Here is a 57,012-nt window from a genome sequence, read left to right on the forward strand (position 1 = left end):
AGAGGGCGCAGGGAATGCCGGATGCGCGCTGCACCCGCGGTCTCGTGTGCGATTGTGCAACAAGATGCTGCACACGAGCATACAGGGCAGCGGAGAGCATCCGACATTCCCTGCGCAGTGGCTTTACGGCTTATGACGCGCTCTCCCCGGTGAGACGGCCTCTATTGCCACCGTCGCCCCTCGGAAGCGTTAGCTCCCGAAAGACTTGACGCCGTTACGGGCGCCAGGACCACACGCTTTCGCCGTACGCATCAGCCGCGACCGTCAATCGCAACCTCAGCGTCCACCGCAACCCGCCCCTCGTCGTGACGACGGCCTACGCCCCTCTGAGTGGGACGGGATGGCAAGAATGTGCCGGTGATTTGGGTCGAAGGAAAGGGAAATATTTTTGATTTTCGGAAATTTTGCACTTGACATGATTTCCGAAAAGCAGAACTGATTTGCCCGTCGGGTTGTTTTGTCGCAGTTCGTCGGGCGATTGGCTCATGACTTGCCGATCGGGAACCACTCCGGTTGCATCTGGTTATTGTCTGCGAAATCACGACATCCCTTGTCGTTGTCGCATCGTCGCCTTCGGTCGGGGCGAAAGGATGCATCAAGGAGTGCAATCGGCCGGGAGGGTCCAAAATGAAGAATCACGTTTACAAGATTCTTGAAATCGTCGGCTCGTCTGAAACCAGCATCGAGGACGCCATCAATACGGCAGTCGAACTGGCCGGCAAGACGATCCGAAACATGGATTGGTTTGAAGTCGTCGAAACTCGGGGGCACATCAAGGACGGCAAGATTGCTCACTATCAGGTGACCCTCAAAATCGGGTTTACGCTGGAGACGCAATAGCTGACAGTGACGGCGGATTGCGCCTCCGGCTCAATCCGCCCGACGGCTTTCATTGCATCCTCGCGAGTTCATGCGTCAGCGGGAAATCGTTTTTGAGCCAGAGATATTCGTCGCGCTCGACGATGACGGCGCCCGGAGCCATGGTTTTTGCTTCCGGCCAGATTCCGATCAGTTTGCCGTCGATAAGGATGCGATGATCGGCCGCCCGTAGTTCTCCAACCGGCGGCTGGGAGAAGTAGTAGCCAAACAAGTCGCGGTAGCAGTAAGCAAAACCCTGGTCAGCGCCGTTCGCGGTGTCGGCGTGAAGGTCGAACGCGCCTTGTGTCTTCATCCGCTCGGTTGCCCAAGGAAAACCTGTCTCAACGCGAACCGGGATTCGTAACCCCTGACCGGAGGCCAGCGATTTTGGATTGCGCTCGATATGACCCGCCCCGGAGCGGCGGTTGACTCCCTTGCCTTCATAGAAGGTGGCAAGACCGCGCGGCTCCTCGCGATCCAGGAGTCCCCGCCGCCTGGCCTCGGCACGAAATTTCTCCCAGTAATGCGTGACGTCCGGCTTTTCCTCGAACAGGATCGGCCACGCGATTGGCCACCCAAGCAGCCAATAATGGGGATGAGTCGGCGGCCATTGCGCCCTGATCAGTTCCTGCAGATCGGAGGGAATGGGGACCCGGAGAAAGGAATAGCAAGACATGCGCAACAACAGTTTGTTGCGCGGATCTTCCTTGGGGAAAAACCCTTCGCCACGGAAATAGCTTCGCCCGTTGACGTGATCTTCACGCCGACTTCCGATCGGGACAATGTTGTCCTTCCACTTGGTCTCGCGCCACGCCCTGTAATCGGCTTCGGTTGCTTCGGTAATAGTGGCGCGATGGAATTTCAGCTTCGAGACCGGCTGCTCGTAGGCGCTCTCGTGAAGATAAGCGACGAGAAACTCCAGGTTGCCAGCATCCGGCGCCCAGAACGCAACGGGAAGGAAATCGGCAGGCACCGGCTCCTTGACAACATCCCGGTCGCAGATATTCGGGCTCTGCACCAAAACGCCCTCGCCGTTTTTTGTGCGAACTCCGAAGATGTAAGGCGCCCAAATCGCGCGCGCGCTTCGCCCTTCGCCGGGGATTTGCCTGACCTGCGAGCCGCAGCCGATAATGACTTCCATATTGAACGGCTCGCCGCCATGCGACAGTTCGACGACCATCCGGTAAAACCAGCCGAACTTGATGCCTTCGGACGTAGCGGGCTGGCAGCCCGCCAGTACTGCCATAAAGAACAACAACGAAGCAGCGGGTACGACGGCCTTACGGACGAGATTCGCAGCTGCAGTCGACATGACACCGGCATTCGCCATTGAGGAACCGCCTCAGGGGGAAACCGGAACAGATTGTTCGCTCGGCCCCTGATTCGAATTAGAGACACTCAAACACAAGTCGTAAACAAGAACTTGCGCAACCCTGTCGGTTTCATTTGCTGCATATCGACGAAGCCTTGTATAGGCAAGCACAGGTACCGGACCGCTTCTTCCATGGTGAAATTTCGCCCGCTTCAACCACGCGACATTGATGCGCTCTATTCGATTTCGCTTGCGACGGGTTTGGCGGGTGGCGATGCATCCTCGCTCTACCGCGACCGGAAGCTGATGGGTCACGTCTATTCAGCGCCCTATGCGAACCTGCAACCGGAGCTTTGCCTCGTCGCGGAGGATGAGGCGGGTGTGGCGGGCTTCGTCGCCGGCACCTCCGATACCCGGACCTGGGAGAGGCGACTCGAACGGGAGTGGTGGCCGCAGCTGCGCCGGCAATATCCCGCGCCGGATCAGGCACACATGGCCGAATGGACTCACGATCAACGGCGCATCTTCATGATCCACAATCCGAAACCGACACCGGCTGCCGTCGTCCAATCCTATCCTTCCCATCTGCATATGAATCTGTTGCCGCGCGTTCAGGGACGCGAGATCGGCTCGCGCATGTTTGCGGCCTGGCTCGCCATGGCGGCCACTCGCGGGATCGGCCCCCTGCATGTTGGCGTGAACCGGGAAAACGTGCGCGCCATAAGCTTCTGGCATCGCCTTGGCTTTGCCGAACTGGATATTCTCGAGGCCCTCGCCGGGCGCACGGTCTGGATGGGACGGGCCTAGAAATCAAAAGCAAGAGAACCATGAACGAGAAAACCCGCGATCTTTTGGCGATCAGCGATCTGAATGCCTCCGACGCGATGGCGATCATCGAGCGCGCCCAGAACATGGCGGCGTTCTGGCGTGAGCGACGGATGGTTCAAAGCCTGGCCGGCCGTCGAATCGTGCTCGTGGTGAACGACTCCGGCTGGAGGAACACGACGGCTTTTGACCTCGGCATCCAGGCCATGGGCGGCATTTGCACCCATGCGCCATTGCGGTGGGATACGCGGGAGGATTTGCCTGATCTCGCCGCCTATCTCGACAATTGGTTCGACGGAATTGTCACCCGTGCGCCGGATCTGGCCGTCATGCGATCTCTTGCCCATTCGGCGCGCGCACCTGTCATCAACGCCCGTACCCGGCAAAACCATCCCTGCGAAACGCTCGGCGATCTGGCCTTTCACTTCCACCGGCACGGCCGCATAGAGGGGATCAAGGTCGGGGTTGTCGCTCCAAAATCCAACATTCTGGGATCGTGGATCGAGGCTGCGGCGGTCCTGCCGATCAACGTCGTCCAGGTCCATCCCGACAAATGGCTCGACCAGGATGCCGCGGCTTCCACGCTGCGCTTTCGCACCAGCGCCGATATGAACGAACTTGTTGATGCCGACCTTGTCGTCACCGATTGCTGGGCAGCCGATGCTGAACCCGAGGAGTTGCTTGAATATCAGGTCACGCCCACACTGCTGGACAGGCTCCACCCGGAGGCCGACTTCGTGCCCTGCCCTCCGGTATCCCGTGGCAAAGAGGTATCCGCCGATGCCATGACGCATCGGGCATGTCGCGTTATTGAAGCCAAAGCCTTTCTGCTCCACGCCCAAAATGCAGTTCTGGCGTGGGCATTCGACGTCTCCTGACGTCAGCGTAGATTTCTACTGCCGTGCCGCAGCTGCACAATTAATCTTTTTCGCCGCCATTCGATCGGCTCCGAACCGCGCCGTCCACTGCGCCACAGACAGCAACAAGGTGTCAAATACCTCGTGAGCTTGATCGAGCTCCCGTTGCGTCGGCGGCGCGCAACCTGGCCGATTGCGGATGATCATCGTCATTGTCGACCAGCTTAACCTGCTGGCTCTGCACGCCACGATCAGTCCATACAACCGCTCTGGCTCCATCAATGGCTCAATTGCCTCGATCTTCACCTCAGACAACAATGAGAGCGCTGCCACCACGTGGACGTATTCGCTCCGAACCGCAAACCGGTTCACCGTTGAATCGTTGAGCTTGCCGGAGCGATTGAGCGCCAGGACCTCGGCCTGCGCCTGGGTGTAGTCAATCTTCTTTCGCGGAGCGGCGTTGATCGGTTTGGCGTTCGTCCCACGCGCCTGCACAACCGGCCGCGGTGCCGTCAAAAATCGCGCCCGCACGATGTCGGTCGCCTTTGTGAGCAGCTCTCGCAGCAAATTCGCAGGAATGTCCAGTCGGAGGCCGAGCTTTTCGGTGAGGCTTTCGTCACGCTCGGCCCTTCCGACAAGCGTCGCGTAACCGCATTCGGAGAACCGTGCTCCCGCATTTCGCGCGAGCGCGTTGGAGACGTTGACATCGCCAAGCCTCATCAGCGCATCGGTCAGCGTTTCGCTGAGAGTATTTCTGCCGGAGATTGCCAACAAATGCTGCTGGCTACGGGTCTTGACGATTTCAATAAGGTCCGCTTCCGACAGACGATTGGAGTTTCGCAGAACGGGCGCAGCCACCAAGGGATCATCGTGAAACGCAAGCTTGCGGATGGTCTCGCACGGCGCGAGATCCGTCGTGGACAGGGCTTCGCTCAGATGGACCAGGGTTGCTGCCTCGATCCGCCCGATCAGGGGCACAAGGACGCCATCGAACGCAGCTATCTGGGATTCACGGAGGCGATCGACATTGGACAAGAACAGGGCCGCCACCTGCTTCAGAATTCGGGCATCCCGCTGAGCCGACTCATCCTTTGCGGACCCGGTCAGTCCCGCGATAGAATCCGGCGATGCTGCGGCCACCATGGCTAGTCTAGCTCCATATGAGAAGTCCGGGCTGAAATTACCTTGCAGAAAACGTCGCAAACCTCATTCCGCAGTTTGGGTCATGCCGTTAGCGCCACGTTCTGAAACGCCTTCACGAGCGACCGTTCCAGCTTTCCATCCATGGCGCACAGGATCTTGTAGGCATCCTGCCGGGACATTGCCGGTCTGTACGGCCGCGACTCGATGAGCGCGGCGAAAATGTCGGATATCGTCAGCAATCGTACGAGGTCGGAAATCTCCGGCGCCGTCAGCCCATCGGGATAACCGGAACCATCAAGAAACTCGTGGTGGTGCCTCACGCCATCAAGAGTCTCCGGGCTAATTCCCGGCAGAGCCTTCAACAATTCGTATCCGATAATCGGATGGCGTTTCATGATCTCTTCTTCGCCCGGGTCAAGACGTCCGGGCTTGTCGAGAATGGCCAGGGGAATGCGCGCCTTGCCGATATCATGGAGGGTGGCGGCCAATCCGAGCCGCTTTACGTCGGCATTGGAGAACTTGATACTCAGGGCGAAGCCGACCGCCACTCCCGTGACCAGCAGGCAGTGCTGGAAGGTGCCCTGGTGATAGCGGCGCACGTCGTCAAGCCAGACGCCAAGTCCGTTCTGCTCGATACCGTTGACGATCTCCGATGTGGCGTCCTCGGCACTCGAAAGCGTTAGCGGTTTGCCCTCCCGTATCGCCGCAAACATGGATGCGAAGGCTGCCGCACCATCGGTGATCTCGGTTGATGCGACGGCAATGCCGGCCTGCGCGGCCCTCTGGGCGACATCGATTTGCTGCAGTTTCGATATGATTTCCTTTGGACGCGAAACCACGGCTGTCGCGCCAAGTGCATACGCCTGAGCCACCATGTGGTGCAGATGGTTCTGAACGACAAACAGCTTTTCCGAAGCGCAACGCAGGTCCTGCAGGACACGCTTGATCTGTTCCACAGGGACTGGCTTGCGCAGGTCGGCGTCAACCATCAATACGCCGCCTGAGCTGATCCTCGCGTTGCCGGTCCCCAGCAATTGGGGCTGAACGTCATATTGCGGCTCCAGCATCGCGCGGATGGCTGGAATCTTCGTGGGTTCATCGGTAACGAAATGAACAAGCATGGTGCCACCTGTGAAAGCCGACTCTGCGGTCTCTCCGGTTCAGCGAACGCAATGGTGAACAATCATTCCAAGCAATAACGGATAATCGTACGCAAACCTCCCTAACGGGAGATTGCCGCCATGCCGGTTTTTCTCCGGACTTCTACGTAACCTTGTTGGGTGAGGGGTCCGCCCTGCCGCGCTGATCAGGCCGGCGTGACGACGACGTAGGGAATGCTGATCAAGATAACCGCCAGCTCGACCGCATTGCACAGCATGCCGCCCCAATGCAGCCGCCGCAGCCGGCGCACCGCACCGGCGTCGCCGGCATCCCTGGCACGAAGCTGCGCATCCCACCGCTGCAGAAACCAGCGGCGCGCCCAGACCGCGAAGGCCGCGATCAAGGCAATTCCAATGGCGACAAACAGCCGGCCCGTCATGGCAACGGCGACCGTCCCAATGGCGCCGGCAATGGCCACCATCAGGAAATAGGAGCTGAACATGCCGCGCAACAGCTGGGTGACCGGCGGAATGTCGAGCGACACCAGCAGAAAGGCCGGCGCCGCCAGCAGGAAATAACCCATCGGAAACAGCAGGACGACGGTGGCGAACAAGGCGACGGGATCTGGCATTATCGACACCCCTTCTTGGCCCGGCGGGCGAGGGTTTTTCCTTCGGAAGCTTACCGCAATATCCGCCGGAAGATAGCTTCGACACTATTGGGCTTTCGTCGGAGTAGCACGCGGCGCGGACTGCGCCTTCTGCGAGCGGCGTCGGAGACGTCGGCTCCAATCCGCCCTGTCGACTGTTGCCGTTTCGGTTGTCACCCAGGGAACAGCGCCGCCTTCGCCGATCCGTCATTGTCCTGGTCAGACCGATGCAATGTTGCACCGGGGCAGCAACAGGAGAAGCAACGTGGAACGCGCGAACGAAAAGTCGATCGAACTGACGGCAAAAGAACTGGACGCGGTGACCGGCGGCAAGTTGGGCAACGGCACCCTGCCCTTCAACCCCTTTTCCCCGCCCTCGGTCCCGAAGAAGACCTACTGAGGCAGCACCGGCGACCCCCGACCTCACCCGTCGGGGTTCGCGTCGTTGCGCTGCGGAGCCCCGTCGCTGCCTAAAAAATGACCTGCACAAACAACGTGCAGTTCGCCTCCGTACAACTACGCAAGGCGACCCGGAATTTAAACCCGCTATTAGGCAAGATTCGCGACAACGGATGGAACGTGCGCCCACCTAAATCCCGATTCGCTCTGCAGGAGATCGATCGAGGGGGCGAAGGCAGAGGAAGTTCCAGATGTCCGTCGCGCTTGCAAGATCGACCGCCAAAACCGCGGCCCATTCAGCGACCGACGAGGATGAATCCGACATCTCCGCGCTGATCTCCCGGCTCACCGCCGAGGTCAACCAGGTCGCCTGCGACAAGACCAAGTCGATCCAGAAAATCACCAACCAGATGAAGATGCTGGCGCTGAACGCGCTGATCGAAAGCTCGCGCGCCGGCGCGCAGGGCGCCGGTTTTGCCGTGGTTGCGCAGGAAGTCCGCAACGTCGGCCAGCAGGTCGAAACCATTGCCCGCGAGTTGGAAAGCCAGCTCACCAACCGCACCGGCAATTTGATGAACTCGATCGCGCGGATGAGCGACCGGTCGCGCGGCGAGCGCATGGTGGATCTGTCGCTGAACGCCATCGAGCTGATCGACCGCAACCTCTATGAGCGCACCTGCGACGTGCGCTGGTGGGCCACCGATTCAGCCGTCGTCGACTGCGCCGCCTCGCCCGATGCTTCGGCCGTCGCCCATGTGTCGGAGCGCCTCGCGGTGATTCTTGGCGCCTATACCGTGTATCTGGATCTGTGGCTCTGCGACCTCGACGGCAATGTGCTGGCCAACGGCCGGGCGGATCGCTATGGCGTCGTCGGCCAGAACGTGGCGTCGACCAAATGGTTTCGCGACGCGCGGGCTTTGCGCTCGGGCGACGACTATGTCGCGGGCGACGTTGAATCCCAGCCCCTGCTCGGCCACGCCCAGGTCGCCACTTATTGCGCCAGCGTGCGCGCCGGTGGCAAGGCGAACGCCGCCGCGACCGGCATTCTCGCGATCCATTTCGATTGGGAAGCGCAGGCCCGCGCCATCGTCCAGGGCGTGCGCGTCGGTGCCGCCGACAAGGCCCGCGTGCTGCTGGTCGATTCGCAATTCCGCGTCATCGCGGCCTCCGACGGCCAGGGCATCCTCACCGAGCGCGTGCAGCTTTCACTGGATGGACGGCGTAGCGGTTTCTACCAGGACCGATCAGGCACGCTGGTCGCGTTTCACGCGACGCCGGGGTACGAGACGTATCGGGGGCTCGGCTGGTACGGGGTGATATTGAGCGACGCGACATAGCAGCGGAAGCTGATCGTCCGAGGGTCGTCGTCCTGAGGTGCGAGCCTCTTCGGCGAGCCTCGAAGCATGACTGGTCCGGTGCTTGCGGCCATCCTTCGAGGCGCGCAAGAGCGCGCACCTCAGGATGACGGCGGAGTATGCGGTTTCTCCGCTAACACCCCATCCTGTCGGCAATGCCGCCAAAATCCTTGGCGACGATGTCCCAGTCGCCCTTGGCTTCGAAATCGTATTTCTGCAAGGGGCCGTATTCGGTCGGGCGCGCGACGAAGGCGGTCTTCAAACCGTACTTCTGCGCGGCTTTCAAATCCTGGTTATGCGCGGCGACCATCATCACCTGCTCCGGCGGCAGGCACAGCAATTTTGCCGCGCCGAGATAGGTTTCGGGATCGGGCTTGTAATGCTCGAACAATTCGGCCGACATGATAAGGTCCCACGGCAGCCCGGCGAACTTCGCCATGTTGGTCAATAGCGCAACATTGCCGTTGGAGAGCGGCGAGATGATGTATTTTGTCTTCAGCCGCGTCAGGCCCGCGACGCTGTCCGGCCAGGGATGCAGGCGGTGCCAGCCCATGGTGAGGTAATGCAAATCGGCGTCGTTGAGCTCTGATATTCCGAGCTGCGCGACCAGATTTTCCAGCGATTGCCGGTGCAGCGTGTCGAGGATCATGTAGCCGCGTTCGGGATGCTTTCTCACTTCGTCCATCGAGGCCGAATAGACCGCGCGCCAGCCGTCAACGAGCGCGGTCCAGTCCGCCTGGATGCCGCGCTTCTCGGACCACTTGGTAAAATCCGCGATCAGGCTGGTGCGCCAGTCGACGACGGTGCCGAACACATCGAACACCAGGGCCTTGACGGCGGAAATATCGGACATGCTTGCTCCCTGTTTCTTGTTGTTGTTGTCATTCCGGGATGGTCCGAAGGACCAGACCTAAGATGTGCAATTGCACATCGGGGAATCTCGAGATTCCGGGTTCGCTTCGCGCCCCGGAATGACGGCAGCTAAATCACCTTTCGGTATTGGATGAATCCGAGATTGTCGGCAACCTTGTCGTAGAGCGCACGCGCCTGCGCGTTGCTCGATTGCGTCAGCCAATAGACCCGGCTTGCCCCCGCCGCCTCGGCCTTCTGATACACCGCCTCGATCAGCGCACGCCCCAGCCCATGGCGGCGCGCGTCATCCGCGACGTACAGATCTTCGAGATAACAGTATCGCTTCGGCGCCCAGGTCGAGCGATGGAACAGGTAATGCGCGAACCCGGCGAGCCGGCCATCGACATAGCCGCCGAGCGCAAACATCGTCTCGTCCGGATCGTGAAACCGCGACCAGGCGAGATCGCTGACGTCCTGCGTCAGCGCCGTCTTGTAGAAGGCGAAATAGCCGTCCCACAGCGGATTCCACGCCACACGTTCGTCTTCGCCGATCGGCCGGATGATGATTTCTCCAGCCATGTTCATTTCCTCAGTCGAGGTGGAACTTGTCCAGCTGCCGGTGCTCGGCCTTGATGTAGCGGACAGTACCAGTGACCGAACGCATCACGACGGTTTCGGTTTCGATGACGTCCTTGCGGAACTTGACGCCGGAGAGCAGGGAACCGGTGGTAACGCCGGTCGCCGCGAACAGGCAGTCGCCCCGCGCCATGTCCTCGATGCCGTAAATCATCTTGGGATCGGTGACGCCCATCTTGTAGGCGCGCTCGCGCTTTTCCTCGGAGTCGAGGATCAGGCGGCACTGCATCTGGCCGCCGATGCAGCGCAACGCGGCCGCCGCCAGCACGCCCTCGGGCGCACCGCCGGTGCCGATATACATGTCGACGCCGGTATTGTCGGGGTCGGCGCAATGAATCACGCCGGCGACGTCGCCGTCGGTGATCAGGCGCACCGCGGCGCCCGTGCTGCGAACGCCGGCAATGATGTCGGCGTGGCGCGGACGATCAAGCACCAGCACCGTGATTGCTGCGGGATCAACGCCTTTTGCTTTGGCGAGCCGGCGCACATTGTCGGCGGGCGAAGCGTCCAGTTCGACCACGCCCTTGGCGTAACCGGGACCGACCGCCAGCTTTTGCATGTAAACGTCGGGCGCGTGCAGCAGCGTGCCGCCATCAGCCATCGCCATGGTCGCGATCGCGCCCGGCATGTTCTTGGCGCACAGCGTGGTGCCTTCGAGCGGATCGACGGCGATATCGACCTGCGGGCCGGCGTTGAGGCCGACCTTCTCGCCGATGAACAGCATCGGCGCCTCGTCGCGCTCGCCCTCGCCGATCACGATGGTGCCTTCGATCGGCAGCTTGTTGAGCTCGCGCCGCATCGCGTCGACCGCGGCCTGGTCGGCCGCCTTTTCCTGGCCGTGGCCGCGCAAGCGCGCGGCCGAAACCGCAGCGCGTTCCGTTACCCGCACGATTTCAAGCGTGAGAATGCGCTCGAGCAACAGTTGCGGCGGAACGGAAATATGGGTCGACATAACAAGCACTCCTTTGAGTCTTCACAGCGGACCATTCGGTCCGCATATCAGTTTCTTGTGGCGCACAATCTGGGGATCGCGCATGTGCGCGAACCGGGGGATTGCGCGCTAGTTCTTCTCAATCCGTATCACCTGCGGCCGGCCGCTGATCACCTTGTCGCGCTGCACCGCTTCCAGCGCACGATAGACCGCATCTTCAGAGGTTGCATAGGTAATCAGAATAACCGGAACCGGTGACGCTTTCTTGGTCGACCCGTTGGCATCAACGCCGTCGGGATGACGCTGTACGATCGATTCCAGCGATATCTTCTGTTCCGCCAGACGGGTCGCGATGGTGGCAGCGGTTCCAGCGAGGTCGCGCGCCATCAGGCGGATATAATAGCCGCCCTCATGGCGTTCCATCGGCGCTTTTGTGGTCGCGCGCAGGCGCTCAACCGGGCGTCCGAACGGCTTGGCGCGAATCCCGCGCGCCACATCGGCGATGTCTGCAACGACGGCGGACGCGGTGGCCGCACCTCCGGCGCCCGGGCCGACCAGCGTGATCGGCGGAATGCCCTCGCCGTCGATGGTGACGGCATTGGTGACGCCCATCACTTGCGCAATCGAGGAGGATTTCGGCACCATGGTCGGATGCACGCGCTGTTCAATTCCCTTCGCCGTCCGCACCGCGACCCCAAGCAATTTGACCCGATAGCCGAGTTCCTCAGCGGCGCGCAGATCTTCCGGCGCGATCGAGGAGATTCCTTCGACGTACACCGCGCTCTGTGCAACCTTCGTGCCGAACGCGAGGCTGGCCAGGATCGCAAGCTTTTGGGCGGTGTCGTGGCCATCGACGTCGAACGACGGATTGGCCTCGGCATAGCCGAGCCGCTGGGCGTCCTTCAGGCATTCGGCGAACGACAGGCCCTCCTGCTCCATCCGGGTCAGGATGTAATTGCAGGTGCCGTTGAGGATGCCATAGACGCGATTGACTGACGTGCCGGCCAGCCCCTCGCGCAGGGTCTTGATGACGGGGATCGCAGCCCCCACCGCCGCTTCGTAGTTCAGCGCGCCGCCATGCTTCTCGGCGGCCTTCGCCAGCCGCACGCCATGCTTGGCGATCAGCGCCTTGTTGGCTGTCACCACCGATTTGCCTGATTTGAGCGCCGCCTCGATCGCCGACAGCGCCGGATCGCCGGAACCGCCCATCAGTTCGACGAAGCAATCGATGCCGGGGTGATTGGCCAACGCCAGCGGGCTTTTGACCCATTCGATGCCGCGCAGATCGAGCTTGCGCTTCTTCACCTTGGAGCGTGCGGTGACGGCGACGACGCGCACGCCGCGACCACTGCGCGCCGACAAGGTCCGCGCCTGCGCTTCGATGAGGCGGACGACTTCGGCGCCAACAGTGCCGAGCCCCGCGATGCCCACTTTCAGGGGTGCGACCATGACCAAAAAACCTGCCGAAGAGAGCTAACCAAGCACGATCTGGTTCCGAAAACCGGAAGTCCGCTTTTCGGGATCATGCCTACCGCCGGTTGGCGAGAGGAACCACGTTGTGCAACGTTTCAATGCCGCTTTCAAGGAAGCGGCGCACGCCGCGCGCGGCCTGGCGAATACGCTGCTCGTTTTCCACCATGGCGATGCGGACATAGCCCTCGCCGTGCTCGCCAAAGGCGACGCCCGGCGACACTACCACGCCCGATTTCTCCACCATCAGGGTGGCGAACTGCATGCTGCCGACGCCCTCAAAGGCCTTCGGCAGCGGCGCCCAGGCGAACATCGAGGCGGCTGGCGGCGGAATATCCCATCCCGCGCGGCCAAAACTTTCCACCAGCGCGTCGCGGCGCTTGCGGTAGGTGTCGCGCATCTCGCGAATGCAGTCATCCGGTCCGTTCAGGGCTGCGGTGGCCGCGACCTGGACCGGCGTGAACGCGCCGTAGTCGAGATAGGATTTCACCCGCGCCAGCGCGGCGATGATCCGCTCATTGCCGACGGCAAAGCCCATGCGCCAGCCCGCCATCGAAAACGTCTTCGACATCGAGGTGAATTCGACTGTGACGTCGATCGCGCCGGGAACCTGCAACACCGAGGGCGGCGGGTTCTTGTCGTCGAAATAGACTTCGGCATAGGCCAGATCCGACAGGATGAAGATCTCGTGCTTCTTCGCGAACGCCACCAGATCCTTGTAGAAATCGAGGTCGGCGACATAGGCGGTCGGATTGGAGGGATAGCAGACGATCAGCGCGATCGGCTTCGGGATCGAATGGATGATCGCGCGCTCCACCGCTTCGAAGAATTGCGGCGTCGGCTCCGAGGGTACCGAGCGGATCACGCCGCCCGCCATCAGGAAGCCGAAGGCGTGAATGGGATAGCTCGGATTGGGGCACAGCACGACGTCACCGGGCGCGGTGATCGCCTGCGCCACATTAGCGAAGCCTTCCTTGGAGCCCAGGGTCGCTACGACCTGGGTTTCCGGATTGAGCTTGACGCCGAACCGGCGCGCGTAATAGGCGGCCTGCGCCTTGCGGAGCCCGGTAATGCCGCGCGAGGCCGAATAACGGTCGGTCCGCGGCTTGCCCAGCGTATCCTTCAGCTTCTCGATCACATGGGCCGGCGTCGGCAAATCCGGGTTGCCCATGCCGAGGTCGATGATGTCGGCACCCGCGTTCCGCGCGGCCGCCTTGGCCCGGTTGACCTGTTCGAACACGTAAGGCGGCAGACGGCGGATGCGGTAGAAATCTTCCATGGGACCCTTGCTCCGACGACCAGCGGGACAGAATCGGTAGAATCTGCGGTTTTCGAAGCCGAATTCGGCTTCGTCCAAAACTCGCGCTCAATCAATGATTTAGAGCGAATTCAGGCGCAGGATCCTGAGTGCCGGACCGTGATGCGGTTGAATTAAGGCTCTTTTAGCACGGGCGTCCCGCAGCGCCAGAGACTATAGCGTTTTCAAGCGAAAGCCTGCCCCGGACTTGATCCGGGGCGGCGGCAGGATCGCGTCACGAACGCGTCAAGACAGACAGGTTATTTGGCGGCAGGGTTTGGCGCAGCGGCCGCGGCCGCCTGACGATCCCGCGCGGCACGCAGTTCGGCCTCGATCTTGGCCTGCTCCGCCGGCTTGATGACCGCCTCGTCGCGCTCCGGCGGCAGGTCGTGGACCGGCAGATAGCCGCCGGCTTCCTTCGGACGCGCGGGCGCGTCGCCCGGCACGCCGACACCTGGCAAATCCGCGATCGACGTCGAGCAGCCGCTGACCGCGAGCGCGGCGGCGAGCAGCGCGGCCATCGACCACAGCCTTATGATCCGATCCACCGGCATCCGTCCGGAAGTCCCCAATACCTGTCCCGTTGCCTTAGATCGTGTGCACAGCGCGCGCTGGCAAGAGCTGTTGGTATGCGCCTTGCAGCGCTGGATCGTCGAGCTGCGTCAAATTCTCCGCAACCCTTCAAACCATTGTCGCCCGAAACGATTAAAGCCAGAACAGGTAACTCAAACGGTGCGGCTTCAATGTGTCCGAACGGAGAAATTTTATCGCAGTGCAACAGGATTAACCCAAACCTACCGCCGCCAATCGGCGCGGTGACGAACTCGAAATGAAGTTATAGTGTCCCAGACATGACCGACGTTAACACCGAAATCCACGCTGCGAAATCCTTCAACGCTGAAGCCTTCGCCATGAATATCGCCAGGGCCATGGAGAGCAGTGGCCAGGCGCTCGCGGCCTACCTGAAGCCGCGCGAAAACGGTGAGCCGAAGGACAAACCGCCGAATGAGATCGCCGAGGTGATCAAGACTTTCGGCACGGTCGCCGAATACTGGCTTTCGGACAAGGAGCGGGCGTCCGATCTGCAGGTCAAGATGGCCAAAGCCTATCTCGATCTCTGGGGTTCGACGGTGCGCCGCATGGCCGGCGAAGAGGCCCCGCCCGCGATCGAGCCGTCGCCGCGCGACAAGCGCTTCAAGGATCCGGAGTGGAAGACCAACAAGTTCTTCGACTTCGTGATGCAGCTTTACCTGCTCACCACGCAATGGGCGCAGGAACTGGTGAAGAACGCCGAAGGCATCGATCCGCATACGCGCAAGAAGGCCGAATTCTACGTCCAGCAGATCAGCAATGCGATCTCGCCGTCGAATTTCGTCTTCACCAATCCGGAAGTGCTGCGCGAGACGCTGGCGTCGAACGGCGACAATCTGGTGCGCGGCATGAAGATGCTGGCCGAGGACATCGAAGCCGGCCGCGGCACGTTGCGCATTCGCCAGTCCGATCCCTCCAACCTCGTCGTCGGCGTCAACATGGCGACGACGCCGGGCAAGGTGATCTTTCAGAACGAGCTGATGCAGCTGATCCAGTACACGCCCACCACGGAGACCGTGCTGCGCACGCCGCTGCTGATCGTGCCGCCCTGGATCAACAAGTTCTACATCCTCGATCTCAAGCCCGAAAAATCCTACATCAAATGGTGCGTCGATCAGGGCGTCACCGTGTTCGTGATCTCCTGGGTCAATCCGGACAAGGAACTCGGCAAGAAGACGTTTGACGACTACATGAGGCAGGGACCGCTGACCGCGATGGACGTCATCGAAAAGGTCACGGGCGAGATGAAGGTTCATACCGCGGGTTATTGCGTCGGCGGCACCCTGCTGGCCTCGACGCTGGCGTGGCTCGCCGAAAAGCGCCGCGTGCGCGTCACCTCGGCGACGTTCTTTGCAGCCCAGGTCGACTTCACCCATGCCGGCGATCTGCTTGTGTTCGTCGACGAAGACCAGATCTCGGCGCTCGAGCGCGACATGCAGGCGGCCGGCGTGCTCGAAGGCAGCAAGATGGCGATGGCCTTCAATATGCTGCGCTCGAACGACCTGATCTGGTCCTACGTCATCAGCAATTACCTGAAGGGACAACCGCCCTCCTCCTTCGACCTGCTGCACTGGAATTCCGACGCGACGCGGATGCCGGCAGCCAACCATTCCTTCTACTTACGCAATTGCTACCTGGAGAACCGGCTGTCCACCGGCAGCATGGTGCTTGATAACACGCTGCTCGACCTCTCGAAGGTGAAGGTGCCGGTCTATAATCTGGCGACGCGCGAAGATCACATCGCGCCCGCGGATTCGGTGCTGTACGGCTCGCAGTTCTTCGGCGGGCCGGTCAAATACGTGCTGTCCGGATCCGGCCACATCGCCGGCGTGGTCAATCCGCCGGCGTCGGGAAAATATCAGTACTGGACCAACGACAACATCAAGGACGTCACGCTGGCCGAGTGGCTCAAGAACGCCACCGAGCACAAGGGATCGTGGTGGCCGGACTGGCGTCAATGGCTGGAGGGCCTCGACGCCGAGATGGTGCCCGCGCGCGCGGTCGGCTCCGAGGCGATGCCGCCGATCGAGGATGCGCCCGGCAGCTACGTTCGCGTCCGCGCGTAGCGCAAGCCCGCAGGGTTGGCTATAAGCTGATATCCCGTATCGGGAATCGAAATCGAGCGAGGGGGAAACGATGACGCGTGAACTGTTCTGGCTGACGCTGACCGTGATTTTGACCGGTCTGCTGTGGGTCCCCTACATCATCAATCGCTGTCAGATCCGCGGCCTCTCCGGCGCCATGGCCAATCCCTCGCGCAACGACAAGCCGCATTCGGAATGGGCCAACCGGCTGATGTTCGCGCATGACAACGCGGTCGAAAACCTCATCATCTTCGCCCCCCTGGTCCTGATCCTCAACGCGGCCGACTATTCCACCAAATGGACCGTGATGGCCTGCATGGTCTATTTCTGGTCCCGCGTCGCCCATCTGATCGTCTACACGCTGGGCCTGCCGGTGTTCCGCACCCTGGCCTTCACCGTCGGCTTCCTCGCGCAAGCCGTGCTGGCGCTGGCGATCTTCCAGGTGCTTTGAAAGGCATCCCGAACGTTACGTGCATCCACGGCACGGCTTCTTCACGGAAGCGTGCCCTGTCAGGTCGTGCGTAGGTCCGTCAGGCGCCGAGCGCCGCGGCGATCTGAGTGGCGACATCGGCATCATCGAGATACCCGGCGATGCCGTGCCGATTGTCGGTGTGATTATTCACAAACGGGTAGTTCTTGATCGGCGGCTTGATAGCAAAATTCTCGGCATTGAGCGGATAGAGCGCGACGACATCGCGGTCATCGAATGCGTTGTACCAGTCCCGAATCCCGGTCGGCATCGTGAGCGGCGTTGCGAGCTTGTCGCGAATTGCGCGGATTCCAAGCGGAGATCCGACCGTGAGGAGCCGCGGCACGGAGTTGCCGGCATGCTCTCGCAGCACCTCATAAGCAACGACGGAGCCAAGCGAGTGGGCGACAATTACGGTGGGATCGTTCGTCAGTTGAGCCGCCACAATCTTGTTGATCTCGCGCCGGGTTTTGGAATCGTTGGCGTAGATGAACACGTCACGAAGCAATTGTCCGATGCTGTAGTTTGAAACGCCGGGGGTGCGGCGATCGATGACGCGAATGATGGCCTGAACCCATTCCCAGTTTTCCGGACCACGCGGCTGCGGTACCGGCCCCATTTCCTCTTCGACCTCACGATGCGTAACCTTGTCATCGCTCCTGAGCTGGATCGCCACATCTTCCAGGAATGCCGCATATTCGTCGTTCATGGCACCGCCGCGTGTCGCGACGCCGTCGGCGGGAGGCAGGTCGTGACGCGCCAGTTGCTTCAGGAGTTCGTCGCCGTAGAAAGGTGCGTCGATCTGCAGGCCCGCTGGCATTCTGACGCCGATACCCGAGAATCCGCGACCAAGCGCGGCCATCCACTCGTCCTCGATGACCTTCGACGACTTGCCTTCTTGCGCCCGGCCATGGATCAGCAGCAGTCTCATTGCAAATCGCCCCGCTTTATTGCCTCGCGTAAAAGCTCGACGCCTTGCGGCGCGAAAGTGGTCCATAGGGCCGGTAGCAACCAATCGCGTGCCTTGCGCATGGCATCCGGCAATTGGGCGTCTCGCACTGCCAGCAATGACCAGCCCTGCCGCAACATCGGACAGAACGGCAGGATCGGAAGATCGGTTGCGGCATCTGCGCCGGCTTCGCGCGGCCGAACTCCTCGGCGCGCCAGCATTGCAACGTCAAACAGTTCCGCGACCAAGTCCCGGCGCATGTACTCGAGTACCGATTCGACCTGATCGTCGATACCGGCACTGGCAAAGGCGTACGCGGCATACAGACCAAGCGCGGGATCGAATACCTTGAGTTGTCTTACATTGTTGGCGAATGCCTGTGCTTCCTGAGGCGCAATCCGAAACACGCCGAGGCTGGCGGCAGCCGCAACGGCGGCGCGCAATGCCTCTATATCCCGGCGCACGTTCTGGTACTCGCTCCACCGTTTGCTGTTCGTCGATGGCACGTAATTGACGTTGCTTACCCTGCCGCCGTCGACGAAGACGTGCCCGATGTAACCGCGCAATCCCGGCAACACCGTGCCGCTGCCGCCGTCGAATTCGATCAGCACGCTTGTCGAGGGAACGTCGATACGTGCCGGATGAAGGCGTACAAGTTGTGTTCCTAGAATTTCGGCTGGAAATTGCGGCGAGGTTGCCCCGACAACCTGCGCACCGGTCACCGCAAAGCCGGTCTGAGTCTCAAAATGGTCGACCGGGGCGTCAACCAGATAGCGGTCGATCGCGTCGGATATGCTGGCGCCATGGCCGATTTTCCGAACGGCCGCGGCCGCGTCCCGGGCACCCTGCCCCTGAGCAGCCGCTTCGATTGCCTGGAGTGCCAGTGCAGCCACCGACGGGACGGGCGCCGCACGCCGGAGACGTTTCCGCATGGCCAGTCGTCTTCGGGGACCGAGGGTCTCCAATCCCGAGCCCGTCTCATTCAACGGGCTGGTAACGCGCGCAACACGACCAACATAGGCCTGTACCGATTCCAGGATGAACTCCGGAGTTTGCCCTGCCTTTGGCATTTCTTCCGAGGCCGCATCCTGGACCCGTTCGTAAATCAACTCCTTGAGTTTACGGTTTGTCACAACCTCGATGAGTCCGCCGTTCTCCGGGACCTTATCGATGAAGGCCGGCGGCGGATTGAGATAGCCCGCCATAAACACCTTCGTGAAGATGCCTCCCAGGCGCGCGTTGTCGTCCGCCTTCGCGGCTTCCACCGCCACCAGCGACGGCAGCGTTGCGAACACGCGATCAATCTCCGGTCGCGTACGCCGTTTAAGCGGCACGTTGGGAAAGATCGAGCCGCCATCGACGCGGCTATCCTGCATTCGCGAGGGGATCGACCGGCAGGCGTCCGAGATGAACACCACGTTCTTGAGCCCGCTTTCCCGGGCCGCCATCACCGAGGCTTCCACGGATATCGCTTCGCTGGCGTTGTTCGGAGCGCCCGAGAGCAACCAGATTTCCGAGCTGCCGTTCTGAAAGCCATGGCCAGCGAAGTAAAAGACGACCTGGGAATAGGTGGCCGCGTCAACGACGCGATCGACCTCGTTAAAAATGCTGGCGAATGCGACCGGCCCCTTGTCGTCGGTGAAGGTCCTTACTTCAAAACCCTGCTTGGCGATCCAGTCGGAAAACGCCTTGGCGTCGTTCACCGCGCCTTGCAGAGGCGCAGGCGCTTTCGGTTTGTTGACCCCGATGACGATCGCAATACGCGACATGCTACCCCCATCCGCCACGGCTGTGTGCCATGACGCGGTGGGTCATTCAACTAAAGGTCGCAATGCCGGTCAATACTGGCGACCGTCGAATCACGGAAACAGCGCGATCTGCTCAAGTCCGACCACCGGTGTTCCGCCACCCTGGCCGTCACCGTCGGCTCCCCCGCACGGGCCGTGCTGGCGCGGGCGATCTTCCACTGCCTCTGATACCGGCACCCCCCTATCCCGATCAGTTCGCGGCCATCGCCCCGGTCGTCGGACGCAATTTCCTGAGCCAGAGCAGGATCAGGAGAGCCCCGCACGAACATGCCATCGCAAGGCCAAGCAGCGCGTTGCTGCCGAAATTCGTCAGCAAGCCAACAAGAACCGGAGGCGAAGCTGCGGAAATGAGGTTGAGCGGCAGCGCAATGCGCGAGGTCGCCTTGGCGAATTCGGCCTGGTCGTAGAACACCAAGGGTATGGTCGCCCGGGCGACCGCGAACGCGCCGCTGCCCATGCCATACAGCAGAATGAAGGCCGCGATCGCCCAATGCGATCCGCCGCCGATCATCAGCAGAAACATCGCCACAGGGATAGCTGAGCCGGCAAACAGCCCCGTCGTGATCCCATCCCACCGCCCGCCGCCAAGAAAATCCAATCCCCGGGCGCTGACCTGGATCACGCCCAGCATCGAGCCGAAGGTAACGGCCGTGGCCGGCGACAGGCCCTCCACCTTCAGAAGCTCGATCAGCACGGCGCTGAATCCGAAGGCGACGAATGCATTGAGCGCTAGCGCAGCCAGGATGAGTAAGAACGTGCTTTTTTTCACGATAGGTGACGTGCCCGCCGGCTGCGCCGCGAAAATCGCCTCATCTTTTGGTTCGGTTCGACGCGGCAATCCGAAATAATAGAGCGGAAGGCACAACAGCAGCAGCATCCCGGAATAGACCAGACAGGTTCCGCGCCAGCCCATAACGTCTGACAGAAACGACGTGGTGGGCCAAAAAACACTGCTGGAAAGCCCGGTCACCAGCATCATGGCGCCGATGCCGCGCTTCGCATCCCGCCCGGCGATCTCGTTGAGCATGATGTAGGCGGCCGTGGCCAGCGTGGCGCTGCCGGCCGTGCCGAGGATCACCCACGCAGCGAAAAACTGTATCGGGCCGTGTGCGAGCGAGAGCAGGACGAAGCCTGGCGCACCGATGATGGTCCCCGCGATCATCACCCGGCGGGCGCCAAATTGCGTGAACGGCCTTGCCAGGATCGGAGCGCACAGACCCATCAGGACATAGAAGATCGAGTTGCCGGCAAACACCGCCGAGATGTCCATGTGAAGATCGGCGGCGACCTGCCCGCCCACGACCGCAAGAAGCCCGATCGTGCCCCATCCGATGACCTGCGCAATCGCGAGAACGATCAGGACGCGGAAAATTGTCTTGCCGGACTGAAGGACCATCGGATCAGAGGCTTTTCCGGGCCACGACAAACAGCATCGGGGCCCACTGGTTGTCGAAGCCGATGACCTCGCCGGTCTGGATTTCAAGTGAATTCCAGTTGCCCGCGCTGGCGTAGGTTTCGCGCAGCCAATCCGGCGACGGGTAATTGTAGTAGCGGCCCAGCGTGTCGCGGCCTTCAGCGTCACCGGTCTTGAAGCTGGCAAAGAAAGCGCCGCCGGGTTTCAGCGCGCGCCAGATCAGCGATAGCACCTGCGTTAGTTCATCGCGCGGAACGTGCAGCAGGCAGGCATTGGCCCACACGCCGTCATAAGTCTCGACCGCGTCGATGTCATGGAACAGCAGCGTCCCGACCGGGCGGCCGAGACGGCGCGAGGCCACCTCCGCCATTTCCGGCGATCCATCCGTCGGCGACACGTCAAAGCCCCGCGCCAGCATTTCAGCGGTGTCGCCGCCGGCGCCGCATCCGAGTTCGAGAATGGCAGCACCAGGTGGAAGCAGCGAGACGAACGCCTCCAGCCTTGCCCGACGCGAGGTGATCTCGCGCGCCGCGTAAGCCTCGGCATGGCCGCGGTAGAATTGAAGCGTCGCCTCGTCCACGAATTCCTCTCGCTGTCGGCGAGGCTCAGCATCAGCCGCGTGTTGCGGTAAAACAGTAGACCCGCCTTCGCCGGACGCAACTATGGATTCTGCGGTTCTGGGATGCGCTCGCAAGCCCCCGACGGCCGAACGGGCAGCGCCGGCATCGCGCTGATGGCGTGATGCCGGCTTGAGCGTAAGGCTTTGGGCCTAACTGTCGGCCAACCCGAGCATCAGCCGCATGTTCTGCACGGCGGCTCCGGAGGCGCCCTTGCCGAGATTGTCGAGACGCGCGACCAGCACGGCTTGCGGATATTGCTCGCTCGCGAAGACGTACAGTTCGAGCATGTTGGTCTCGTTCAGCGCCTCGGGTTCGATGCGTCCGGTTTTTGACGTCGCGTATTCGAGCGGCATCACGGAAACATATTTGCTGCCCGCGTACCGCTTTGCGAGTGCGGCATGCAGTTGGGCGCCATCGGGCTTGGCCGGAAGCGCGTCGAGATGCAACGGCACCGACACCAGCATGCCCTGCCGGTAGTTGCCGACCGACGGAACGAAAATCGGCCGCCGCGTCAGGCGCGAGTAAAGCTGCGTCTCCGGCAGATGTTTGTGCTCGAAGCCAAGGCCATAGAGCTCGAAGGACGGCGCGGTGCCGGCCTCGAAACTTTCGATCATCGACTTGCCGCCGCCGGAATAACCGCTGACGGCATTGATGGTGATCGGATAGTCCGCCGGCAGCAGACCGGCATCCACGAGTGGCCGCAGCAGCGCGATCCCGCCGGTCGGATAGCAACCCGGGTTTGAGACTTTCCGTGCGCTCCGGATCTTGTCGGCCTGGTCAGGCGCGAGTTCCGCAAAACCGTAGGTCCAGTCGGGCGCGACGCGAAACGCCGTCGAGGCGTCGAGCACCTTGGGTCCCTTGGCGCCCATGCCGTCGATCAGCGCCACGGTTTCCTTCGCCGCATCGTCCGGCAGGCAGAGGATCACGAGATCCACCTCCTCCATCAGCGCCCGCTTGGCGCCGGCGTCCTTGCGCTTGTCCTCGGCAATGCTCTTCAGCGCGACGTCGCCCTGCAGGCGCAGCCGCTCCTGAATACCAAGGCCCGTCGTTCCGGACGCGCCATCGACAAAGATGGTGGGCTTCCTGGTGTCGCCGATCGTGTGCGGGTTGATATCGGTCAGGGTCATGGCGCGTTCCTTTCAAGCGTCGTCGCTTCGTTCGTTGCTGCTGTGTCGGCAATGTCGGTCATGAAGGCCTGCGGGCGCGCCTCGCGCATCAGGCCTGCAATCTCGCGCGCATCCGCGCTGGCCTGGGAAGCCAGCGCGTTGCTGATGGCGGCATAGTCGGTCTCGGATTTGTGCTGGTTCAATTTGAAGCTGCCCTCGATCTCCTCAACCGTCATCACCAGACCCACGATCGCCTTCTTCATGGCGTCCAGCCGCCCGGCCGTCATTTTCGACGACAACCAGGGCTTCTTCGGCAACAGCCAGTTTTCGAACTTGGCGCTGAGCGTCTCGATCTGCTCGGCCAGTTCGTCGTCGGACAGTGCCCGTACCGTGCCTGTCAGGTGCACGGCCTGGTAGAGCCAGGTCGGCACTTGATCGGGCGAGACGTACCAGTCGGGCGACACATAGGCATCCGCGCCGTTCACGGCCAGCAGCCAGGACGAGGTCCCGCCGGCGAGCTTTACCAGCGGATTATGACGGGCAACATGAAACAGCGCGCGCGGCGTCCCGTCATCGGCAAAGCCGAGATAGAACGGCAGCGGTGAGGCAATCGGCTTGGCGCCATCCCACGCGCAGACGAGGCCAAAGCCGCGCGCTTCCGCAAACGCCAGGCTGGCGGCACGGTCGGGCTTGAACGGAGGCGGCGTATACATTTCAAACTCCTGCTTGACGTAGGAGCCGCCAGATCAAACCGCGTGTCTTGAAGGGAAAGAGCCGCGGATCGTATCCGGCGGCAGAGGCGATGATCTTAAACGCAGACAACCGCCCATACCGCGACAATGCGGCGGCGGCGGGCGATGATGCTGGTCGAAGCGTTGATCATGGGCGTGCCTATAGGGCCGCGCGGTTCCACCGTCAAGCCAAAACACCGGGGAAGAACACAACGGCCGCCCCGAAGGGCGGCCTTTTGCTCGATCGTTGGGGCAAGGAAAGCCTAAATCACCGGGTTCCAATGCGCTGGCACCACGCGATACCCACTGCCGTCCTTCTCCACATTCCCAAGGCCCGGGAACGGATAGTGGAAGCCCTGCACCATGAGCTTTTCCGCCACGACCATGTCGTAGGTCTTGCGCCGGGCCTTCTCGGCCATGGCGGCGTCCTGGTCGAAGAAGGCGTGCCAGCCCGGATTGGCGGCGAAGAGATAGGGGATGTTGGTGACATCCGACTGGACGAACACCTTCCCCGAACCCGACGACAATACATAGGAGGTGTGACCCGGGGTGTGGCCGGCGGTTTCCACGGCGAGCAGACCAGGGACAACGTCCTTGCCCCACTCGTACGGTGTCACCTTCTTCTTGAGGCCTGCGTCGAAAACGCGACGGGCATTCGCGAACACACCCTTCATGCGTTCAGTGGTCTGCTTGCCCATCTCGCCGTCGTCCATGAAATATTTCCATTCAGTGGCGGGCACCAACACCTCGGCGTTGGGGAATGCCAACACGTTCTCCGCGGTCAGAAGTCCGTTGATGTGATCACCGTGGAAATGCGAGATCACCACCATGTCGACGGACTTCGGATCGATGCCGGCCGCGGCCATATTGGTTGCGAACTGGCCGACCGCGCCCTTGCTGGAGGCGAAGGCGCCCGGGCCGTTACCGGTGTCGAGAACGATCAGCTTGCCGCCGGAGTTGATGACCAGCGGTCCGAACTGGATGCTGACCTTGTCTTTCGGCATGTGGGCTTTCTCGAGCGCCGCGGCGACCTCCTCCTTCTTCACGTTGGTGATGAAGCTATCGCCGAGCGCAAACGTGTTCACACCGTCGGAAATGACGGTCACCTGCGCGTCCCCCACTTTGTAACGATAGAAGCTCGGCGCCTGTTTGTCGGCCATCGGCGCGGCCGCCTTGGCCGGCATGCTGGGCAACAGAGGCGAAGCAGCGAGAGCCGCGGCTCCGGCGAGTGCGTAACGTCGTGTCAAATCCATGTGATGTCCTCCCAGTGAGACGATGAATGCGGTTCGCGGGATTTTCCGCTTTATCGACGTGTCCGTGTGACGTGTTCTCGGCCCTTGTTGCCGCCGCTTCTACCAGCCCTTCAGTGCTGGCGCGATGACGCCGCGACGGCGCAGGCAGCCCGGTGTTCCCCATCATGAGAGCTAACCCCTGCCCCCGGCGGCTTATTCCGGCAGGGCGAGCTTGCGTCACAACAACCGCCACACCCATTCGATGATGTGCGCGATCACGTCGCCAAACAGCAACAACGCCGCCGACCAGACCAGCGCGGAGACGAAATTGGCGATCTGGAATGGCCAATACGGCATCTCGAAAATGCCGGCTGCGAGCGGCACCGACGCCCGCAGCGGTCCAAAGAACCGCCCGATGAATATGGAGGGCACGCCCCACTTTTTTACAAAGGCCTCGCCGCGCGGCAGGATTTCCGGATAGCGCGACAGCGGCCAGATCTGGGCCACCTGCTCCTTGTATTTGAAGCCGAACCAGTAGGAGACCCAGTCGCCGAGCCCCGCGCCAATGCCGCCGGCGATCCAGATCGGCCAGAAGTTGATGCCGCTGACGCCCATCAGGGCGCCGATCGCGACCAGAGCCCCCCAGGCCGGAACGACCAGTGAGACGAACGCCAGCGATTCGCCGAACGCCAGCAGCAGCACAACCGGTGCTGCCCAGGCCTGATGATCGCGCACGAAATCAGCCAGGGCGCGCGCAAAATCTTGCATCCCTTAAACGCCTTCCCAGCCCCAATCCGGCCATTGAATCAAACCCGCGAGCCCATGGCCTTGGAACAGGTACGCCAGCCCGTTGCGTGACTTCAAGTCACAAAGGCGGACGCGGTGCGTGATTTACCCCCTCTCCCGTGTTCCGCGCCTGACAACAGCACTTATCTCGTGGTACGGCCGGCCCGAGCGGTTGCAGCGTTCGGCCCGGCCGTCACTTTTTAAGCCCATCCGTGGCATAGTCAGACAGATCGATTCGCTGCGCCAGGTTGCGCGCATCACATGAAGAACCATGCCCAAGCCATTGAAAACAGCTGCCAAAACTAAATCCGCCAGCGACTTGTTCGGGGCCGATGAATCAAAGGGCCGCGCCTCGCTGAAGGTCGCCGCCAGGTCCAACAGCGCCGAAGCCGGCTATACCGCGGCCGATATCGAGGTGCTCGAAGGTCTGGAGCCGGTCCGGCGCCGGCCCGGCATGTATATCGGCGGCACCGATGAAAAGGCGCTGCACCATCTGTTCGCCGAAGTCATCGACAACGCCATGGACGAGGCGCTGGCAGGCCATGCCTCCTTCATCGAGGTCGAACTCGGCGCCGACGGCTTTTTGACCGTGACCGACAATGGCCGCGGCATTCCCGTCGATCCGCATCCGAAATTTCCGAAGAAATCCGCGCTCGAAGTCATCATGTGCACGCTGCATTCCGGCGGCAAGTTCGACTCCAAGGTCTATGAGACCTCGGGCGGCCTGCACGGCGTCGGCGTCTCTGTGGTCAACGCCCTCTCCTCGCTCCTCGAGGTCGAGGTCGCACGCGAACAAAAACTCTACAAGATGACCTTCGAGCGTGGTCATCCCAAGGGCAAGCTCCAGGAGCTCGGCAAGATCAACAACCGCCGCGGCACCACCATCCGCTTCAAGCCCGACACCGAGATTTTCGGCGCCAAGGCGGCCTTCAAGCCGCAACGGTTGTTCAAGATGGCGCGCTCGAAGGCCTACCTGTTCGGTGGCGTGAAGATCCGCTGGCGCTGCGATCCTGAATTGCTGCGCGGCCTCGAAGAGGTGCCGGCCGAGGACGAATTCCACTTCCCCGGGGGTTTGAAGGATTATCTGGCCGCCGCGATCCATGCCGACACGCTGGTGCACCCGGATATCTTCTCCGGCAAATCGGGACGCAACGGCGCCCACGGTGCCTGCGAATGGGCGGTGGCCTGGACGGCGGACGCCGACGGCTTCCTCTCCTCCTATTGCAACACCGTGCCGACGCCCGACGGCGGCACCCACGAATCCGGCATGCGCAGCGCGATGTTGCGCGGCCTGAAGGATCACGCCGAGCGCATCGGCCAGGGCAAGCGCGCCGCTCCGATCACCTCGGAAGACGTGATGGTGGGCGCGGCCGTGATGCTCAGCGTGTTCGTGCGCGAGCCGGAATTCCAGGGCCAGACCAAGGACCGCCTCGCCACCGCCGAGGCCCAGAAGATCGTCGAACAGGCGATCAAGGACCCGTTCGACCACTGGCTGTCCGGCAATCCGCAGCAGGCCAACAAGCTGCTGGATTTCGTCGTCGAGCGCGCCGACGAGCGGCTGCGCCGCCGCGCCGAGAAAGAGACCTCGCGCAAGACCGCAGTGAAGAAGCTGCGGCTGCCCGGCAAGCTCGCCGACTGCACCAACACCGCGACCGAAGGCTCCGAGCTGTTCATCGTCGAGGGCGACTCGGCCGGCGGCAGCGCCAAGCAGGCGCGCGACCGCAAGACCCAGGCCGTGCTGCCCTTGCGCGGAAAGATCCTCAACGTCGCCTCCGCCGGCAAGGACAAGCTCACCGCCAACGCCCAGCTCTCCGACCTGATGCAGGCGATCGGCTGCGGCACGCTCGCGCAATACCGTGAAGAAGATTTGCGCTATTCCCGCATCATCATCATGACCGACGCCGACGTCGACGGCGCCCATATCGCCTCGCTGCTGATCACTTTCTTCTACCGGCAGACGCCGCGGCTGATCGACGAGGGCCATCTCTATCTCGCAGTGCCGCCGCTCTACCGGCTCACCCACGGCGCCAAGACGGTCTACGCCCGCGACGACGCCCACAAGGACACGCTGCTCAGAAGCGAATTCAACGCCAATGCCAAGGTCGATGTCGGCCGCTTCAAAGGCCTCGGCGAGATGATGCCGGCGCAGCTCAAGGAAACCACGATGGACCCGGCCAAGCGCACCCTGCTGCGCGTGGTGCTGCTGGCCGACGACCGCGAAGGCACCGCCGATTCGGTCGAGCGGCTGATGGGCACCAAGGCCGAGGCCCGATTCGCCTTCATCACCGACAAGGCGGAGTTTGCCAGCGAGGATCTGCTGGACGTCTGACCTCCGGGGTGATTTCGGCCGACGCCGCGCGATTATCTGGACTACCGGCCGGTTTCGGCGTGTTTCACCCCATGAGGGCACCTGATCGTGCCTATTTTTCAGGCTCTTTCCCGCGGTTCCTTTTCGAGCGGATGTGCTCTCGCCGCAACAGCATTTTAGATGGAACCGCGTATATTCCCGTCACTGGGCTTATGGAATCGGTGCAAGCGCACCATTTGGGCGGTCGGTTACGACGCTTAATTTTGAGGGTTTGGACAATGAAGAAATTGGTGCTCGCTCTGACCGCTATGGCAGCGTTGACTGCCCCGGCTCTCGCGGCTGACATGGCTCCCCGTTATGCCAAGGCTCCGGTCGCGGTTGCCCCGGCCGTAAGCTGGACCGGCTGCTGGATCAGCGGCGGTGGCGGCTATGGCATCTCCCGCACCGACCGTTACTCGCGCGACGGTGCCGCCCCCTTCGGCACCAACGTCCTCGGCGCCACCTCCGGTTCGGATGGCTGGCTGGCAACGGCTGGCGTGGGCTGCGACTACCAGTTCAGCGGCCGCTGGGTTGTCGGCGCTTTCGTCGATGGCACCTACTCCGACATCAAGGGTGACCACGCCTGGCGCGTGTTCGGTCCCGGCGAAACCTTCGTCGGCGAAAACAAGATGGATTGGTCCTGGGCTGTTGGCGGTCGCATCGGTTATCTCGTGAACCCGTCGTTCCTGACCTATTTCAACGCCGGCTACACGCAGGCGCACACCGAAGCCTACAATCTCCGGGAGACCGTCGCGGCGTTCGGCGCAACCGGCCTTCAGGTTCCGGGCCGCACGTTTGACGGCTTCTTCGTCGGCAGCGGCTTCGAATATCAGCTCGACTTCCTGCCCGGCCTGTTCGTGAAGAGCGAAGGCCGCGCCTCCTGGTATGATCGCGGGGACTCGAGCCTCACCTGCCAATTTGCTGGTACGCGGTGCGCCGGTGCCGGCGTCGCCCCGTTCAACCTAGCCAACGGCGGCAACATCGACTCGCGCAAGTTGACCGTCTACACCGCGAAGACCGAGCTGGTCTATCGCTTCAACTGGGGTGGCCCGGTCGTCGCCAAGTACTGATCTCTGCTAAATCAGCAGCTCAAAAGCCCCGGCATCGTCCGGGGCTTTTTTGTGCTCAAGACAGCGAACAGGTTAAGGGCAGCTGATCGGTTTCTCCAGGCGTGTGGCCGCTCTGCAACAGCATTTCAGGCGGAACTGCGTATAGTCCTGACACTGGGTTTCGGGAATCGGTGCAAGCGCACCATTTGGGCGGTCGGTTTACGACGCTTAAGATTGAGGGTTTGGACAATGAAGAAATTAGTGCTCGCTCTGACCGCAGTTGCGGCATTCAGCGCCCCGGCTCTCGCAGCCGACATGGCCCCCCGCTATGCCAAGGCTCCGGCTCCGGTGGCGATGGCTCCGAGCTGGACGGGCTTTTACATTTTCGGCGGTGGCGGCGGCGGCGTCTGGGATGCCAACGGAGGCGTCGATGCTACCGCGACCGGTACTTGCATTATTTGCACGAACACCCGGACGGGTGGTGATGGATGGTTCGGCACTGTCGGCGTTGGTTATGACTGGCAAGCGAGCCCATCGTGGGTGTTCGGCGTGTTCGGCGACGGCACGTTTGGCAGCCTCAAGGGCAATATCGGCGATGCGGGCGTGATCGGCGCAGGTTCGATTACCGGGGGTATCGTCGGTACCACCAAGATGGAAACCGCCTGGGCCGTCGGTGCTCGCCTCGGCTATCTCGTCGCCCCGAACGTTCTGTCCTACGTCAACGCCGGTTACACCGGAACGTATTGGACGGGCAGCACGCTGCTGAATTCGGACACCGGTACTGCTTCCGGTCTGCACACCGATCGCTTCAACACCGGTGGCGCGTTCGTCGGCGGCGGCGTCGAGAACAACCTGAACATCTTCGGTATCACCGCGCCGGGCTGGTTCATGAAAACTGAATATCGCGCTGCCTATCTCGACAGCAAGCGTCTCTCGGAACGCCTTGATGGCACCAACGCCCTGTTTGGCCGCGATATCACGTTCAAGCCTTTCGTGCAGACCATCAGCACCTCGCTGGTCTACCGCTTCAACTGGGGTGGCCCGGTCGTCGCCAAGTACTGATCGACATATTGATCTCTGCTAAATCAGCAGCTCAAAAGCCCCGGCATCATCCGGGGCTTTTTTGTGTCTAGTTGCGTGAGGCCGTTGCCGCGCCCACATGCTCCTGGCCCGAGTTGCAGTCTTGAGCTGCTGGTAAGCGCGGCGCAGCCTGCCCCCGATCATCAGTCCCCTGATCATTTCCGCCCTTGCCGAAGCCGCCCGCATTGTATTCGATCGACCGCTACGGTCGGCCTCGGCAATGGTTTCCGGGGACGCCGGTCAAGCCGTTCGAAAGCGGCAGCGGGGAGTATCCATGGCCAGATTGCTCTTGATCGTTGGCTTTCTGGCGCTCGCCGTCGGCCTGCTCTGGATCGGCCAGGGCACCGGCGCGATCACCTGGCCGCAATCGAGCTTCATGATCAACCAGCTGCAATGGGCGGGCTATGGTGCCGTGCTCGGCGCCGTCGGCCTGATCCTGATCTGGCAAGGCAAGAGCTGATCGCGGCCGATAACAACAACGGGACAACAACAATGAAAACAAAACTGTTCGATCTCAGCGGCAAGGTCGCCATCGTCACCGGCGGCAATGGCGGCATCGGCCTCGGCATGGCGCGCGGGTTGGCGGACGCCGGAGCCGCGATTGCGGTTGTCGGGCGCAATGAAGCCAAATCGGTTGCCGCGGCCGCCGAGCTCGCGCGCAACGGCGCCAAGGCGATATCGGTAATCGCAGATGTCACCGACAAGGCGGCGGTCGATGCCATGGCCGCGCGCGTGGCCGGCGAACTCGGCCGGATCGACATCCTCGTCAACAATGCGGGCATCAGCATCCGCAAACCGCCGCATGTGCTCGATCTCGCCGAGTGGAACAGCGTGATCCAGACCAACCTCACCAGCGCCTTCCTGGTCTCGCAGGCGGTCTACCCTGCGATGAAACAAGCCGGCGGCGGCAAGGTCATCAATATCGGTTCGATGATGTCGATCTTCGGCGCCAGCTTCGCGTCGGCTTACGCGGCGAGCAAAGGCGGCATCGTGCAGTTCACGCGCGCCTGCGCGGTGGCCTGGGCCCCGGACAACATCCAGGTCAACGCGGTGCTGCCGGGCTGGATCGACACCGATCTCACCAGGGGCGCCCGCGCGCAGATCGACGGGCTGCACGACAAGGTGCTGGCGCGCACGCCGGCAGCGCGCTGGGGCGTGATCGACGATTTCGCCGGCATTGCGGTGTTTCTGTCTTCGCCCGCGTCCGATTTCACCACCGGCACCGCGATCCCGATCGACGGTGGGTTCTCGGTCATGGGATAGCGCCCGCGTCACGCTGAAGCACTTCCGCAACAAAAAAGGCCCCGGACATGCCGGGGCTTTTTCAGCTGCTGATTGAGCAGAGATCAGTACTTCGCAACGACCGCGCCGCCACCCCAGTTGAAGCGGTAGACCAACTGGCTGCGAACGGTGTGGGTGTATTTCTCGGAGTCGATCGAGACACCAGTCGGCAAGCCCGTTGCAGTGATCCGAATGGGATTGGTCGCAACGTCGAATTCCGAAAATCGGTATTCAGTTTTCCAGAACAGGCCCGGCAGGAAGTTCAGCGCATATTCGTCGCCGGCGCCGATGAACCAGCCCTTGTAGGTGCGCTTGTCCATAAAGAGGCCGGCCGGAACACCGAAGGGGACGAATTCGAGGGTAAAATCAGTTCGGTCGAAGGTCGCTTCGGTATAGCCGACCGAGACATAAGTCAGGAGGTTGGGCAGCGCCAGCCAACCGAGACGGCCGCCGACCGACCATGCCGAACTCATCTTCTCGTCGCCAACGACAACCACACGTTGCGGATTGAGCTTTCCCTTGAGGCTGCTGAAATCGTAATCGCCGAAGGCGCCAACCACAAAGCGCGCGCCTGCCGCGGCCAGCTGGTAGTCGCAGCCGCCTTGCACCGTTCCGAGATAGCCACGCCCCCCCGTGGTCGCCGTCTCGCTGAACCGGGTCCGGGGCGGACCGTCATCGTAAGTGGTGTTTTCCTGGTTCCAAAGCCCGTAGCCGCCACCGCCGCCGACATAGCACCCGGTCCAGTTCACAACTGACGCAGCAGGAGCCTTGACGTAAGCCTTGGCCGGGGCCGATCCGCCCCAGTTGAATCGGTAGACCAGCTCGCTGCGGACCGTGTGGAGGAATTTCTTGGAATCCTCCGCAGTGTTTGACACCCCCGTTGCGGTATTCCGAAGGGGATTGGTCGCCACATCGAATTCCGAGAAGCGGTATTCGTTTTTCCAGAACAGGCCCGGCAGGATATCAAGCGCATATTCGTTGCCGGCGCCGACGAACCAACCCTTGTAGGTTTGCTTATCCTGGAAGCGATTGTCTGAAACGCCAAAGGGCGGGAAATTGAACGTAAAGTCGGTGCGATCGAAAGTCGCCTCGGTATAGCCGGCCGAGAAATAGGTCAGGAGGTTGGGGGTGACCAGCCAGCCGAGACGGCCGCCGACTGCCCAGGCCGAACTCATCTTTTCCTCACCAACCGCGGAGGCACGGCCGGGAGCAAGCGTTCCCTTGAGGCTGGCGAAGTCGTAATCGCCGAACGCGCCGACCACGAAGTTTCCACCCGCCGCCGCAAACTGGTAATCGCAACCGACCTGCACCGTTCCGAAATAACCGCGACCGCCCGTGGTTATGGTATCGGCAATCGGAGTTTGGGGCGGAGCGACGCGCCGGGTCGAGTTTTCCTGGTTCCACATGCCGTAGCCGCCGCCACCGCCGACATAGCAGCCCGTCCAACTCGTCACCGTTACGGCCATTGCTGGCGCCTTCGAATAGGTTCGGGCGGGAAGGTCAGCTGCGAAAGCCGGGGCGGCAAATGCCGCAACCGTGGACAGGGCGAGCGCCAATTTCTTCACTTTGAATAATCCCCTCTATCAGAGTTGGGCAGAGTACATCGACAACCGAAATCCTGACGTGTCCCAGCTGGCACCGGCTTGTCGCCGTGGGCACTGCGAGGGCTACAACGTCGCGAGCCAGGTGGATTGTCTCTTACTGTGGCGGGGCCGCTACAGACTCACCGCGTGATGTCGTAGCCGCAGCCAGCTTGTTCGGTATTCCGCTTTAAGCAGGCAGCGGCTCTCAGTACTTGGCGACGACCGGTCCGGTCGACCACGGATTGAACTTGAAGCTCACCCGCCCCATCACCGAATCGACCTTCGCCGAGACATTACGGAGGTCCACCACGGTGCAGCCGACTACAGCCCGGTTACAATTGTGCTGCTCGCTGTCGAACTCGTAGTGCTTGTAGTCGATGCCGAGAACGAGGTTGTCCAGAACCGCGTATTCGCCACCGACGCCGGCATACCAGCCGCCATGAACGGCGCTGGCCGCCGCGATCGTAAGGTTGGCCGCGGGGAGGTAGACTTGGGTATCGATGTCAGCCCGGGCGTAGCCGCCCTGGCCGTACACCATAAAGCGATTCCAGGCATAGCCGAGCCGGCCGCCGATGTAGCCGATGTCATTGATGCGGCTTTGGCACGACGCCCCACCGCCGTAAATGCAGCCTGGGCCGAGGACACCAGTGCCACGGGTGTTGTTGAAGCCATTGTCCAGGCCGTTCCAGCCGCCTTCGATACCGAGAACAACGTTGCCCCACTGCTTCTGGATTCCGGCAAAGCCGCCGTAAATCAACCGACTCTGGCTATCCGTCCTCCAGAAAGCGCCGGGAACAGCATTGTAGAGAACGCCATCGGTGGCGTCCCATGCGCCGCCGACAGCGCCGCCGATATAGATACCGGACCAGTCATAGGTGATAACCGGAGGTGCAACGGGTGCCTTGGTGTACGGGCGGGCCGCCATGTCGGCGGCGAACGCGCTCACCACGCTGGCGGCAAGGATCGCAGCTGCGAGTACCAGTTTCTTCACTTTGAATAATCCCCTCTATCAGAATTGGGGAGCGTACATCGACAACCGAAATCCTGACGTGTCCTGGTTGGCACCGGGCTTGTCGCTGTGGGCACTGCGAGGGCTACAACGTCGCGAACCAGGCGGATTGTCACTTACTGTGGCGGGGCCGCTACAGACTCACCGCGTGATGTCGTAGCCGCAGCCAGCTTGTTCAGTATTCCGCAGATGCCGGCGACTGGACATGCTCGGGCCGGACGCCGAGCCCGATGAAGCGCGCCGTGATACCCTGCAGCCACGGCACCGCCGTGATCAGGCGCATCACCAGTGGCGCTTTCAGCGGCTGATTGCCGGGCTTCAGCGCGGCGCTGACGATGTTGTCTTGCGCCACGACCTGCATCCGCTGCGTCATCCGCACCGGGAATTCGCGGCGCTGGCGCACCGCATCCAGTTCGTTCTCCGGCGGGCAGCCGTTCACGAGCTTGGCCGCGAGAAGATTGGCGGTCGCGACCGCGTCCTGAACCGCAAGATTGACGCCGACACCACCCATCGGCGACATCGCATGCGCGGCATCGCCGATGCACAGCAAGCCCGGCCGCGTCCAGCGCGGCAGACGGTTGATCGCAACCGTGAGCAGCTTGACATCATCCCAGCTTTTGACGTCGGCAAGGCCGGATTTGAGGATCGGCGCGACCCGCGCGACGTCGTCCAGAAACGCCGGCAGGCCCCTCGCCCTGACGGCGTCGTACTCACCCTTGGCGATGATATAGGCGCATTGCCAGTAATCGCCGCGATCGAACATCACCATCATCCTGCCGGGCTCAACGCGCGCAAACAGGCTTTCGGTTTCATTCGCGCGTTTTCCCGCGCGGAACCACAGCACGTCCATCGGCGCGCCGATTTCCTCGACCGCAAGGCCCGCGCGCTCGCGCACCAGCGAATGGCGGCCGTCGCAGGCGACGGTGAGATCCGCCTCGATGTCGATCATGCCCTCCGGCGTGTTTGCGCGCACGCCCGCGACGCGGCCGCCGTCCTCAATTAGATCGGTCGCTTCGGTGCTCATCATCACCTTGAGCGAGGCAAACCGCTTGCCGCTTTCGCGCAGGAAATTCAGGAAATCCCATTGCGGCATGAAGGCGATGAAGGGGTATTTCACCTTGAGCCGGCTGAGATCGGCGATCCGCACCGATGCGCCGCCGAACAGCCCCTCCATCTTCTGCAGCCGCTGATGCGGCAGCTTCAGAAATCCGTCGATCAATCCGAGTTCGTCCATCACCTGCAGGGTCGAGGGATGCACGGTGTCGCCGCGAAAATCGCGAAAGAAGTCGGCGTGCTTTTCCAGCACCACGACATCGATCCCGGCGCGGCCCAGGAGATATCCGAGCATCATGCCGGCGGGCCCGCCGCCAACGATGCAGCAGCGAACCTTCATCGTGCGCCCCGGGGGCTGCCGCGAAAAACTGCCTGCGTCCATGATCGACCTCCGAGCGGACTGTAGCTCAATCGGACGACGCTGGCTGGATTAGAGCCTTTTCCGTTCCGATGGAATCGGAACGGGGCTCTAGATTCTTGATTTGACGCGTTTTCTCGACGCGAACCGGTATCCACTTCGCTCGAAAACGCTTTAGCGTCGGAAGCTCTTGATCTCGGACACGCTGCCGTCGCGGTAGACCAGCTCGACCGAAACCGACTTGGTCGCCGGCGCAAGCTTGAGGTAGGGCTGCGCCTCGCGCGGGATGACGCTGGGATCCTTCGGGTCGCACGGCGGCATTTTCAGAACCTGGTCGGGCACGGCGCTGTCGATGCCAACGCGCACCTCGCGGATCGCGCAGCGGTACGACATCAGATGGGTGTAATAGACCAGGAGCCCGTTGAATTCACGAAACGACAGCCAGCTGGTCGCGGTCATGTCGAGTACCTTGCGCTGGTCGCGGATCAGCGCCGCCTCGGGATCGAAGCGGATCGGAAACGGCCCCTGCACTTCGCCATTGGTATCGACATAGCGCACCTGGATCGTGGCGGCCGGCGCGTCGGCCGGAAGCTCGATCGACGGGTTCGGCATCCGCTTCCGGGTCCGCGGATCGAGCGTGTCGATGAAGCCGGTCTCGCGGAAATCACCGGCCTCGCCCATCCGCCAGGAAATCCCGAGCGTCGGATCGGCGATCGAGAACACCACGGTCCAGCCGCTATTATGGCGCGAGAACATCGCGATCGGCGCGTTGACGGAATCGTTCGACGGCGCCAGCCGGTGCACCGGCGGCAACGCTGCAACCTTCTGCAATGGCTCCGCAGGCTTGGCGACGGCGACCTCGGGCGCGGCCTTCGCCGTGCCGCTCAGGAATACGTCATCGACCATCTGGTCGAAATAGACCGGGATCTGCTTGTGGCGCACGGTCTCCGCCAGCTCGCTAACCAGCCGCCGCGTGCGTTGCGCGACCTGCACGAGGTTGACGCCGGGCTGCGTCAGTTCCTTGGTAAAGGTTCGGGTGAACACCGAATTGGGATTGGCATCGTCGTTCGACAGGCGGTCCAGCGCAGTCTGCCGCGGTCCCGCTGAAAATATCGAGAACACGCCTTCCGGCAATTGCGTCATCGGCGCGAGGCCGCCGCCACCGGCGACGGCGCGGGTGCCGGAGCGCTCGAACGGATTGTTGCGGCAGGCGTCGAACACCAGAATGGCGGTTCGCGCGCCCTTGTTCTGCAGGCGCTCGATGATGCGGTCCGCGAGGATGGAAGCGTCCCGCACCAGTTCCTCCTGGCCTTCGGTTGCCGCCGGCACGTCGGTCGGCAGCAGGAAGTTCTGGCCGGCGATTTCAAAGCCGTGGCCCGCATAGAAGAAGAACGCGGTGTCGCCCTTGCCGACCGCCTTGTCGAACGCGAGCAGGCTCTGGCTGAAAGCCTGGCGCGTCTGGTTCTCGGCGACCATGACGGTGAAACCGAGTTGCTTCAGCGTATCGCCCATGGTGCGGGCGTCGTTGACGGCCTTCTGCAGCTTCGGCACGTTCCGGTAGTCGTTATTGCCGATCACCAGCGCGACGCGTTTTTCGGCATAAGCGGGGGCAGCGAACGCCAGCAACGAGGCGACAATGCCGAATGCCAGTCCGGAAAGCCGCCCGGCTTTGGACCGCGCCTTGGGCCGTAACCAGCTCGTCATAATCAGTTCCCCGCAATGATGCGCGGCCGCGCGGGACCGCTTTTGTCGTAGTCGATAAAGCCACGCCGGCGGTTCAATGCTGCAGGCAGGACCAGAGCCCCATTTCCGCCACGTAAGTCAGATGCGAGACCGCTACTTCGCCGCCATACCAAGCGCCAGGAGAGTATCCTCCACACGCTTGGCAGCTTCGTTATACACGGGGCTGGCATTCCTGGGATCAAGCCTGATGTTGGCGACCGTGGAGCCGGGCCGCAGTTCCATGGTCTTGGCCAAGGCTGCCTTGGCCTCGTCCGTGCGGCCGGTGCGCTGGTAGGCAATTGCCAGCACCGCATGCGATCGTCCGGTGGCCGGCGTGATCGCAATCGATTTCGTGAGATAGGGGATCGCCTCTTCGTCGCGCTCCATCACCACCAAGGTCAGCCCTGCTCCCAGCAGCCAGGTCCAGCGCGCCGTTCGCGGCGTATCGAATTGTTCGGCTAGTTTGAACGTCGCCAGCGCGTCCTCGAACCGCCCGAGCCGAAGCTGCCCGAGGCCCAGGTTGTAGATCGCGAGCCCGTCCCAGGGATCGAAGGTCAACACCCTGCCGCAGGCCACCAGGCTTTCGATGAACTGGTTTGTCGTGTTGAGGAGGCGGCAATACGCCTCCAGCACGGGGATGTAGGTCGGCTTCGCCCGCAGCGCCTGCTCGAGCATCGACTGCGCGGCGCGTTGAGTCTCGGCAACATCGGCCTTGTTGTACCAGGTCATCTGGATGCCGCGCAGCAAGTGCGCGGCCAACGCGGCGGCAAGATCGACATTGCCGGGATCGGCCGCGATGGCTTTCTCCAGCATGGTTTGCGCAGCCTTGAAACGCTCCGGCGTTGTCTGGTTGATCGAGGCCATCGCCTGCTCGATAACGACTTTGGCGGCGCCGCCAGCCAGTTCGTCGTCGGTCGCGGCCGGGCCGGCATTGATCATCGCATTGATGCGAAGCGCCAGCGGATGGCCGACGCCCGCGGCGAGCCGGATCTGCTGAAGCGTCATGTCCGACTTCTCGATGCCGACCGAAACCGAGTTGCTCCAGCGTACCTCGCCAGTGGCGCCATTGCTCATGCGCGCCTGGATGGTCCAGGCCCCGCCTTCCAACCGTAACTCGCCGCTCACCACGAAGTCGGCCTCCGGCTGCGCGGCGACGGGCTGGGGCACCGCCGAAGCCGTTTGAGATCGCGGCGCCAGCACGCGCAACTTGTCGATCCTCGCCAAGCCGTCGGTGAGCCGGTCGGTCACGTCCCCCGCCATCTCGGCAACCAACTGGCTATCACCGACGCCGACGATCGGCATCATGGCGATGGTCGGAGACTTTCGTGGGAACATGGAATCGGGCGTGAGCACCGGTGCTGCGGCGGCAAGGCTGACGGCCGCGCTGAGGCGGTCAGCCACGCTCGCCGCCAACTCGGCAAGTTTCTGGCCCTCACCCACCCCAACGAGCTGCTCTGCGGCAACGGTGGGGGGTTTTCGCGCGAAGATGAAATCGGGCACGAAGATCGGCGCGCCGACGGCTAGGCCGATGACAGCACCGAGCCCGGCCGCCGTCGCAAGCGCGGCGCGCAAGCCGAAGCGGAGCCGTTTCCGGACGGGCTCTGCCGCGAGCTTGGGTGACGCCGCGGCGACAGGATCGGCGTCGGCCATCGCGACCGGAGGCGGTGCTTGATCAGCCGCGCCAAGGCCGCCCGGCCCGACCGTCACTTGCCCGTCGAACAGGTAGCCGCGGCCGGAAACCAGCTTGATCAATTGGCGCTGGTCGTCGCCAAGCGCGGCGCGGATTTCGCGGACGCATTGGAAAAGGCTGTCGTCGCCCACATGGACGTTCGGCCAAATCGCGTCAATCAGGTCCTGCTTGCTGAGAACGCGCCCGGCGTTGGTCACAAACAGCTGCAGCATGTCGAAGGATTTCGGGCGCAGCCGGATCGCTTCGCCACCGGGCCCGCGGAGCCTGGCGCGTTCCGGGTCAAGTTCAAATCCGGCGAAACAGAGCAACTTATGTCCGCAATCTTCTCAGGGCTGGTCTGCGCACAGCGAATATCAGAGAAATTTCAGAAAGTCACCGCCGTCCCATCAGGACCGGGTTCCTCCGCCGTGGCATGATTCCCGAGTGATTTGTCGCACCGCGGCATATCTTGGGGAGGAGTGCTGGGGGTGGCTATTTCGGCTTTAAGAGGAGCGGCATGTCTGGCGCCGGTCGCCTATGCCCCTGCTGGAGATCAGGGTACCTCTGCCTTTAGATGGTCCACCGATCAGGTCGATCCGAAGGACCGGTTCGACTATTGGCGCGAGGTGCGCTCCAAGGGGCTTTTTGGGGCGACCGCCGAACTCGACCGGGAGCACCGCCCAAAGTTCTCCGGAGAATTCTCGCTTCGAAAGATCGGCTCCGCGGGACTGGTCGGACTGCGCGCCTCGAGCTACCACGTCGAGCGCAGTGCGACCGATATCGCCAACGCACCCAGCGACAGCCTTTGCATCTGCCAGCAGCTTGGCGGCGGCGGCTGGTTCAGGGTCCGCAATGTCGATGACTTCCACGTCGCCGGCGGAACGTTTGCGACGAGCTATTCGGATCTGCCCTACCACACGGTCCCGATCGCCGCTGAAGGCTTCGATCTTCGCATTCTGAAGGTACCGGTGGCCGACATTCTGCTGCCGCTACCCGGCCTGCACGACCTCGTCCCAAAACCGTTTACCGACCGCGCCACCCTCACCCCGCTGCTGGAATCCTGTTTCACCGACCTGACCGAAGCGGATAACGACAGCGATCCGGCGACAACGAAGGCGCTGGTGCAGGCGCTCACGCACCTCACATTGATCGAGCGCGGCGTTGTCCGGCCGACCAGTCGGGTTGCGCAGTACGCGGTTCGGGCCGGCCGCCTGTCCCTGGCGCGGCGATTGATGGCCCGCCACATTGCCGAGCCGCAACTGTCGCCAGCGTTCGTCGCAAGTCAGCTCGCGATCTCGGTTCGTCATCTGCACGTGCTGTTCGAAGAATCCAGCATGAGCTTCTCGCAAACCGTCACCGCGCTGCGCATCGAGCGAAGCCGCCGCCTGTTGCGCGAGGCGCCGGCCATGACCATTGCCGAGATCGCCTTCGCCAGCGGCTTCGACAGCCTCGCAACATTTTATCGCGTGTTTCGCGCGGTTCAGGGCATCACGCCCGGCGATTTCAGGGAAGCGGCGACAAGGAAATAGGGTATGAGCGCGCGACCGGTCGCGCCGCAGCAGGCTCGGCAAGCTCGACGCATTTGACCGCCAAATGACGGTTTGGCCGTTATTTGTGCGAAAACATTAAGCTTTTTCGGCCATTTGGCTGGTTCCCAGATTGACTTTGGCCGTTTCGCGCCTATGTTCCGGCCAACGCGGCCCTGGATCGACACGCGATTCCCCTGGGTTAGCCGCTCGTCAGCGTAAGTCAGAGCCCCCAGCTTTTTAAAGCGCGCCGTTTCGGGGTTGAACGCGACAGCCTTATTACCCTCGATTCCGAACGGCGGTGTCGACTAGAGGCTCAATGTCTTTTTCCCATCTCGGACTTTCCGACAAGGTTCTCGCCGCTGTTGCGGCCACCGGCTACACCACCCCTACGCCCATTCAGGAACAGGCGATCCCCCACGTTCTGGCCCGCCGTGACGTTCTCGGCATCGCCCAGACGGGCACCGGCAAGACCGCTGCCTTCGTCCTGCCCATGCTTACCATGCTGGAAAAGGGCCGCGCCCGGGCACGGATGCCCCGCACCCTGATCCTGGAGCCGACCCGCGAACTTGCGGCCCAGGTTAAAGAGAATTTCGACAAATACGGCATTGGCCAGAAACTCAATGTCGCCCTGCTAATCGGCGGCGTCTCGTTCGGCGATCAGGACACCAAATTGACCCGCGGCGTCGACGTCTTGATCGCGACCCCGGGCCGGCTGCTCGACCATACCGAGCGCGGCGGGCTGCTGCTCACCGGCGTCGAACTCCTGGTCATCGACGAAGCCGACCGCATGCTGGACATGGGCTTCATTCCCGACATCGAACGGGTCTGCAAGCTGGTCCCGTTCACGCGACAGACCCTGTTCTTTACCGCGACGATGCCGCCCGAAATCAGCCGTATCAGCGAAGCCTTCCTGCACAATCCCGAACGTATCGAAGTCTCCAAGCCTGCGACCACGGCGGTGGGCGTATCTCAGTTCCAGGTCGCCTGCGGGCGCGAGGTGCACGAGAAGCGCGAGATCCTGCGCCGCCTGCTGCGCGACGCCAAGGACCTCCAGAACGCGCTGATCTTCTGCAACCGCAAGCGCGAAGTCGCCGTCGTCTACAAGTCGCTGCAAAAGCACGGCTTCAGTGTCGGTGCCCTGCATGGCGATATGGATCAGTCGGCCCGCACCGCCGCCCTCGACCAATTCCGCTCCGGCGAAATCCCGATACTGGTGGCCTCCGATGTCGCCGCCCGCGGCCTCGATATTCCCACCGTCAGCCACGTATTCAATTTCGACGTGCCGCATCATGCCGACGACTACGTCCACCGCATCGGCCGAACCGGTCGCGCCGGCCGCGCCGGCACCGCGATCTCGATCGTCACATCGCTCGACACCAAATCGCTGGCCGCGATCGAACGGCTGATCGGAAAATCCATTCCCCGTGCGGAAGGCGACTATTCCGTGCGATCGGAAGCGTCAGGGGATATCGACCCGCCGCGCGAGGCGCGCGGCAGAGAAGGCTCTCGCGGAGGCTCCCGCCACGGTGCGAAAGAAGGCTCCAGGGAAAGCGTCAAGGAAGGTTCGAGAGAAGGTTCGCGTGGCGGACGCAAGCCGCGACGTGAGCGCGAGCCGCGCAACGGTGAGCGCGAACCGCGCCACGCCAAGGGAGGCGAGCGCAACTCCGGCCCGCAGCCGCAGGCAGCGACCGAAGCGTTCACGCCGCCAACGCCGGCACCGGCCTCCCGCGTACCCTCGATCGGCCGGGCCGAGCCGCGGCGCGCCCAGCGCGAGGTCGAATCCGAGCCTGCCGATCACTCGCATCTTCCGGCGTTTTTGCTGCGTCCCGTGCGCGCCCGCGTTTAACGCTTTCAACGCCGTCCACGCGGTGAACAGGGTACACCCCTGTTTACCGGGCGTTCATTCTCCTCCCTTAACTTCACGGCGATAATTTTAGTTATTGCCTGCTGGGCGGCGCGAAGCGTTGCTCGCTATTAGGGACGGATCAGTGGTGAAACTGCTGGACGAACACGAACGCACGCTGGCCTTCGCCGAAGTCGCGATGGGCCAGATCAAATCGCTTCGGCAGACCGCCGTACCCCGCAATTATGAAATCTGGTACGTCTACGCCACCGGTTACAACGCCCCGCTCAACAAGATCATCAACGAGACGCTGGCACGCAACGGCAGGCTGAGCGAAGCCGACCTCGAACAGATCTACGAAACGTACCTCTCCCACATCAAAACCTCCGACCGCATCGACAAGGTCGGCGCGCGCGTGATCGGCGAGATCGACGACGTGATGACGCTGATCACCGAGGCGCTGGGCATGTCGGCGAGCTACGACGCCAGCCTGAGCGGCGCCAGTCAGAAACTGTCGACCGCGCAGAGCCCCGACCAGGTCAAGGCGGTGATCGAACAGCTGGTGAAATCCACCCGCGAGATGCGTGACACCAACAAGGCGCTGGAGAACCGGCTGTCGCTGTCCAAGAACGAGATCAGCAATCTCCAGCACAGCCTGGAAGCCATCCGCGCCGAGAGCCTGACCGATCCGCTCACCGGCCTCGGCAACCGCAAATATTTCGACCGCTCGATCGAAATGGCCGTGCAGGCGGCGCAGGCCAACGGCGAGCCGTTGTCGTTAATGATGTTCGATATCGATCATTTCAAATCGTTCAACGATTCCTACGGCCACCTCACCGGCGATCAGGTGCTGCGTCTCGTCGGCATGTCCTTGAAGCAGACCATCAAGGGACAGGACATCACCGCGCGTTATGGCGGCGAGGAATTCGCGGTCGTGCTGCCCAACACCGCGCTGCGCCAGGCGCTGACGGTTGCCGATCACATCCGCCGCGCCGTGATGGCGAAGGAATTGAAGAAGAAATCCACCGGCGAAATCCTCGGCCGCGTCACCATCTCGGTCGGCGTGTCGATGCTGAAAGCGGGCGACGACACGGATTCGCTGATCGAACGCGCCGATGCCTGCCTCTACGCCGCCAAACGCAACGGCCGCAACCGCGTGATCTGCGAAGTCGACCCCGAATACGCCGCCGACCAGCGCAGCCAGGTGGCCTGACGTTCAGCCCTTCTTGGTGAGCCCGTAGGTTGGGCAAAGGCGTTTTTACGCCGTGCCCAACAACGTCCGTTCCTTATCTGGATTGTTGGGCACGCTTCGCTTTGCCCACCCTACGAGTTGCCGGTTTCTTCTTGGCCGCCGGCTTTTTCACCACAGCTTTCTTTGCAACTTTCTTCGCGGCCTTGCGCGCCTTCGGACGCTTGCGCAACGCCGCGCGCTGCGCGGCAGCCAGCGCCGCCCTCGCCCAATTGCTCAGCTCCTCTGAATCGTCGAACAGCCGCGCCGGCAATTGCCAATACGAATTCACGGTCACGGTTTTGGTGCGGGTTTGATACGAAAACGGCTGCGATCCCTCCGCCTCGAACAGCGGTATCGTCGTCTCATCTGCCCGGAAATACAGCCCGGCGCGCAGCGCGAGTGCGAAGTTGGTGCCGTCAGCGGAAATGCCGAAGCCGGAAAACATCCGGCGGATCGTCACCGGACCGAAATCAGAAAACAGGTCGATCAGGAAATCGCGATCCATCTCAGTCGTCCCGGCCTAGTGCGCAATTGCGCATCAGGCGCCGGGACCCATACGCCGCGGCCCGTGTTGTTGTAAAAGGAAGATAACGACTAGCGCGCAAACCAACTGCCGCCGGTGGTTATTGGCCCCCCGATGCGCAATTGCGAATCTGAGCTCAAGCCCGGGGCGACGATCAGATCTTCGCAGCCGTCAGCTGCACCGACTCGCCGCAACCACAGGCGGAGACCTGGTTCGGGTTGTTGAAGATGAACTGGGCCTGCATCTTGTCGGCCTTGTAGTCCATTTCGGTGCCGAGCAGGAACAACACGGCCTTGGGATCGACCAGGATCTTGACGCCGCGGTCTTCGACCACCTCGTCGGTGGGACGGACGTCATGGGCGTATTCGACCGTGTAGGATTGCCCGGCGCAGCCGCCATTCTTGATGCCGACGCGCAGGCCCACGATTTCGGAATCGGCGCGCTTGGTCAGCTCGGTAATGCGCTGCGCGGCCGCCTCGGTCAATTTCATGACCTGCGGGCGCGGCCGCGGCTTCGGCTTGGATGCGGGTGCTGTGGGCGTCATGTCATTCATGTGGTCAATCCCAGCGGCAAATCAATGCCGGTTATTTTCCCGTAAAACTGTTAACGCGCATCACCACATGTTGAGCACGAGGCGGGCCTCGTCGGACATGCGATCCGGCGTCCAGGCCGGCTCCCACACCAGATTGACATTGACGACGCCGACGCCGGGAACGCTGGCGACGGCGTTCTCCACCATGGTCGGCAGTTCGCCCGCCGCCGGGCAGTTCGGCGTGGTCAGCGTCATCATCACATCGACGCTGCGGTCGTCCTTGAAATCGACCTTGTAGATCAGGCCGAGTTCGTAGATGTCGGCCGGAATTTCCGGGTCGAACACCGTTTTCAGCGCCGCCACGATCTCGCCGCCGAGACGCTCGGTCTCCTCCGGCGGCAGCGCCGACTGGGTTTCCATATTGGCTTTGACTTCGTTGGCGGTTTTGACTTCGGCTGTGTCGGTCATGAAAACAAATCCTGCGCCTTGATCAGCGCCTGCACCAGATGGTCGACTTCTTCACGGGTATTATACATCCCAAATGACGCTCGGCAGGTGGCTGTGACATTGAACCGCTCTAAAAGCGGCATCACGCAATGGGTGCCGGCGCGCACCGCGATGCCCTGGCGGTCGATCACGGTCGCGATATCGTGGGCATGCGCGCCCTTCATCTCGAACGAGATCACCGGTCCCTTGCCGCGCGCGGTGCCGATCAGGCGCAGCGAATTGATTTCGCGCAGGCGATCCTGGGCGTAGGTCACGAGGTCGTGCTCATGGGCGAGGATGCGCTCCTTGCCGATCGAATTGACGTAGTCGATCGCCGCCCCCAGCCCGATCGATTCCACGATCGCGGGCGTGCCGGCCTCGAATTTATGCGGGGGATCGCCATAGGTGACCCAGTCCCGGGCGACTTCGCGGATCATCTCGCCGCCGCCGTTGAAGGGGCGCATCGCGACCAGATGCTCGTGCTTGGCATAGAGCACGCCGATGCCGGTCGGGCCGTACAGCTTGTGACCGGTGAAGACGTAGAAGTCCGCGTCGATGTCCTGCACGTCGATCGTCATGTGGACGGCGGCCTGGCTGCCGTCGATCAGCACCGGAATGCCGCGGGCGTGCGCCAGCCTCACGACGTCCTTGACCGGCACGATGGTGCCGAGTGCGTTCGACATCTGCGTGACCGCGACCAGTTTGGTACGGTCCGTCAAAAGCTTTTCGAATTCCTCGATCAGGAAATTGCCTTCGTCGTCGACCGGCGCCCATTTGATGACCGCGCCGTGACGCTCCCGAAGGAAATGCCAGGGCACGATGTTGGAATGGTGCTCCATGATCGAGATGATGATCTCGTCGCCGTCCCTGATGTTCGGCTCACCCCAGGACGACGCCACGAGGTTGATCGCCTCGGTGGCATTGCGGGTGAAGATGATCTCTTCAGTGCGTCCGGCGTTAAGGAATTTTGCCACCTTGGCGCGGCCGCCTTCATAGGCTTCGGTCGCGGCGTTGGCGAGATAGTGCAGCCCGCGATGCACGTTGGCGTATTCGCTTTTGTAGGCTTCCGTCATGCGATCGAGCACGGCGGTGGGCTTCTGGGCGGAAGCGGCGTTGTCGAGATAGACCAGCGGCTTGCCATAGACCTTCATCGCCAGCGCCGGAAAATCCTCCCGCACCCGCGCCACGTCATAGGCGCCATTTTTCACCGCCGGATGCATGGTCAACCCCTCGCCTCCAGCCAGCGCTGCGCCGCTGCGATCGCAAGCTCGCGCAGGCCGTCATTCACAATCGATTCAATCGCCTCGCCGACGAAGGCCTGGATCAGCAGCGCCTGGGCTTCCTTCTCGGAAAGGCCGCGTGCGCGTAGGTAAAACAGCAGGCTCTCGTCGAGCGCGCCGGTGGTGGCGCCATGGCCGCAGGTGACGTCGTCGGCAAAGATCTCGAGCTCCGGCTTGTTGTCGGCCTCGGCTTCGTCGGACAGCAGCAGCGCCCGCGTCATCATCTTGGCGTCGGTCTTCTGGGCATGCGGACGCACGATGATGCGGCCCTGGAATACCGAATGGGCGCGGTCATCGACGACGGCCCGGAAGATTTCGCGGCTGTCGCAGTGCGGCACCGCGTGGTCCATGAACAGCGTGGTGTCGGCGTGCTGCTTGCCGTTGAGCAGATTGACGCCGTTGGTCTCGACCCTGGAGCCCTCGCCGGCAAACACGATGGTGGCCTGGTAGCGGCTGACGCCGGCGCCCGACATCATGCCAAAGGTGTTGAAATGCGCGTGCGCGCCCAGGCTCACCACACCCGAGGAAATATTGAAGGCGTCGCGACCGTCTTCGTTGAGGCGGACATGGTCGAGGCGTGAATTATTGCCGATCGAAATGATCAGGGAATCGTGGACCTGATAGGCCTTGGCGCCCTCGGCCGCGATATAGCTTTCGACCAGGGTCGCACCGGCATCCTTGCCGAGCCTCAGCAGCGAGCGCGTGAACATCGCCGCCGGCACGGTACCGCTGGCGATATGGACGATGTGCAGCGGCTGCGTCAGCACGACGCCGTCGGCGATGTCGATCACCACGCCGTCGGTCATCATCGCGCTGTTCAGCGCCACCATGGGATTGGCATTGTCAGGCGTGAACAACAGCGCCTGCAGCGCGACGTCGCCGGTTTCCAGCACCTCCCGCACGGTGCGGATGCCGAGACCCTTCTCAAGACCGCCAAGTTCGGAAAGCTTTGGCGCAAACACGCCGTCGACCAGCACCAGCCGGCGGACGCCTTCGATGGCGTGCAGCTTGGCGGCGCTGGCTGCTCGCGAAAATTCCGCCGCATCCGGCGCGGGCGCCAGCGGCAGCACCTCGCGCATCAGCGCGCGCAAATCGGTGTATTTCCAGTCCTCGATCCGGCGATGCGGCAGGCCCGCTTGCGCATAGGCAGCGAAAGCCGCCTCGCGCGCCGCGGCGACCTTGCCGGTGCCGGGAAGCCGGTCGCGCGCGATCGCAAAGCTGTCGCTCAGCGCGCTCCCGGTCTCGTTTTTTACCAAAGCCACATTCATCACAAAATCCGTATCCCGCCTCAGGCTGCGTCTTCGAACTGGGCGTAGCCGGAAGCCTCGAGCTCCAGCGCCAGTTCCTTGCCGCCGCTTTTGACGACGCGGCCCTTGGACATCACGTGCACGAAATCAGGCACGATGTAGTTGAGCAGCCGCTGGTAGTGGGTGATGACGACCATGGCCCTGCCCTGCGAACGCAGCGCGTTGACGCCGTCGGCTGCGACGCGCAGGGCGTCGATGTCGAGGCCGGAATCCATTTCGTCGAGGATGCAGACGGCCGGCTCGAACAGCGCCATCTGCAGAATCTCGTTGCGCTTCTTCTCGCCGCCGGAAAACCCGACATTGACGCCGCGCTTGAGCATGTCGCGCGGAATGTTCAGGCTGGCCGCCGCGGCATAGGCCTTCTTCAGGAATTCCGGCGTCGTCAGCTGGCTCTCGCCGCGCGCCTTGCGTTGCGCGTTCAGCGCCACGTGCAGGAAGTTCATGGTGGCGACGCCGGGAATTTCCACCGGATACTGGAACGCCAGGAACACGCCCTTGGCGGCGCGCTCATCCGGCGACATCTCCAGGAGGTCCTCGCCCCTAAACAGGATTTCGCCGCCGGTGACTTCATAGCCGGGCTTGCCGGCGATGACGTGCGACAGCGTCGATTTGCCGGAGCCGTTCGGCCCCATGATCGCATGCACCTCGCCCGGATTTACCGTGAGCGACAGCCCATGGAGGATCTCACGCTCCTCGACACGGACTTTCAGGTCTTTCACTTCAAGTAACGCAGTCATATTCTTTCCTTCTGGCCTAAAACGCCCGAACTAGAACTGGCAAAAAAAGCCAGGCAAAAAACCCCAGAGATCCACCACCTGCAGCCAGTTTGCCGAATTCGGTAGCTTCAACCGATCCCGCCAAACTCCCGATCAACACGGCAAACAATCCGACGATCGCAATCATCAAAAACAACGCGAGCGGCGCAAACCGTATGAAGTAGAAGATGTTTCGAACCATCCGGATTACCCGACGCTGCCCTCCAGCGAGATCGAGATCAGCTTCTGCGCTTCGACCGCGAACTCCATCGGCAGTTGCTGCAGCACATCCTTCACGAAACCGTTGACCACGAGGCCGACAGCTTCTTCCTGGCTGAGCCCGCGCTGCACGCAGTAGAACAGCACGTCTTCCGAAATCTTCGACGTGGTGGCTTCGTGCTCGAACAGCGCCGAGGAGTTCTTGGCTTCGACATAAGGCACGGTGTGCGCGCCGCATTTATCGCCGATCAGGAGCGAGTCGCAGGCGGTGAAGTTGCGCGCGCCTGTTGCTTTCCTGTGGGCGGTGACGAGGCCACGATAGGTGTTTTGCGAGACGCCGGCGGCGATGCCCTTGGAGATGATCCGGCTCGTCGTGTTCTTGCCGAGATGAATCATCTTGGTGCCGGAATCGACCTGCTGGTGACCGTTCGAGATCGCGATCGAATAGAACTCGCCGCGTGAATTGTCGCCGCGCAGGATGCAGCTCGGATATTTCCAGGTGATCGCAGAACCGGTCTCGACCTGGGTCCACGATATCTTGGAATTATTGCCGCGGCAGTCGCCACGCTTGGTGACGAAATTGTAGATGCCGCCCTTGCCCTCGGAGTTGCCGGGGTACCAGTTCTGCACGGTCGAATATTTGATCTCGGCATCGTCGTGCGTGACGAGTTCGACGACCGCGGCGTGCAACTGGTTCTCGTCGCGTTGCGGCGCGGTGCAGCCTTCGAGATAGCTGACGTAAGAACCCTTGTCGGCGATGATCAGCGTACGCTCGAACTGGCCGGTGTTGCGCTCGTTGATGCGGAAGTAAGTCGACAACTCCATCGGGCAGCGCACGCCCGGCGGCACATAGACGAACGAGCCGTCGGAGAAGACAGCCGAATTCAGCGTCGCGAAATAATTGTCCGAAGTCGGCACGACCGTGCCGAGATACTTCTTTACGAGTTCAGGGTGTTCGCGGATCGCTTCCGAGATCGGCATGAAGATCACGCCGGCCTGCTTCAGCTCCTTCTGGAACGTGGTCGCGACCGAGACCGAATCGAAGACAGCGTCGACCGCGATCTTGCGCTGGCCTTCTGGGCGTACGACGCCTTCCAGCACCTCGACTTCGCGCAAGGGAATACCGAGCTTCTCGTAGGTCTTCAGGATGTCGGGATCGATCTCATCGAGCGAACCGATCGTCTTCTTCGGCTTCGGCGCCGAATAGTAATAGAGATCCTGATAGTCGATCTTGGGATAGTTGACGCGCGCCCATTGCGGCTCGGTCATGGTCAGCCAGCGGCGATAGGCCTCCAGCCGCCACTCCAGCATCCAGGCCGGCTCATTCTTTTTCGCAGAGATGAAGCGGACGGTGTCTTCCGACAGCCCCTTAGGAGCCTTGTCGGACTCGATCAGCGTCTCAAATCCATATCGATATTGGTCAACGTCGATCTGCCTGACGCGATCGACCGTCTCCTGTACGGCAGCCATTCCATCCTCCGCTCGCGGTTTCAAGGACCGCGGTGGATCAATCCGGCGGTTCTAGAGCCTGATCGATCCTGATTGGTTCAGAACCGATTGCTTAGAACCGTTCAACCTGTGTTTCGTCGCTCTTAAGTAAGGTATTGGTGAGCTTTCGCCAAGCCTTGAGGGCCAATTCAATCTCTGTCTGTGATGTAGACCACCCCAGACTGAGCCGCACAGCTCCCTGAGCCAGTTCCCGGCCCTGCCCCATGGCGTCCAGGACATGCGAGGGCTGGACCTTGCCCGATGAGCAGGCGGCGCCCGACGATACCGCAATACCGGCGAGATCGAAGCCAATCACGGCCGTTTCGGCCTTTAGGCCGGGAACGCTGAACAGGGTGGTATTGGGCAACCGCGGGACGCTTTCCGAGAAGACGATCATCCCAGGCGTCTGCTTCAGACCGTCCTCGAGGCGATCTTTGAGCCCCTGCAGGCGTCCCGTATCCACGTCCAGCGCTGCCATCGCCGCCCTGGCAGCGGCGCCAAACGCCGAAATTCCCGCAACGTTCTCGGTACCCGCCCGGCGTCCCAGCTCCTGCCCGCCGCCGCGCAGCAGCGGCTCCAGCCCCAGCACATCCTGGGCCAACACAACAGCGCCGACGCCCTTGGGCCCGCCGATCTTGTGCGCCGAAAGCGTGACGAGATCGGCGTCGATCGAATTGATATTAAAGGGTATTTTGCCGTATGCTTGGATCGCATCGACATGCAGCAGCCCGCCGGCCTCATGGACGATCTGAGATACCTCTGCCACGGGCTGAATGGCACCGGTCTCGTTATTGGCCAGCATCACCGACACCAGCGCGGGAGGGCCGTTCAGCAGCTCGCGCAGATGGTCGAGATCAACAAGGCCCGAGGCCGTGACCTTGATGGTCTTGATCACGTCGGGTGGAAACCGTCCGCCCGACAGCACGGAGGCGTGTTCGATGGCCGACACCAGGAGCCGCTGAACCGGCTGCCCTGCGCCCCGCCGCAAGCCCGGCGTCAGAGCGAGCGCGTTGGCCTCGGTTCCACCTGATGAAAAGACCACATCCTGCGGCCGGGCGCCGACCGCCGCGGCGACCGTGGCGCGGGCGTCCTCGACCAGCCGGCGCGCCTGGCGGCCCTCGGTGTGGACCGAGGACGGGTTGCCGGCTAGCTCCCAGGCCGCCGCCAGCGCCGCCTTGGCTTCCGGGCGAAGCGGCGTGGTCGCGTTCCAGTCGAGATAGATCCGGTCGGGCATGCGCCGTCTTAACACCTTTTGCGAGGCGGCCAATCATTGCGCGGGCTGGCTCCGCGCCCGCACCGGCATGGCCGGTTCGGATGCCATCCGCAATCCGAACAAGGGTCTCAAGATAGTGACGCGCCGAACGATCTCATAGGTCGCCACGCAGGCCGCGATCGTGCCCGAAATGACGATCCCCGCCTCAAGCCAGGCTGGCAGACCCTGTCCGCGCAGTGCATGCGCAATCATGATGATCGCGGTCTGGTGCACGATGTAATACGGGAAGATCGCATCGGTGAGATAGCGCCGCACCGGCGAATCCGCGGTCAACCATCGCCGCGCGAAGCCGAGCAGCGCGACCATGCAAAGCCATTGATAGGATCCGTAGGCCAAGCCGGCCAAGATTTTCAGCGGCATGCCGCCGTACCTGGTCGCCCACACGGCGAGAAAGCACAGAAAGAATACGGCCGCCAGCGACAGCGCCAGCCAGCGCAGACGCTCCATCGCCTCCCAGATGGCCGCAGCGCGGGCCAGCACAAAGCCGAACAGGAAGACGGTCGCGAACAGCGCGTGATTGTACCAGTCGCCGAACAGCGCGTGCGTCGATGGAAAGTGTGGCAGCAGGACCAGACGATAGGCCGCAAGCAGCAGCGGCGGCACGACCAGCAGCAGCACGCCCGATAGCGCCGATGCCAGCCGCCGTTCGATCCAGCCGAGAAGTCCGGGAGCCAGCGCCAGCACGCCGCCCAGCGCCATCGTGTAAACCCACAGATAGGCCACGAACCAGAGATGGTTCCAGGTCGGCAGCAGGATGCAGGGGGTTGGGCAGAATTGCGGCCCGAAAGCGAGGTAATGCCGCTGGTAGAAATCGACGAAGCCGGCCGGATAGCCAACCGCCTCGACGATCTGGTCATAGGCCTGCGGCGGCACGATCACCAGCATGCCGAACACCAGGGGTATCAATAGCCGCGCCGACCGCGACCGCAGCAGCGGCCCCAACTTGTATTTGCCCAGCATGAAGCGGGTCGCCACGCCCGAAACCAGGAACAACAGCGCCAGCCGCCATGGATTGAGCACCAGCATCACCGGTTCCAGCGCAGCGATCCGATGCACGCTCTTGATGTGGAAGCCCCAGGAAACGTAGAGCATGCCGACATGGTAGAAGATCAGCAGGCCGAAGGCTGCGATCCGCACCCAGTCCAGATCGATGCGCCGCTCGGAGCCGGAAGCGGAATCCGGTGGTTGTGATATGGTTTGCTGCCACATGGCTTGATCCCTCAATGCGCGACGAAGTTGGATGACCGACGTCAAAAATGCGCCTGATGGCCGTGGCGTCGAGCCGGTTTGGGATCAAAACCAGCCTGCTTGGGACGAGACGACCCCGCGTGGGACCAGCGGCCTGTTTCGCGGGATAACCGGCGCCGACTGGTTGGTCTACGCCGCAGTCGCGGCGGTCGCGCTAGCGATCGGCAGCGTCAACGCGCTGTCGACCGCGGACGACATCGCCCGGCGCGGCGGCTCGTATAACCTCAAGACGCCGCTGCTCTGGGAGATGACCAGCATTGCCGTCATCATCCTGCTGGCGCCGGCCCTGTTCGCCGCGGTCAGGCGAATCCGCCGGGAACCTCGCCGGCTGGTCCGTATCGCGCTGGTGATCGCGGCAATCATCGTCTTCTCCGCCGTACACATCACCGGGATGGTGGCCTTGCGTAAACTCGTGCTGTGGCTGCTCGGCGGCAGCTATGATTTCCACCTCTCGCTTGCGACCTTGCTCTATGAGGCCCGCAAGGACGCGGTCACCTGCCTGTTGATCGGTGGCGGCATGTGGCTGATCGACAGCCGCCGCGAGGTCGGGGCGGTTGCGACGGCGGCCCCCGCCACGGCAGCGGAAGCGCTGCCGCATATGGTCTGGCTGCGCGACGGCACCACCCGTATCCGCATCGAACCCAAAGAGATTATCTGGATCAGTTCGGCCGGGAACTATGTCGAATACAGCCTCGCCGATGGTCGCAGCCATCTGGTCCGCGGAACGCTGGCAGCGGCCGAGGCTGAGCTTGCGCGATTCAAACTGGCGCGCGTCCACCGCACCCGGCTCGCCAATCTCGACCGGGTGACCGCCGTGGCGTTGAAGCCATCGGGAGATTTCGAGCTTACCTTCGACACCGGCCAGACCGCTGTGGGCAGCCGGCGCTACCGCAACGCCATCGCCTCGCTTGAGACGAAAACAGATCTGCTAAATCCTTCAAATACTTATCCCGGGCGCTGAATTCGCATTGGCGCGGCCCTGGGTGCATAAAGTCCTTGCTTTTTGCCCCTCGCGTCATGTTAGAACGCGGCCACAAGTTCACCGAGCGCTGTCCGCGCATCGCCCCAACGACGTCCGATCATCGTTTCTGCCGGATCACGTCCGTTGCCAAGGAAGACTTCCAAGGATCATCAATGCCTGAAGTTATTTTCACCGGTCCTGCGGGCCGCCTCGAAGGCCGTTACCATCCGGCGAAGCAGAAGAACGCGCCGATCGCGATGATCCTGCATCCGCATCCGCAGTTTCACGGCACGATGAACCACCAGATCGTCTACCAGTGCTACTACGCGTTCGCGCATCGCGGCTTTTCGGTCCTGCGATTCAATTTCCGCGGCGTCGGCCGCAGCCAGGGCTCGTTCGATCACGGCACCGGCGAGTTGTCGGATGCGGCTTCCGCGCTCGACTGGGCGCAGACCATCAATCCCGAAGCGCGCGCCTGCTGGGTTGCCGGCTTTTCGTTCGGCGCCTGGATCGGCATGCAGCTTCTGATGCGCCGGCCGGAGGTCGAAGGTTTTATTTCGATCGCACCGCCCGCCAATCTCTATGATTTCTCGTTCCTTGCGCCCTGCCCGTCGTCGGGCCTGATCGTGCATGGCGAGAAGGATGCGGTGGTGCCGCCGAAGGACGTCAACACGCTGGTCGAGAAGCTCAAGACCCAAAAGGGCATCGTGATCGACCAGCAGATCATTCCCGGCGCCAACCATTTCTTCGACGGCAAATTGCAGCCGCTGATGGAGACGGTGACCGGCTATCTCGACATGCGGCTCGCCAACGTCCGGTAAACGAGGCGGCGCGCGATGACCGCCTTCGTCGCTCCCCTTCGTGCCGTCAATGTCGGCGGCACCGGCAAGCTACCGATGACCGAGCTGAAAGCAATGTGCGAGGCGCTCGGCTTCGAGGGCGTCCGCACCTACATCGCCAGCGGCAATGTGGTGTTCACCAGCCGCAAATCCGAACCCGCCGTGAAGAAGGCGCTGGAAGCGCGACTTGAAGCCTATGCCGGCAAGGCTGTCGGCGTGATGGTGCGCACCGCCGCCGAGATGCAGGCCGTCTTGAACAACAATCCGTTTCCAAAGGCGCCGGGCAATCGGACGCTCGCGATCTTTCTCGACGCCAAGCCGCCGGCGGATACGCTTGCCGCTGTCAGACACCGCAAGGACGATGAAATCGGACTGGGCGCGCGCGAGATCTATGTCCATTACGGCGACGGCATCGGGCAATCGAAACTGGTGATCCCTGCCGCAAAAGCGGGAACGGCGCGCAACACGAATACGATTGCGGCGCTGGCGAAGATGGCGAGCGATTTGTAACCGCTTACGCCGGCGCCATCTTCAACGCGACGATGCCGGTCATGACCAGCACGATGCCGGCGATCTTCACCGGGTTGAGCGCCTCGCCGAACAGCAGCACGCCCATGGTCAGGGTCCCGACCGCGCCGATGCCGGTCCACACCGTGTAGGCGACGCCAATCTCCAGCACCTGCAGCGCACGCCCGAGCAAAAACACGAACGCCGCCAGCAGCACCAGCGAGACGATGCTCCAGCCCAGCCGCGTATAACCCTCGGCGTATTTCATCGAGATCGCCCAGCCGACATCGAGCAGCCCGGCCGTCACCAGCGCGATCCAGGCGACCGGCGGCGACATGGTTATGCCGCCAGTTTCAGCATGTGCGCGTTATGGCGAACCAGAAACGCGTGCAGCAATTGCGGATAGTCGGCGCCGACGGCGTTGCGGACACTTTCCCGCGTTGCCAGCGCCATCCGCCATGCGCGCACCTTCGGCGTCTGTGCGAAGATCGAGAGGTCGATCAACTCGTCGAACACATCGAAGTACCGGAAAATCGGCGCGAACACGGCATCCACGAGACTGAATTTTTCGCCGGCAAAGAATGGACCCGAACCCAGCGCCTCCTCGACGCGCGCAAATTTCGCGGCCACCGCGACGCGTTTGGCTTCAAACACCGCGGCATCGCCGGTGGTTTCGAGGCCCCACAGCTCGCTTAAAATAGTCGAGCCGAATTCCATCCAGGCCCGGTGCTGCGCCCGCTGCAATGGATCCTGCGAGTGCAGTTTTGCGCCCGCTTGCGTCTCCTCGATGTACTCGCAGATCACGTTGCTCTCGAACAGCGCCACCTCGCCCGCATCGCTGCGCACGATCAGCACCGGCACCTTGCCGAGCGGCGAAAGCTTCAGGAACCAGTCCGGCTTGTTGGCGAGGTCGATGTCGACGCGCTCGAACGGGACGCCCTTCTCGTTCAGCGCGATCACCGCGCGCTGCACATAGGGACAAAGCTTGTGGCTGATCAAAGTCAGTTTTGCCGTCATGACGACCTCCAAAGAGAACTGAAGGCAAAGCCGAACGGCTCGCTTCATGCACCTGCATCAAATTAGATGCGATTGCATGCAGTCGTCAAGGTCGATGCAATTGCATCAACATATCTTGATCCCGGCCGTTACGGCCGGGCCATGAGCCCCCCGGTCATCGGGATCGGCACCCCGGTGGTGGCCGGATAGCTCAGCGGCAGGCCTTTCAAGCCCCGCGCCGCCAGAAATCCAAAAGCCTGCGCCTCGATCGCATCCGAGGCCCAGCCCAGCCCATCCGCGGCCTCGACGGTTGCCGGCGCCAGCCGGTCGCGCAGCATCCGGAGCATGGTCAGGTTGCGGGCGCCGCCGCCGGCCACGATCCAGCTCTTCGGCACCTTCGGCAGCAGCGGCACGATCCGGGCGATCGACGCGGCCGTGAACGCGGTCAGGGTCGCGGCGCCGTCCACAGGCGACATCCCGTCAACCTTCAACGCGGCAAAGTCATTGCGGTCGAGCGATTTGGGCGGCGGCTTGGCAAAGAACGGCAGCGCCAGCGCGCGGGCGATCCAGGCGTCATCGACCTTGCCTTGCGCGGCGGTCTGGCCCGCGGTGTCGAAGCGCTGGTTCAGGACACGGTACATGTGGTCGTCGAGCAGCGCGTTGCCGGGACCGGTGTCGCAGGCGATCAGCGTATCGGTGCCGTCGATATAGGTGATGTTGGAGACCCCGCCGATATTAACCACAACGATCGGCCCCTCGCGCTCCAGCGACTGGGCCAGCGCGCGGTGATAGACCGGCACAAAGGGCGCGCCCTGCCCGCCGGCGGCGACGTCGGCGGCGCGGAAATCATGCATGACGGGAATGTGGATCGCCTTGGCCAGGGCTGCGGCATCGCCGATCTGTACCGTCAATCGGCGCTCAGGCCGGTGCAGCACGGTCTGGCCGTGAAAGCCGACGATGTCGATGTCCTGGGCGGAGATGCGGTGTTGCGCGGTAAAGGCGGCCACCGCCTCGGCATGGGCCAAAGTGACGGCCTGTTCGGCCTGCCGCAGGACACCCGGCCGCGCATCGCGCTGCGGCAGGTTGACGGCCTCGTACAGCGCCTGGCGCAGCAGGCGGCGCTCCATTTCGCTGTAGGGACGATATCCGGATGGCCCAAAAGCCCGGACTTTCCGGCCATCGGTTTCGATCATGGCGACATCGACCCCGTCGAGCGAGGTGCCGCTCATCAAACCTATTGCCGTCAACATCATAGTAATCGTGCCTTCGCCACGCCCTGCTCGAATCGTCCCGCCGACGACGACCAGCTTGTGCCAAACACGGACATCTTATAATGCCACACCGCACGCGCTTGCGGCAGGCCATTCCG

General features: G+C 62.5%; 55 protein-coding genes. 18 read left to right on the forward strand and 37 right to left on the reverse strand.

The window, feature by feature from the left end; genetic code table 11:
* Positions 1–627: 627 nt before the first annotated feature.
* Entirely contained in the window at positions 628–840 is a 213-nt protein-coding gene (locus JQ611_RS23220) for a dodecin (protein ID WP_212261757.1), read from the forward strand.
* Between the two features lie 49 nt (positions 841–889).
* On the opposite strand, the gene JQ611_RS23225 is transcribed toward JQ611_RS23220, so the two are convergent.
* Positions 890–2,188 (reverse strand): hypothetical protein, encoded by a 1,299-nt coding sequence (locus tag JQ611_RS23225; protein WP_212466705.1) that lies wholly within the window; start codon positions 2,186–2,188, stop codon positions 890–892.
* 93 nt (positions 2,189–2,281) lie between these two features.
* Here JQ611_RS23225 and JQ611_RS23230 point away from each other — a divergent pair, with 93 nt between their 5' ends.
* Both JQ611_RS23230 and JQ611_RS23235 read left to right on the forward strand, forming a co-directional pair.
* On the forward strand, positions 2,282–2,977 hold the full coding sequence (locus JQ611_RS23230) for a GNAT family N-acetyltransferase (RefSeq protein WP_249133394.1): 696 nt from the start codon (positions 2,282–2,284) through the stop codon (positions 2,975–2,977).
* Between the two features lie 20 nt (positions 2,978–2,997).
* On the forward strand, positions 2,998–3,873 hold the full coding sequence (locus JQ611_RS23235; RefSeq protein WP_212466706.1) for an ornithine carbamoyltransferase: 876 nt from the start codon (positions 2,998–3,000) through the stop codon (positions 3,871–3,873).
* A gap of 15 nt (positions 3,874–3,888) precedes the next feature.
* Here JQ611_RS23235 and JQ611_RS23240 read toward each other — a convergent pair whose 3' ends face one another.
* From JQ611_RS23240 to JQ611_RS23250, 3 genes are all read right to left on the reverse strand, one after another.
* Positions 3,889–4,995 (reverse strand): DUF2336 domain-containing protein, encoded by a 1,107-nt coding sequence (locus JQ611_RS23240; protein ID WP_212466707.1) that lies wholly within the window; start codon positions 4,993–4,995, stop codon positions 3,889–3,891.
* Positions 4,996–5,075: 80 nt separating this feature from the next.
* On the reverse strand, positions 5,076–6,116 hold the full coding sequence (locus JQ611_RS23245; protein ID WP_212466708.1) for an HD-GYP domain-containing protein: 1,041 nt from the start codon (positions 6,114–6,116) through the stop codon (positions 5,076–5,078).
* Between the two features lie 185 nt (positions 6,117–6,301).
* Complete coding sequence (locus JQ611_RS23250; protein ID WP_212261773.1) at positions 6,302–6,727, reverse strand: hypothetical protein; 426 nt, start codon at positions 6,725–6,727, stop codon at positions 6,302–6,304.
* 283 nt (positions 6,728–7,010) lie between these two features.
* On the opposite strand from JQ611_RS23250, the gene JQ611_RS42530 reads away from it, so the two are divergent.
* Together JQ611_RS42530 and JQ611_RS23255 are read left to right on the forward strand one after the other, a co-directional pair.
* The gene (locus JQ611_RS42530) at positions 7,011–7,145 is read left to right on the forward strand and encodes a hypothetical protein (protein WP_283813379.1); all 135 of its coding nucleotides are present in this window, start codon (positions 7,011–7,013) and stop codon (positions 7,143–7,145) included.
* A 250-nt stretch (positions 7,146–7,395) separates the two neighbouring features.
* Complete coding sequence (locus tag JQ611_RS23255) at positions 7,396–8,481, forward strand: methyl-accepting chemotaxis protein (protein WP_212466709.1); 1,086 nt, start codon at positions 7,396–7,398, stop codon at positions 8,479–8,481.
* Between the two features lie 151 nt (positions 8,482–8,632).
* Here JQ611_RS23255 and JQ611_RS23260 read toward each other — a convergent pair whose 3' ends face one another.
* The 6 genes from JQ611_RS23260 to JQ611_RS23285 form a co-directional block, all read right to left on the reverse strand.
* Positions 8,633–9,352 (reverse strand): haloacid dehalogenase type II, encoded by a 720-nt coding sequence (locus JQ611_RS23260; protein ID WP_212466710.1) that lies wholly within the window; start codon positions 9,350–9,352, stop codon positions 8,633–8,635.
* A gap of 128 nt (positions 9,353–9,480) precedes the next feature.
* Positions 9,481–9,930 (reverse strand): GNAT family N-acetyltransferase, encoded by a 450-nt coding sequence (locus JQ611_RS23265; protein WP_212466711.1) that lies wholly within the window; start codon positions 9,928–9,930, stop codon positions 9,481–9,483.
* Between the two features lie 10 nt (positions 9,931–9,940).
* Positions 9,941–10,939 (reverse strand): class II fructose-bisphosphatase, encoded by a 999-nt coding sequence (gene glpX / locus JQ611_RS23270; RefSeq protein WP_212261782.1) that lies wholly within the window; start codon positions 10,937–10,939, stop codon positions 9,941–9,943.
* 108 nt (positions 10,940–11,047) lie between these two features.
* Positions 11,048–12,367, reverse strand: a complete 1,320-nt coding sequence (locus JQ611_RS23275; RefSeq protein WP_211995012.1) for a homoserine dehydrogenase — start codon at positions 12,365–12,367, stop codon at positions 11,048–11,050.
* A gap of 79 nt (positions 12,368–12,446) precedes the next feature.
* Positions 12,447–13,667 carry an LL-diaminopimelate aminotransferase gene (locus tag JQ611_RS23280; RefSeq protein ID WP_211995011.1) on the reverse strand — a complete coding sequence of 407 codons (1,221 nt, stop codon included), beginning with the start codon at positions 13,665–13,667 and terminating at the stop codon, positions 12,447–12,449.
* Between the two features lie 278 nt (positions 13,668–13,945).
* On the reverse strand, positions 13,946–14,239 hold the full coding sequence (locus JQ611_RS23285; RefSeq protein ID WP_212389751.1) for a hypothetical protein: 294 nt from the start codon (positions 14,237–14,239) through the stop codon (positions 13,946–13,948).
* Positions 14,240–14,536: 297 nt separating this feature from the next.
* On the opposite strand from JQ611_RS23285, the gene JQ611_RS23290 reads away from it, so the two are divergent.
* Positions 14,537–16,342, forward strand: a complete 1,806-nt coding sequence (locus JQ611_RS23290) for an alpha/beta hydrolase (protein WP_212389750.1) — start codon at positions 14,537–14,539, stop codon at positions 16,340–16,342.
* Positions 16,343–16,412: 70 nt separating this feature from the next.
* Positions 16,413–16,811, forward strand: coding sequence for an MAPEG family protein (locus JQ611_RS23295; protein WP_212261790.1), 399 nt, complete (start codon positions 16,413–16,415; stop codon positions 16,809–16,811).
* Positions 16,812–16,890: 79 nt separating this feature from the next.
* Here the strand turns inward: JQ611_RS23295 and JQ611_RS23300 are convergent, their stop codons facing one another.
* The 9 genes from JQ611_RS23300 to JQ611_RS23335 form a co-directional block, all read right to left on the reverse strand.
* Entirely contained in the window at positions 16,891–17,760 is an 870-nt protein-coding gene (locus tag JQ611_RS23300) for an alpha/beta fold hydrolase (protein ID WP_212466712.1), read from the reverse strand.
* Positions 17,757–19,547 carry a caspase family protein gene (locus tag JQ611_RS23305; RefSeq protein WP_212466713.1) on the reverse strand — a complete coding sequence of 597 codons (1,791 nt, stop codon included), beginning with the start codon at positions 19,545–19,547 and terminating at the stop codon, positions 17,757–17,759. The genes JQ611_RS23300 and JQ611_RS23305 overlap by 4 nt, the downstream gene beginning before the upstream one ends.
* A 90-nt stretch (positions 19,548–19,637) precedes the next feature.
* Positions 19,638–19,763 (reverse strand): hypothetical protein, encoded by a 126-nt coding sequence (locus JQ611_RS42535; protein ID WP_283816775.1) that lies wholly within the window; start codon positions 19,761–19,763, stop codon positions 19,638–19,640.
* 13 nt (positions 19,764–19,776) lie between these two features.
* The gene (locus JQ611_RS23310) at positions 19,777–20,982 is read right to left on the reverse strand and encodes an MFS transporter (RefSeq protein WP_212261801.1); all 1,206 of its coding nucleotides are present in this window, start codon (positions 20,980–20,982) and stop codon (positions 19,777–19,779) included.
* 4 nt (positions 20,983–20,986) lie between these two features.
* Entirely contained in the window at positions 20,987–21,580 is a 594-nt protein-coding gene (locus JQ611_RS23315) for a bifunctional 2-polyprenyl-6-hydroxyphenol methylase/3-demethylubiquinol 3-O-methyltransferase UbiG (RefSeq protein ID WP_212466714.1), read from the reverse strand.
* Between the two features lie 189 nt (positions 21,581–21,769).
* Positions 21,770–22,747: an N-acetyl-gamma-glutamyl-phosphate reductase gene (argC, locus tag JQ611_RS23320; protein WP_212466715.1), complete on the reverse strand. Its 978-nt coding sequence runs from the start codon at positions 22,745–22,747 to the stop codon at positions 21,770–21,772.
* Positions 22,744–23,439 carry an FMN-binding negative transcriptional regulator gene (locus JQ611_RS23325; RefSeq protein ID WP_212466716.1) on the reverse strand — a complete coding sequence of 232 codons (696 nt, stop codon included), beginning with the start codon at positions 23,437–23,439 and terminating at the stop codon, positions 22,744–22,746. The genes argC and JQ611_RS23325 overlap by 4 nt, the downstream gene beginning before the upstream one ends.
* A gap of 281 nt (positions 23,440–23,720) precedes the next feature.
* Positions 23,721–24,710, reverse strand: coding sequence for an MBL fold metallo-hydrolase (locus tag JQ611_RS23330; RefSeq protein ID WP_212389745.1), 990 nt, complete (start codon positions 24,708–24,710; stop codon positions 23,721–23,723).
* 216 nt (positions 24,711–24,926) lie between these two features.
* Positions 24,927–25,457: a DedA family protein gene (locus tag JQ611_RS23335; protein WP_212031317.1), complete on the reverse strand. Its 531-nt coding sequence runs from the start codon at positions 25,455–25,457 to the stop codon at positions 24,927–24,929.
* A gap of 289 nt (positions 25,458–25,746) precedes the next feature.
* On the opposite strand from JQ611_RS23335, the gene parE reads away from it, so the two are divergent.
* The 5 genes from parE to JQ611_RS23360 all read left to right on the forward strand — a co-directional run bounded on the left by parE (position 25,747) and on the right by JQ611_RS23360 (position 31,214).
* Positions 25,747–27,804, forward strand: coding sequence for a DNA topoisomerase IV subunit B (gene parE, locus JQ611_RS23340; RefSeq protein WP_212261822.1), 2,058 nt, complete (start codon positions 25,747–25,749; stop codon positions 27,802–27,804).
* 323 nt (positions 27,805–28,127) lie between these two features.
* Positions 28,128–28,892, forward strand: coding sequence for an outer membrane protein (locus JQ611_RS23345; RefSeq protein WP_249133395.1), 765 nt, complete (start codon positions 28,128–28,130; stop codon positions 28,890–28,892).
* A gap of 228 nt (positions 28,893–29,120) precedes the next feature.
* Complete coding sequence (locus tag JQ611_RS23350) at positions 29,121–29,933, forward strand: outer membrane protein (protein ID WP_212261829.1); 813 nt, start codon at positions 29,121–29,123, stop codon at positions 29,931–29,933.
* Positions 29,934–30,225: 292 nt separating this feature from the next.
* The gene (locus tag JQ611_RS23355) at positions 30,226–30,411 is read left to right on the forward strand and encodes a hypothetical protein (protein ID WP_211994991.1); all 186 of its coding nucleotides are present in this window, start codon (positions 30,226–30,228) and stop codon (positions 30,409–30,411) included.
* A gap of 32 nt (positions 30,412–30,443) precedes the next feature.
* The gene (locus tag JQ611_RS23360; RefSeq protein ID WP_212466718.1) at positions 30,444–31,214 is read left to right on the forward strand and encodes an SDR family NAD(P)-dependent oxidoreductase; all 771 of its coding nucleotides are present in this window, start codon (positions 30,444–30,446) and stop codon (positions 31,212–31,214) included.
* A gap of 83 nt (positions 31,215–31,297) precedes the next feature.
* Here the strand turns inward: JQ611_RS23360 and JQ611_RS23365 are convergent, their stop codons facing one another.
* The 5 genes from JQ611_RS23365 to JQ611_RS23385 form a co-directional block, all read right to left on the reverse strand.
* Entirely contained in the window at positions 31,298–32,797 is a 1,500-nt protein-coding gene (locus JQ611_RS23365; RefSeq protein WP_212466719.1) for an outer membrane protein, read from the reverse strand.
* A 223-nt stretch (positions 32,798–33,020) separates the two neighbouring features.
* On the reverse strand, positions 33,021–33,806 hold the full coding sequence (locus tag JQ611_RS23370) for an outer membrane protein (protein ID WP_212466720.1): 786 nt from the start codon (positions 33,804–33,806) through the stop codon (positions 33,021–33,023).
* 193 nt (positions 33,807–33,999) lie between these two features.
* On the reverse strand, positions 34,000–35,259 hold the full coding sequence (locus tag JQ611_RS23375) for an FAD-dependent oxidoreductase (protein WP_212389737.1): 1,260 nt from the start codon (positions 35,257–35,259) through the stop codon (positions 34,000–34,002).
* Between the two features lie 150 nt (positions 35,260–35,409).
* Positions 35,410–36,939, reverse strand: a complete 1,530-nt coding sequence (locus JQ611_RS23380; RefSeq protein ID WP_212389736.1) for a caspase family protein — start codon at positions 36,937–36,939, stop codon at positions 35,410–35,412.
* A gap of 132 nt (positions 36,940–37,071) precedes the next feature.
* Complete coding sequence (locus JQ611_RS23385) at positions 37,072–38,955, reverse strand: winged helix-turn-helix domain-containing tetratricopeptide repeat protein (protein ID WP_212466721.1); 1,884 nt, start codon at positions 38,953–38,955, stop codon at positions 37,072–37,074.
* Between the two features lie 159 nt (positions 38,956–39,114).
* Between JQ611_RS23385 and JQ611_RS23390 the strand changes: the two genes are divergently transcribed.
* From JQ611_RS23390 to JQ611_RS23400, 3 genes are all read left to right on the forward strand, one after another.
* Positions 39,115–40,155, forward strand: coding sequence for an AraC family transcriptional regulator (locus tag JQ611_RS23390; protein WP_312012124.1), 1,041 nt, complete (start codon positions 39,115–39,117; stop codon positions 40,153–40,155).
* Between the two features lie 316 nt (positions 40,156–40,471).
* Positions 40,472–42,001, forward strand: a complete 1,530-nt coding sequence (locus tag JQ611_RS23395; protein WP_212389734.1) for a DEAD/DEAH box helicase — start codon at positions 40,472–40,474, stop codon at positions 41,999–42,001.
* Between the two features lie 142 nt (positions 42,002–42,143).
* Positions 42,144–43,211 (forward strand): GGDEF domain-containing protein, encoded by a 1,068-nt coding sequence (locus JQ611_RS23400; protein ID WP_212389733.1) that lies wholly within the window; start codon positions 42,144–42,146, stop codon positions 43,209–43,211.
* Between the two features lie 73 nt (positions 43,212–43,284).
* Here the strand turns inward: JQ611_RS23400 and JQ611_RS23405 are convergent, their stop codons facing one another.
* From JQ611_RS23405 to JQ611_RS23450, 10 genes are all read right to left on the reverse strand, one after another.
* The gene (locus tag JQ611_RS23405) at positions 43,285–43,734 is read right to left on the reverse strand and encodes a TfoX/Sxy family protein (protein WP_212389732.1); all 450 of its coding nucleotides are present in this window, start codon (positions 43,732–43,734) and stop codon (positions 43,285–43,287) included.
* A 172-nt stretch (positions 43,735–43,906) separates the two neighbouring features.
* A complete protein-coding gene (locus JQ611_RS23410) occupies positions 43,907–44,296 on the reverse strand; it encodes an iron-sulfur cluster assembly accessory protein (protein WP_212466771.1) in 390 nt (129 codons plus the stop codon).
* A gap of 69 nt (positions 44,297–44,365) precedes the next feature.
* Entirely contained in the window at positions 44,366–44,752 is a 387-nt protein-coding gene (locus JQ611_RS23415; RefSeq protein ID WP_192739476.1) for an SUF system Fe-S cluster assembly protein, read from the reverse strand.
* On the reverse strand, positions 44,749–45,996 hold the full coding sequence (locus JQ611_RS23420) for a cysteine desulfurase (RefSeq protein ID WP_212466722.1): 1,248 nt from the start codon (positions 45,994–45,996) through the stop codon (positions 44,749–44,751). The genes JQ611_RS23415 and JQ611_RS23420 overlap by 4 nt, the downstream gene beginning before the upstream one ends.
* Positions 45,993–47,318: a Fe-S cluster assembly protein SufD gene (gene sufD, locus JQ611_RS23425; RefSeq protein ID WP_212466723.1), complete on the reverse strand. Its 1,326-nt coding sequence runs from the start codon at positions 47,316–47,318 to the stop codon at positions 45,993–45,995. The genes JQ611_RS23420 and sufD overlap by 4 nt, the downstream gene beginning before the upstream one ends.
* A 20-nt stretch (positions 47,319–47,338) precedes the next feature.
* Positions 47,339–48,094, reverse strand: a complete 756-nt coding sequence (sufC, locus tag JQ611_RS23430) for a Fe-S cluster assembly ATPase SufC (protein WP_212261867.1) — start codon at positions 48,092–48,094, stop codon at positions 47,339–47,341.
* Positions 48,095–48,110: 16 nt separating this feature from the next.
* The gene (locus tag JQ611_RS23435) at positions 48,111–48,314 is read right to left on the reverse strand and encodes a GlyGly-CTERM sorting domain-containing protein (RefSeq protein WP_212466724.1); all 204 of its coding nucleotides are present in this window, start codon (positions 48,312–48,314) and stop codon (positions 48,111–48,113) included.
* Positions 48,315–48,319: 5 nt separating this feature from the next.
* Positions 48,320–49,801 carry a Fe-S cluster assembly protein SufB gene (sufB, locus tag JQ611_RS23440; protein ID WP_211994964.1) on the reverse strand — a complete coding sequence of 494 codons (1,482 nt, stop codon included), beginning with the start codon at positions 49,799–49,801 and terminating at the stop codon, positions 48,320–48,322.
* Positions 49,802–49,892: 91 nt separating this feature from the next.
* Complete coding sequence (locus JQ611_RS23445) at positions 49,893–51,053, reverse strand: cysteine desulfurase family protein (protein WP_212466725.1); 1,161 nt, start codon at positions 51,051–51,053, stop codon at positions 49,893–49,895.
* 33 nt (positions 51,054–51,086) lie between these two features.
* A complete protein-coding gene (locus tag JQ611_RS23450) occupies positions 51,087–52,301 on the reverse strand; it encodes an acyltransferase family protein (RefSeq protein WP_212466726.1) in 1,215 nt (404 codons plus the stop codon).
* Between the two features lie 31 nt (positions 52,302–52,332).
* Between JQ611_RS23450 and JQ611_RS23455 the strand changes: the two genes are divergently transcribed.
* The 3 genes from JQ611_RS23455 to JQ611_RS23465 all read left to right on the forward strand — a co-directional run bounded on the left by JQ611_RS23455 (position 52,333) and on the right by JQ611_RS23465 (position 54,650).
* A complete protein-coding gene (locus tag JQ611_RS23455) occupies positions 52,333–53,301 on the forward strand; it encodes a LytTR family DNA-binding domain-containing protein (RefSeq protein WP_212389726.1) in 969 nt (322 codons plus the stop codon).
* 173 nt (positions 53,302–53,474) lie between these two features.
* Entirely contained in the window at positions 53,475–54,122 is a 648-nt protein-coding gene (locus JQ611_RS23460) for an alpha/beta hydrolase (RefSeq protein WP_074829094.1), read from the forward strand.
* A gap of 15 nt (positions 54,123–54,137) precedes the next feature.
* Complete coding sequence (locus JQ611_RS23465) at positions 54,138–54,650, forward strand: DUF1697 domain-containing protein (RefSeq protein ID WP_212466727.1); 513 nt, start codon at positions 54,138–54,140, stop codon at positions 54,648–54,650.
* A gap of 4 nt (positions 54,651–54,654) precedes the next feature.
* Here the strand turns inward: JQ611_RS23465 and JQ611_RS23470 are convergent, their stop codons facing one another.
* From JQ611_RS23470 to JQ611_RS23480, 3 genes are all read right to left on the reverse strand, one after another.
* On the reverse strand, positions 54,655–54,984 hold the full coding sequence (locus JQ611_RS23470; RefSeq protein ID WP_212389724.1) for a multidrug efflux SMR transporter: 330 nt from the start codon (positions 54,982–54,984) through the stop codon (positions 54,655–54,657).
* A gap of 2 nt (positions 54,985–54,986) precedes the next feature.
* Positions 54,987–55,664, reverse strand: a complete 678-nt coding sequence (locus JQ611_RS23475) for a glutathione S-transferase family protein (protein ID WP_212389723.1) — start codon at positions 55,662–55,664, stop codon at positions 54,987–54,989.
* Between the two features lie 128 nt (positions 55,665–55,792).
* Entirely contained in the window at positions 55,793–56,896 is a 1,104-nt protein-coding gene (locus JQ611_RS23480; RefSeq protein ID WP_212389722.1) for an anhydro-N-acetylmuramic acid kinase, read from the reverse strand.
* Positions 56,897–57,012 lie beyond the last annotated feature (116 nt).

It is taken from the genome of Bradyrhizobium sp. AUGA SZCCT0182 (assembly GCF_018130185.1).
Taxonomy (GTDB): domain Bacteria; phylum Pseudomonadota; class Alphaproteobacteria; order Rhizobiales; family Xanthobacteraceae; genus Bradyrhizobium.

What these genes read in the sequence shown, in the direction of transcription:
- JQ611_RS23220 (WP_212261757.1), top strand. Translation starts at nt 628, where the DNA reads ATGAAGAATCACGTTTACAAGATTCTTGAAATCGTCGGCTCGTCTGAA.
- JQ611_RS23225 (WP_212466705.1), bottom strand. Translation starts at nt 2,188, where the DNA reads ATGGCGAATGCCGGTGTCATGTCGACTGCAGCTGCGAATCTCGTCCGT.
- JQ611_RS23235 (WP_212466706.1), top strand. Translation starts at nt 2,998, where the DNA reads ATGAACGAGAAAACCCGCGATCTTTTGGCGATCAGCGATCTGAATGCC.
- JQ611_RS23240 (WP_212466707.1), bottom strand. Translation starts at nt 4,995, where the DNA reads ATGGTGGCCGCAGCATCGCCGGATTCTATCGCGGGACTGACCGGGTCC.
- JQ611_RS23245 (WP_212466708.1), bottom strand. Translation starts at nt 6,116, where the DNA reads ATGCTTGTTCATTTCGTTACCGATGAACCCACGAAGATTCCAGCCATC.
- JQ611_RS23250 (WP_212261773.1), bottom strand. Translation starts at nt 6,727, where the DNA reads ATGCCAGATCCCGTCGCCTTGTTCGCCACCGTCGTCCTGCTGTTTCCG.
- JQ611_RS23255 (WP_212466709.1), top strand. Translation starts at nt 7,396, where the DNA reads ATGTCCGTCGCGCTTGCAAGATCGACCGCCAAAACCGCGGCCCATTCA.
- JQ611_RS23260 (WP_212466710.1), bottom strand. Translation starts at nt 9,352, where the DNA reads ATGTCCGATATTTCCGCCGTCAAGGCCCTGGTGTTCGATGTGTTCGGC.
- JQ611_RS23265 (WP_212466711.1), bottom strand. Translation starts at nt 9,930, where the DNA reads ATGGCTGGAGAAATCATCATCCGGCCGATCGGCGAAGACGAACGTGTG.
- glpX (WP_212261782.1), bottom strand. Translation starts at nt 10,939, where the DNA reads ATGTCGACCCATATTTCCGTTCCGCCGCAACTGTTGCTCGAGCGCATT.
- JQ611_RS23275 (WP_211995012.1), bottom strand. Translation starts at nt 12,367, where the DNA reads ATGGTCGCACCCCTGAAAGTGGGCATCGCGGGGCTCGGCACTGTTGGC.
- JQ611_RS23280 (WP_211995011.1), bottom strand. Translation starts at nt 13,667, where the DNA reads ATGGAAGATTTCTACCGCATCCGCCGTCTGCCGCCTTACGTGTTCGAA.
- JQ611_RS23285 (WP_212389751.1), bottom strand. Translation starts at nt 14,239, where the DNA reads ATGCCGGTGGATCGGATCATAAGGCTGTGGTCGATGGCCGCGCTGCTC.
- JQ611_RS23290 (WP_212389750.1), top strand. Translation starts at nt 14,537, where the DNA reads ATGACCGACGTTAACACCGAAATCCACGCTGCGAAATCCTTCAACGCT.
- JQ611_RS23295 (WP_212261790.1), top strand. Translation starts at nt 16,413, where the DNA reads ATGACGCGTGAACTGTTCTGGCTGACGCTGACCGTGATTTTGACCGGT.
- JQ611_RS23300 (WP_212466712.1), bottom strand. Translation starts at nt 17,760, where the DNA reads ATGAGACTGCTGCTGATCCATGGCCGGGCGCAAGAAGGCAAGTCGTCG.
- JQ611_RS23305 (WP_212466713.1), bottom strand. Translation starts at nt 19,547, where the DNA reads ATGTCGCGTATTGCGATCGTCATCGGGGTCAACAAACCGAAAGCGCCT.
- JQ611_RS23310 (WP_212261801.1), bottom strand. Translation starts at nt 20,982, where the DNA reads ATGGTCCTTCAGTCCGGCAAGACAATTTTCCGCGTCCTGATCGTTCTC.
- argC (WP_212466715.1), bottom strand. Translation starts at nt 22,747, where the DNA reads ATGACCCTGACCGATATCAACCCGCACACGATCGGCGACACCAGGAAG.
- JQ611_RS23325 (WP_212466716.1), bottom strand. Translation starts at nt 23,439, where the DNA reads ATGTATACGCCGCCTCCGTTCAAGCCCGACCGTGCCGCCAGCCTGGCG.
- JQ611_RS23330 (WP_212389745.1), bottom strand. Translation starts at nt 24,710, where the DNA reads ATGGATTTGACACGACGTTACGCACTCGCCGGAGCCGCGGCTCTCGCT.
- JQ611_RS23335 (WP_212031317.1), bottom strand. Translation starts at nt 25,457, where the DNA reads ATGCAAGATTTTGCGCGCGCCCTGGCTGATTTCGTGCGCGATCATCAG.
- parE (WP_212261822.1), top strand. Translation starts at nt 25,747, where the DNA reads ATGCCCAAGCCATTGAAAACAGCTGCCAAAACTAAATCCGCCAGCGAC.
- JQ611_RS23345 (WP_249133395.1), top strand. Translation starts at nt 28,128, where the DNA reads ATGGCTCCCCGTTATGCCAAGGCTCCGGTCGCGGTTGCCCCGGCCGTA.
- JQ611_RS23350 (WP_212261829.1), top strand. Translation starts at nt 29,121, where the DNA reads ATGAAGAAATTAGTGCTCGCTCTGACCGCAGTTGCGGCATTCAGCGCC.
- JQ611_RS23355 (WP_211994991.1), top strand. Translation starts at nt 30,226, where the DNA reads ATGGCCAGATTGCTCTTGATCGTTGGCTTTCTGGCGCTCGCCGTCGGC.
- JQ611_RS23360 (WP_212466718.1), top strand. Translation starts at nt 30,444, where the DNA reads ATGAAAACAAAACTGTTCGATCTCAGCGGCAAGGTCGCCATCGTCACC.
- JQ611_RS23375 (WP_212389737.1), bottom strand. Translation starts at nt 35,259, where the DNA reads ATGGACGCAGGCAGTTTTTCGCGGCAGCCCCCGGGGCGCACGATGAAG.
- JQ611_RS23380 (WP_212389736.1), bottom strand. Translation starts at nt 36,939, where the DNA reads ATGACGAGCTGGTTACGGCCCAAGGCGCGGTCCAAAGCCGGGCGGCTT.
- JQ611_RS23395 (WP_212389734.1), top strand. Translation starts at nt 40,472, where the DNA reads ATGTCTTTTTCCCATCTCGGACTTTCCGACAAGGTTCTCGCCGCTGTT.
- JQ611_RS23405 (WP_212389732.1), bottom strand. Translation starts at nt 43,734, where the DNA reads ATGGATCGCGATTTCCTGATCGACCTGTTTTCTGATTTCGGTCCGGTG.
- JQ611_RS23410 (WP_212466771.1), bottom strand. Translation starts at nt 44,296, where the DNA reads ATGACGCCCACAGCACCCGCATCCAAGCCGAAGCCGCGGCCGCGCCCG.
- JQ611_RS23415 (WP_192739476.1), bottom strand. Translation starts at nt 44,752, where the DNA reads ATGACCGACACAGCCGAAGTCAAAACCGCCAACGAAGTCAAAGCCAAT.
- sufD (WP_212466723.1), bottom strand. Translation starts at nt 47,318, where the DNA reads ATGAATGTGGCTTTGGTAAAAAACGAGACCGGGAGCGCGCTGAGCGAC.
- sufC (WP_212261867.1), bottom strand. Translation starts at nt 48,094, where the DNA reads ATGACTGCGTTACTTGAAGTGAAAGACCTGAAAGTCCGTGTCGAGGAG.
- JQ611_RS23435 (WP_212466724.1), bottom strand. Translation starts at nt 48,314, where the DNA reads ATGGTTCGAAACATCTTCTACTTCATACGGTTTGCGCCGCTCGCGTTG.
- sufB (WP_211994964.1), bottom strand. Translation starts at nt 49,801, where the DNA reads ATGGCTGCCGTACAGGAGACGGTCGATCGCGTCAGGCAGATCGACGTT.
- JQ611_RS23445 (WP_212466725.1), bottom strand. Translation starts at nt 51,053, where the DNA reads ATGCCCGACCGGATCTATCTCGACTGGAACGCGACCACGCCGCTTCGC.
- JQ611_RS23450 (WP_212466726.1), bottom strand. Translation starts at nt 52,301, where the DNA reads ATGTGGCAGCAAACCATATCACAACCACCGGATTCCGCTTCCGGCTCC.
- JQ611_RS23455 (WP_212389726.1), top strand. Translation starts at nt 52,333, where the DNA reads ATGACCGACGTCAAAAATGCGCCTGATGGCCGTGGCGTCGAGCCGGTT.
- JQ611_RS23460 (WP_074829094.1), top strand. Translation starts at nt 53,475, where the DNA reads ATGCCTGAAGTTATTTTCACCGGTCCTGCGGGCCGCCTCGAAGGCCGT.
- JQ611_RS23465 (WP_212466727.1), top strand. Translation starts at nt 54,138, where the DNA reads ATGACCGCCTTCGTCGCTCCCCTTCGTGCCGTCAATGTCGGCGGCACC.
- JQ611_RS23470 (WP_212389724.1), bottom strand. Translation starts at nt 54,984, where the DNA reads ATGTCGCCGCCGGTCGCCTGGATCGCGCTGGTGACGGCCGGGCTGCTC.
- JQ611_RS23475 (WP_212389723.1), bottom strand. Translation starts at nt 55,664, where the DNA reads ATGACGGCAAAACTGACTTTGATCAGCCACAAGCTTTGTCCCTATGTG.
- JQ611_RS23480 (WP_212389722.1), bottom strand. Translation starts at nt 56,896, where the DNA reads ATGATGTTGACGGCAATAGGTTTGATGAGCGGCACCTCGCTCGACGGG.